The 56,836-nt window shown below is 62.5% G+C and carries 53 protein-coding genes (1 of these 53 cut by a window edge); 23 read left to right on the plus strand and 30 right to left on the minus strand.

Translation table 11 applies throughout. The annotated features are described in order from the left end of the window. Positions 1-146: 146 nt before the first annotated feature. Both ndk and MKZ91_RS05110 read right to left on the minus strand, forming a co-directional pair. On the minus strand, positions 147-569 hold the full coding sequence (gene ndk / locus MKZ91_RS05105) for a nucleoside-diphosphate kinase (RefSeq protein ID WP_034803877.1): 423 nt from the start codon (positions 567-569) through the stop codon (positions 147-149). A 101-nt stretch (positions 570-670) separates the two neighbouring features. Further along, a complete protein-coding gene (locus tag MKZ91_RS05110) occupies positions 671-1,360 on the minus strand; it encodes a glutathione S-transferase family protein (RefSeq protein ID WP_336168647.1) in 690 nt (229 codons plus the stop codon). Positions 1,361-1,493: 133 nt separating this feature from the next. Here MKZ91_RS05110 and MKZ91_RS05115 point away from each other — a divergent pair, with 133 nt between their 5' ends. Continuing rightward, positions 1,494-2,003 (plus strand): DinB family protein, encoded by a 510-nt coding sequence (locus MKZ91_RS05115; RefSeq protein ID WP_336168648.1) that lies wholly within the window; start codon positions 1,494-1,496, stop codon positions 2,001-2,003. Here the strand turns inward: MKZ91_RS05115 and MKZ91_RS05120 are convergent. Continuing rightward, entirely contained in the window at positions 1,989-4,589 is a 2,601-nt protein-coding gene (locus MKZ91_RS05120; RefSeq protein WP_336168650.1) for an AMP-binding protein, read from the minus strand. The two genes, MKZ91_RS05115 and MKZ91_RS05120, sit on opposite strands and share 15 nt — an antisense overlap. Before the next feature lie 282 nt (positions 4,590-4,871). Here MKZ91_RS05120 and MKZ91_RS05125 point away from each other — a divergent pair, with 282 nt between their 5' ends. After that, a complete protein-coding gene (locus MKZ91_RS05125; protein ID WP_336168652.1) occupies positions 4,872-5,951 on the plus strand; it encodes a GGDEF domain-containing protein in 1,080 nt (359 codons plus the stop codon). A 118-nt stretch (positions 5,952-6,069) separates the two neighbouring features. Here MKZ91_RS05125 and MKZ91_RS05130 read toward each other — a convergent pair whose 3' ends face one another. The 3 genes from MKZ91_RS05130 to MKZ91_RS05140 all read right to left on the minus strand — a co-directional run bounded on the left by MKZ91_RS05130 (position 6,070) and on the right by MKZ91_RS05140 (position 7,312). Then, positions 6,070-6,522, minus strand: coding sequence for a MarR family winged helix-turn-helix transcriptional regulator (locus MKZ91_RS05130; protein WP_336168653.1), 453 nt, complete (start codon positions 6,520-6,522; stop codon positions 6,070-6,072). Between the two features lie 88 nt (positions 6,523-6,610). Then, a complete protein-coding gene (locus tag MKZ91_RS05135) occupies positions 6,611-6,877 on the minus strand; it encodes a hypothetical protein (protein WP_336168654.1) in 267 nt (88 codons plus the stop codon). A gap of 147 nt (positions 6,878-7,024) precedes the next feature. Further along, the gene (locus tag MKZ91_RS05140) at positions 7,025-7,312 is read right to left on the minus strand and encodes a hypothetical protein (RefSeq protein WP_336168656.1); all 288 of its coding nucleotides are present in this window, start codon (positions 7,310-7,312) and stop codon (positions 7,025-7,027) included. 332 nt (positions 7,313-7,644) lie between these two features. Between MKZ91_RS05140 and MKZ91_RS05145 the strand changes: the two genes are divergently transcribed. Next, positions 7,645-9,534 carry an ABC-F family ATP-binding cassette domain-containing protein gene (locus MKZ91_RS05145; RefSeq protein WP_336168657.1) on the plus strand — a complete coding sequence of 630 codons (1,890 nt, stop codon included), beginning with the start codon at positions 7,645-7,647 and terminating at the stop codon, positions 9,532-9,534. 71 nt (positions 9,535-9,605) lie between these two features. On the opposite strand, the gene MKZ91_RS05150 is transcribed toward MKZ91_RS05145, so the two are convergent. Continuing rightward, entirely contained in the window at positions 9,606-10,448 is an 843-nt protein-coding gene (locus MKZ91_RS05150; protein WP_336168659.1) for a GNAT family N-acetyltransferase, read from the minus strand. Positions 10,449-10,671: 223 nt separating this feature from the next. On the opposite strand from MKZ91_RS05150, the gene MKZ91_RS05155 reads away from it, so the two are divergent. After that, the gene (locus MKZ91_RS05155; RefSeq protein ID WP_336168662.1) at positions 10,672-11,598 is read left to right on the plus strand and encodes a Gfo/Idh/MocA family protein; all 927 of its coding nucleotides are present in this window, start codon (positions 10,672-10,674) and stop codon (positions 11,596-11,598) included. 75 nt (positions 11,599-11,673) lie between these two features. On the opposite strand, the gene MKZ91_RS05160 is transcribed toward MKZ91_RS05155, so the two are convergent. Both MKZ91_RS05160 and MKZ91_RS05165 read right to left on the minus strand, forming a co-directional pair. Further along, positions 11,674-12,123 (minus strand): DNA polymerase III subunit chi, encoded by a 450-nt coding sequence (locus MKZ91_RS05160; protein ID WP_336168663.1) that lies wholly within the window; start codon positions 12,121-12,123, stop codon positions 11,674-11,676. Positions 12,124-12,164: 41 nt separating this feature from the next. Beyond that, positions 12,165-13,658 carry a leucyl aminopeptidase gene (locus tag MKZ91_RS05165; RefSeq protein WP_336168665.1) on the minus strand — a complete coding sequence of 498 codons (1,494 nt, stop codon included), beginning with the start codon at positions 13,656-13,658 and terminating at the stop codon, positions 12,165-12,167. Positions 13,659-13,786: 128 nt separating this feature from the next. Here MKZ91_RS05165 and MKZ91_RS05170 point away from each other — a divergent pair, with 128 nt between their 5' ends. The 7 genes from MKZ91_RS05170 to rsmA all read left to right on the plus strand — a co-directional run bounded on the left by MKZ91_RS05170 (position 13,787) and on the right by rsmA (position 21,671). Further along, positions 13,787-13,978, plus strand: a complete 192-nt coding sequence (locus MKZ91_RS05170) for a hypothetical protein (RefSeq protein ID WP_336168667.1) — start codon at positions 13,787-13,789, stop codon at positions 13,976-13,978. A 99-nt stretch (positions 13,979-14,077) separates the two neighbouring features. After that, the gene (gene lptF, locus MKZ91_RS05175; protein ID WP_336168670.1) at positions 14,078-15,247 is read left to right on the plus strand and encodes an LPS export ABC transporter permease LptF; all 1,170 of its coding nucleotides are present in this window, start codon (positions 14,078-14,080) and stop codon (positions 15,245-15,247) included. After that, entirely contained in the window at positions 15,244-16,323 is a 1,080-nt protein-coding gene (gene lptG / locus MKZ91_RS05180) for an LPS export ABC transporter permease LptG (RefSeq protein ID WP_336168674.1), read from the plus strand. Before lptF ends, lptG begins: the two co-directional genes overlap by 4 nt. Next, a complete protein-coding gene (locus MKZ91_RS05185; protein ID WP_336168676.1) occupies positions 16,323-18,674 on the plus strand; it encodes an LPS-assembly protein LptD in 2,352 nt (783 codons plus the stop codon). The genes lptG and MKZ91_RS05185 overlap by 1 nt, the downstream gene beginning before the upstream one ends. Before the next feature lie 186 nt (positions 18,675-18,860). Beyond that, a complete protein-coding gene (locus MKZ91_RS05190) occupies positions 18,861-19,799 on the plus strand; it encodes a peptidylprolyl isomerase (protein WP_336168681.1) in 939 nt (312 codons plus the stop codon). 13 nt (positions 19,800-19,812) lie between these two features. Continuing rightward, entirely contained in the window at positions 19,813-20,841 is a 1,029-nt protein-coding gene (gene pdxA / locus MKZ91_RS05195) for a 4-hydroxythreonine-4-phosphate dehydrogenase PdxA (RefSeq protein WP_336168684.1), read from the plus strand. Continuing rightward, the gene (gene rsmA / locus MKZ91_RS05200; RefSeq protein WP_336168686.1) at positions 20,841-21,671 is read left to right on the plus strand and encodes a 16S rRNA (adenine(1518)-N(6)/adenine(1519)-N(6))-dimethyltransferase RsmA; all 831 of its coding nucleotides are present in this window, start codon (positions 20,841-20,843) and stop codon (positions 21,669-21,671) included. The genes pdxA and rsmA overlap by 1 nt, the downstream gene beginning before the upstream one ends. 214 nt (positions 21,672-21,885) lie before the next feature. On the opposite strand, the gene gmk is transcribed toward rsmA, so the two are convergent. From gmk to fabD, 7 genes are all read right to left on the minus strand, one after another. After that, the gene (gene gmk / locus MKZ91_RS05205; RefSeq protein ID WP_336168688.1) at positions 21,886-22,545 is read right to left on the minus strand and encodes a guanylate kinase; all 660 of its coding nucleotides are present in this window, start codon (positions 22,543-22,545) and stop codon (positions 21,886-21,888) included. Between the two features lie 3 nt (positions 22,546-22,548). Next, complete coding sequence (locus MKZ91_RS05210; RefSeq protein WP_336168691.1) at positions 22,549-23,436, minus strand: YicC/YloC family endoribonuclease; 888 nt, start codon at positions 23,434-23,436, stop codon at positions 22,549-22,551. A 103-nt stretch (positions 23,437-23,539) separates the two neighbouring features. Next, the gene (gene mltG, locus MKZ91_RS05215; protein WP_336168693.1) at positions 23,540-24,745 is read right to left on the minus strand and encodes an endolytic transglycosylase MltG; all 1,206 of its coding nucleotides are present in this window, start codon (positions 24,743-24,745) and stop codon (positions 23,540-23,542) included. A gap of 457 nt (positions 24,746-25,202) precedes the next feature. After that, positions 25,203-26,468 (minus strand): beta-ketoacyl-ACP synthase II, encoded by a 1,266-nt coding sequence (gene fabF, locus MKZ91_RS05220; RefSeq protein ID WP_336168696.1) that lies wholly within the window; start codon positions 26,466-26,468, stop codon positions 25,203-25,205. Between the two features lie 222 nt (positions 26,469-26,690). Next, positions 26,691-26,927: an acyl carrier protein gene (locus MKZ91_RS05225; protein ID WP_003531676.1), complete on the minus strand. Its 237-nt coding sequence runs from the start codon at positions 26,925-26,927 to the stop codon at positions 26,691-26,693. A gap of 332 nt (positions 26,928-27,259) precedes the next feature. Continuing rightward, entirely contained in the window at positions 27,260-27,997 is a 738-nt protein-coding gene (gene fabG / locus MKZ91_RS05230; RefSeq protein ID WP_034803959.1) for a 3-oxoacyl-[acyl-carrier-protein] reductase, read from the minus strand. A gap of 39 nt (positions 27,998-28,036) precedes the next feature. After that, a complete protein-coding gene (fabD, locus tag MKZ91_RS05235) occupies positions 28,037-28,981 on the minus strand; it encodes an ACP S-malonyltransferase (RefSeq protein ID WP_336168734.1) in 945 nt (314 codons plus the stop codon). Between the two features lie 357 nt (positions 28,982-29,338). Here fabD and MKZ91_RS05240 point away from each other — a divergent pair, with 357 nt between their 5' ends. From MKZ91_RS05240 to rplI, 5 genes are all read left to right on the plus strand, one after another. Continuing rightward, entirely contained in the window at positions 29,339-30,382 is a 1,044-nt protein-coding gene (locus MKZ91_RS05240; RefSeq protein ID WP_336168736.1) for an aldo/keto reductase, read from the plus strand. A 310-nt stretch (positions 30,383-30,692) separates the two neighbouring features. Then, on the plus strand, positions 30,693-31,139 hold the full coding sequence (rpsF, locus tag MKZ91_RS05245; protein ID WP_336168738.1) for a 30S ribosomal protein S6: 447 nt from the start codon (positions 30,693-30,695) through the stop codon (positions 31,137-31,139). 26 nt (positions 31,140-31,165) lie between these two features. After that, a complete protein-coding gene (gene rpsR, locus MKZ91_RS05250; protein ID WP_025426448.1) occupies positions 31,166-31,414 on the plus strand; it encodes a 30S ribosomal protein S18 in 249 nt (82 codons plus the stop codon). A gap of 192 nt (positions 31,415-31,606) precedes the next feature. After that, the gene (locus MKZ91_RS05255) at positions 31,607-32,560 is read left to right on the plus strand and encodes a DUF2232 domain-containing protein (RefSeq protein WP_336168740.1); all 954 of its coding nucleotides are present in this window, start codon (positions 31,607-31,609) and stop codon (positions 32,558-32,560) included. Between the two features lie 33 nt (positions 32,561-32,593). Next, positions 32,594-33,169 carry a 50S ribosomal protein L9 gene (rplI, locus tag MKZ91_RS05260; RefSeq protein WP_336168741.1) on the plus strand — a complete coding sequence of 192 codons (576 nt, stop codon included), beginning with the start codon at positions 32,594-32,596 and terminating at the stop codon, positions 33,167-33,169. Positions 33,170-33,279: 110 nt separating this feature from the next. On the opposite strand, the gene MKZ91_RS05265 is transcribed toward rplI, so the two are convergent. The 3 genes from MKZ91_RS05265 to MKZ91_RS05275 all read right to left on the minus strand — a co-directional run bounded on the left by MKZ91_RS05265 (position 33,280) and on the right by MKZ91_RS05275 (position 36,556). After that, complete coding sequence (locus MKZ91_RS05265; protein ID WP_336169382.1) at positions 33,280-34,383, minus strand: HlyD family secretion protein; 1,104 nt, start codon at positions 34,381-34,383, stop codon at positions 33,280-33,282. Between the two features lie 14 nt (positions 34,384-34,397). Then, positions 34,398-35,969, minus strand: a complete 1,572-nt coding sequence (locus MKZ91_RS05270) for an MFS transporter (RefSeq protein WP_336169384.1) — start codon at positions 35,967-35,969, stop codon at positions 34,398-34,400. 143 nt (positions 35,970-36,112) lie between these two features. Continuing rightward, positions 36,113-36,556, minus strand: coding sequence for a MarR family winged helix-turn-helix transcriptional regulator (locus MKZ91_RS05275; protein ID WP_336168743.1), 444 nt, complete (start codon positions 36,554-36,556; stop codon positions 36,113-36,115). A gap of 326 nt (positions 36,557-36,882) precedes the next feature. Between MKZ91_RS05275 and MKZ91_RS05280 the strand changes: the two genes are divergently transcribed. After that, positions 36,883-38,385: a replicative DNA helicase gene (locus MKZ91_RS05280; protein WP_336168745.1), complete on the plus strand. Its 1,503-nt coding sequence runs from the start codon at positions 36,883-36,885 to the stop codon at positions 38,383-38,385. Between the two features lie 82 nt (positions 38,386-38,467). On the opposite strand, the gene MKZ91_RS05285 is transcribed toward MKZ91_RS05280, so the two are convergent. The 3 genes from MKZ91_RS05285 to MKZ91_RS05295 form a co-directional block, all read right to left on the minus strand. Next, on the minus strand, positions 38,468-38,770 hold the full coding sequence (locus MKZ91_RS05285; protein ID WP_336168746.1) for an AzlD family protein: 303 nt from the start codon (positions 38,768-38,770) through the stop codon (positions 38,468-38,470). Then, positions 38,767-39,420: an AzlC family ABC transporter permease gene (locus tag MKZ91_RS05290; RefSeq protein WP_336169385.1), complete on the minus strand. Its 654-nt coding sequence runs from the start codon at positions 39,418-39,420 to the stop codon at positions 38,767-38,769. The genes MKZ91_RS05285 and MKZ91_RS05290 overlap by 4 nt, the downstream gene beginning before the upstream one ends. A gap of 155 nt (positions 39,421-39,575) precedes the next feature. Continuing rightward, positions 39,576-40,433, minus strand: coding sequence for an AraC family transcriptional regulator (locus MKZ91_RS05295; protein ID WP_336168748.1), 858 nt, complete (start codon positions 40,431-40,433; stop codon positions 39,576-39,578). Between the two features lie 153 nt (positions 40,434-40,586). On the opposite strand from MKZ91_RS05295, the gene alr reads away from it, so the two are divergent. The 5 genes from alr to MKZ91_RS05320 all read left to right on the plus strand — a co-directional run bounded on the left by alr (position 40,587) and on the right by MKZ91_RS05320 (position 46,433). Beyond that, entirely contained in the window at positions 40,587-41,726 is a 1,140-nt protein-coding gene (alr, locus tag MKZ91_RS05300) for an alanine racemase (protein ID WP_336168751.1), read from the plus strand. Between the two features lie 158 nt (positions 41,727-41,884). Next, positions 41,885-43,288 carry a DNA repair protein RadA gene (gene radA / locus MKZ91_RS05305; protein ID WP_336169387.1) on the plus strand — a complete coding sequence of 468 codons (1,404 nt, stop codon included), beginning with the start codon at positions 41,885-41,887 and terminating at the stop codon, positions 43,286-43,288. 132 nt (positions 43,289-43,420) lie between these two features. After that, positions 43,421-44,044, plus strand: coding sequence for a CvpA family protein (locus MKZ91_RS05310; RefSeq protein ID WP_336168753.1), 624 nt, complete (start codon positions 43,421-43,423; stop codon positions 44,042-44,044). Positions 44,045-44,189: 145 nt separating this feature from the next. Beyond that, a complete protein-coding gene (gene purF / locus MKZ91_RS05315) occupies positions 44,190-45,680 on the plus strand; it encodes an amidophosphoribosyltransferase (RefSeq protein ID WP_336168755.1) in 1,491 nt (496 codons plus the stop codon). Positions 45,681-45,692: 12 nt separating this feature from the next. Then, positions 45,693-46,433, plus strand: coding sequence for an SDR family NAD(P)-dependent oxidoreductase (locus tag MKZ91_RS05320; protein WP_336168757.1), 741 nt, complete (start codon positions 45,693-45,695; stop codon positions 46,431-46,433). A gap of 78 nt (positions 46,434-46,511) precedes the next feature. Here the strand turns inward: MKZ91_RS05320 and pssA are convergent, their stop codons facing one another. The 4 genes from pssA to MKZ91_RS05340 all read right to left on the minus strand — a co-directional run bounded on the left by pssA (position 46,512) and on the right by MKZ91_RS05340 (position 52,098). Then, on the minus strand, positions 46,512-47,387 hold the full coding sequence (gene pssA / locus MKZ91_RS05325) for a CDP-diacylglycerol--serine O-phosphatidyltransferase (RefSeq protein WP_336168759.1): 876 nt from the start codon (positions 47,385-47,387) through the stop codon (positions 46,512-46,514). Between the two features lie 9 nt (positions 47,388-47,396). Further along, the gene (locus MKZ91_RS05330) at positions 47,397-48,095 is read right to left on the minus strand and encodes a phosphatidylserine decarboxylase (protein WP_336168762.1); all 699 of its coding nucleotides are present in this window, start codon (positions 48,093-48,095) and stop codon (positions 47,397-47,399) included. A gap of 115 nt (positions 48,096-48,210) precedes the next feature. Next, positions 48,211-50,097: an ABCB family ABC transporter ATP-binding protein/permease gene (locus tag MKZ91_RS05335; RefSeq protein WP_336168764.1), complete on the minus strand. Its 1,887-nt coding sequence runs from the start codon at positions 50,095-50,097 to the stop codon at positions 48,211-48,213. Between the two features lie 207 nt (positions 50,098-50,304). Further along, positions 50,305-52,098, minus strand: a complete 1,794-nt coding sequence (locus MKZ91_RS05340; protein WP_336168766.1) for a LysM peptidoglycan-binding domain-containing protein — start codon at positions 52,096-52,098, stop codon at positions 50,305-50,307. 229 nt (positions 52,099-52,327) lie between these two features. On the opposite strand from MKZ91_RS05340, the gene MKZ91_RS05345 reads away from it, so the two are divergent. Next, positions 52,328-52,963 (plus strand): TIGR00730 family Rossman fold protein, encoded by a 636-nt coding sequence (locus tag MKZ91_RS05345; protein WP_442892201.1) that lies wholly within the window; start codon positions 52,328-52,330, stop codon positions 52,961-52,963. Between the two features lie 76 nt (positions 52,964-53,039). Here MKZ91_RS05345 and rarD read toward each other — a convergent pair whose 3' ends face one another. From rarD to MKZ91_RS05365, 4 genes are all read right to left on the minus strand, one after another. Next, positions 53,040-53,978 (minus strand): EamA family transporter RarD, encoded by a 939-nt coding sequence (rarD, locus tag MKZ91_RS05350; RefSeq protein ID WP_336168770.1) that lies wholly within the window; start codon positions 53,976-53,978, stop codon positions 53,040-53,042. Between the two features lie 227 nt (positions 53,979-54,205). After that, positions 54,206-55,822, minus strand: a complete 1,617-nt coding sequence (cimA, locus tag MKZ91_RS05355) for a citramalate synthase (protein WP_336168772.1) — start codon at positions 55,820-55,822, stop codon at positions 54,206-54,208. Between the two features lie 25 nt (positions 55,823-55,847). Further along, on the minus strand, positions 55,848-56,810 hold the full coding sequence (pip, locus tag MKZ91_RS05360) for a prolyl aminopeptidase (protein WP_336168774.1): 963 nt from the start codon (positions 56,808-56,810) through the stop codon (positions 55,848-55,850). A gap of 2 nt (positions 56,811-56,812) precedes the next feature. Next, positions 56,813-56,836 carry the final stretch of a GFA family protein gene (locus MKZ91_RS05365; protein WP_336168776.1) on the minus strand. Its footprint extends 474 nt past the window's final position, so only the last 24 of its 498 coding nucleotides appear in the window; its start codon lies beyond the right edge, outside the window — the gene reads right to left on this strand; its stop codon occupies positions 56,813-56,815.

A 56,836-nucleotide genomic window follows, 5' to 3' on the forward strand; every position in this document is an offset into this window, starting at 1 on the left:
ACAGCCCGAACAAAAATGCCTGCCACAAAAACAAAAACCCGCCGAAAATATCGACGGGTTTGTCAGCGGTCTGAGCCGGAGCGTTTCCGCTCCGGCTCAGATCCTTCTCAATTCAAGCCGTTATGGCTCGAACCGAAGATTTTGAATCAGCCGACGATCTCGGTGCCCGAGAACCAGTAGGCGATTTCTTCGGCAGCGGTTTCCGGAGCGTCCGAACCGTGAACGGAGTTTTCGCCGATCGAGAGAGCGTGCACCTTGCGGATCGTGCCTTCGTCAGCGTTTGCCGGGTTGGTGGCGCCCATGACTTCGCGGTTCTTGGCAATGGCGTTTTCGCCTTCGAGAACCTGAACGATGGTCGGGCCGGAAGACATGAACTCGACGAGTTCGCCGAAGAACGGACGTTCCTTGTGAACGGCGTAGAAGCCTTCAGCTTCGCGGCGGCTCATCCAGACGCGCTTGGAAGCGACGACGCGCAGGCCGGCATCTTCGAGCATCTTGGTGATGGCGCCGGTCAGGTTGCGCTTGGTCGCATCCGGCTTGATCATCGAGAAGGTACGTTCAATAGCCATTGGCTCAATCCCTTGTTTCTTGGAAAGTGGCGGTTCATTAGCCGCCAATCCCGCGCAAAACAAGAGGCCCCACCGATGATTCGGCTTGCGCCAGGCGGGTTTCACGCAGCCGTCACACTCCGGCCGAGCCCATCGTGCAGGTCGAGGCAGCGCGCGAACCAGTCGGCCACGGGATCGCCTGATTGGAGCAGACGCTGCGGCGAAACGATGCGCGCCCACTGGAACGCACCGAAGACGATGTAATCAGTGAAAAGTGGTGACATACCGCCCAGGAAGGCCTGGGACTTCAGCATATGGCGCAATGGCTCGAGCTTTTCCGACAGGCTTTCGAGAGCAGCCGCGCCGCTTTCGGCCACCGCTTCGAGCGACGTGCCGAAGCGTTTTTCGCGGCTCTGCCGGAAATAGGCCTGGTCGACCGGTTCGAGACGTTCGTGAATATCCCGGATAATGATGCGGGTGATCGCGGGATGCAGGGTCGTCTGTGACCAGCCCTCGACGAAGCGGGCGATCCCCTTCGCCCCCTCGCCGGCAAACAATGGCGGTCGTTCCGGATAGGCCTCCTCCAGGTAGAGTGCAATGTCGAAGCTGTCCTTCACCAGCCGCTCGCCGTCCCGTAGCAGCGGCACCAGCCTGGTTGCGCCATCTTCGACCGCGGGGATCTCGGTAAAGCCGAGCGGCACGGTGTCGAAGTCCAGTTGCTTGTGAGCGAGCGACATCGCCGTCTTCCACACATGCGGCGAGAACGGGCGCGTCCTGTCGGCACCGCAAAGCGAATAGAGCTTCCTCGTCATTTGAACTCCCGGTCAATTGTTGCCCCTGTTGAACGACAAAGAGAAGCCACGATCAAATCAGTAAAATTCATGAGTGATATCAGCCCCTGAAATGCGGATCCGCGCTAGGGTCGCCCCCAAAAGGAGACTATCGATGCACGACCATTTTCGCATGTTTGCCGACTACAACCGCTGGGCAAACCGCCACGTCTATCGCGCTGCTGCCGAACTGAGCGAGGCCGAGCTACAGGAAAGCCGGGGCGCCTTCTTCGGCTCGTTGCTGGCCACCCTCAACCATATCCTTGTCGCCGACCGGGTCTGGATGAAGCGCTTCACACGCAAGGGCGACGCGCCGACAGCCCTCGACACGATCCTTCATCACGATCTTGCGAGCCTCACCGACGCGCGGGCCGCCGAAGACGAGCGCATCATCGAATGGATCGACGGCTTGAACGATGAAAGGATTGGCGCCGAACTGACCTACACCCCCCTCAGCAACCCGGTCGAGATCAGGCAGAGGCTCGGGCCGACACTTGCGCATTTCTTCAACCACCAGACCCACCATCGCGGCCAGGCCCATGCGACGCTGACAGCCCTCGGGCGCCCGTCCCTGACGCTGGATCTGGCGTATTTCCTGCGAGGCGAAGGGCTACATTGGGCGTAGCGGGAAGCGCGATGCGCCGAGACCAATCGATCGGAGCGGGCGCGCCTCGCGCTCGCGCCACGCGGTCAGCTTTTTCAGAAGAAGGCGCTGAGCGAGCCAGGCGGCAAGGCCAAATGCCACGCCGCCGGCGATGGAAAGTACGGAGAAGACGACAGGCGACACCAGCGGCTGCAAAGGCACCATCAGCAGTTCCGGCACGAAGCGGTGCAGGATGTAGATGTGAAAACCTGCTGCCGAAAGCGGCAGGATCAGTTGCGCGCCCCATCGGGGAACCGTGATACGCGGCAGATAGAGCAGCGCCGCAAGGACCGCGACCTGCAGCAGGTATTTGATCTTCGTGCCGATCCAGACACCTTCATAGAGGCCGAAGAACAAAAAGGCGCCCGTTCCTGTCACCAGCAACACAAACCTCTGCCTTGCAGTCTCGGCCACGGCCGCGCACCAGCCGATGACGGCGAGGTAGAAGATCCAGGGCAGCGTGAAGATCTGGCGATTGCCGATCTGCCAGAGCAGCGGCAGCGCAAGCCTTGACGCGAGAGCGACCAAAAGCAGCGTCATGCCGGCGGCAAAGGGTTTGGCCGAAACGAACCTTCGGAGTTGCGGGACCGCAAACAGGCCTGCGAAAACCAGCATCATCTGGCAATAGGCTTCGATGAACCAGTAGAGATACGGCACCATGTCATGCGTTTCAGGCAGAGCCAGGCCAAAGTTACCGACGAGGAATACCGAGGCCCAGGGCACTTCGCCCCAGACGACCGTGTAAGCCGCAACGATGAGATAGTAGGGTACGAGGATCTGCACCAGCGGACGCAGGACCGCCAGGCTGTCGCCGGAAAGCAACGGCCCCATCTGGAAACGCGCGAGACTGAAGCCGGCCAGAATGACCATCGCCGCCGATCCACCCGGAAGCGGCCACAGGGTTTCGTGGTGCAGCACGACGAGAAGGATGGCCAGTACCCGAATGACGAGGTCCGTGCCGATCCGCCGCGTGGCGGATTCACGACGCTGTACAGCCGAAAGCTCCGCTATCGACAGCGTCGCCCAGGCCTCCGGTACATCGCCTAGCGCCTTTTCCAGACCGACCGAGAGCTGAACGAAGCGCAAGGAGTCGCCGCCGAGCGAAACGAAACTGTCGGAGCGCTTGACCTTCTTCGGATAGAAGACCTGGGCGAAGAGATTTTCGACGCCGCCATCGTCGTCGTCATCGCTGGCTGCTGACTGGCGGGCGGCCATGTTGAGGGCGTTGTAGTCGACCTTGCCGCTGGCAAGCCGGGGTATCTCAGCAAGCGACGTCGCCTTCAGGTGGGCGAGCGTCAGGCCACTCTCCTTTGCCAGAATGCGCCTGATATCATCGGCCTTGCGGCCGCCGGAATAGAAGGCATGCAGCCCGGCGTCGTCACCGACCACCGCCGCGGCGATGCCGCGCTTTTCCAACGCCGCCTCCAACGCGTCGTGGGCGATTCTGAGGCCGGCAATCTTCGAAAAGCGCTTCATGCGGGCGACAATCTGGAACAGGCCGTCCGCATGGCGCATTGCGAGATCGCCGGTGCGAAGTTCGGTCAGGTCGGCGCCGCGCCCGAGGTCGGCACGCGAGGCGGCATAGCCCATCATCACGTTCGGGCCACGATAGACGAGTTCGCCAGCCACGCCCGTCTTGTCGATGGGCTGCCCTGCCTCACTCTTGATTGCCAGGCTGCCACCAGGGATCGCGATACCGATCCGGTCCTCATTGCCGGCGAGCTTCGCCGGAGGCACATAGGCAATGCGCGCGGTCGCCTCCGTCTGTCCGTACATGGCAAAAAACGCAGCACCCTGCGCCCGCAGATGGTCGTTGTAGTGCCGGATGACATCGCGGCTCGACCGACCGCCGGCGACCGTCATGAAACGCAGGCGCGGAAACCGGCGCTCGCGAAACCCGATCTTCTCCAGCAACTCGAAGGAGTAAGGCACGCCGGAGAGATTGGTGCTTTCGCTGGCTGCGAAGCCGTCGAGAAAGCCCGCATCAAGGATCGAGCCGCCCGGGATGTAGAGGCTGGCACCGACCGAGAGATGGGCGTTCAGGACCGACAGGCCATAGGAATAATGAAGTGGCAGGATGAGACATGCGCGATCATCCGCCGTCAAACCCAGATACTGGGAGATCGATGCGGCGTTGGCCGACACGTTCTGTCGTGAGAGCCGCACCGCCTTGCCATTGCCGGTGCTGCCCGAGGTCGAGAGCATCAGCGCGAGATCGGGATGCGGCTCCTGGCCACCGTCCTGAAGGTATTCGGTGCGCCAGCGGCCGTCGATCCGGCGGAAGGCGTAGTCGGGATCGAAGGCATCGGTCCATGAACCGGTCGAGCCACTCTTCGGCGCCTGCATCGCCACGGCATGGCCAGCCTTCAGCGCGGCGAGATAGGCGACGATCGCATGTTCACAGAGCTCGGCCTCCAGCGACACCAAGCCGCGCGGTCCGGCAAAGGCAAGCGCCTGGCGGGCGACGCGCTCACTCAGTTCACGGTAGCTGACGATCGGTCTTCCGGGCACGACCAGCGCCGGCCGATCGCCCCAGGTCTCAAGATCGTCAATGAACGAGAGGGACATCGCAAAACCATCGCTGTTGCCTCGGGCCCCCGCCCGATTAGCACGGCGGCTTATAATTGATGACTAAAGTCGTCAAGTATAAACGTGGCCTAAAACAACTGCGAGGGCCAAGGTTCGCGATGCGGGGTTGCGTCCGCCGGCCTGGGGTAGATTTCAGCAACCATACCGGGAAGCGCTCGGCCAGCCGGCGAAATCTTCAGACTCCCTTAAATGCGGTCTTCCCATAGTGGCACGAGATTGAAAGCAGACATCCGTCTGCCAGACACCGGGGACCACAACAGAATGACCATGCAAGTTCCGGCGGACGCCGGCCGGTCGCAGGCACGGCAGGCGGCAATCATTCTGAAAGTGGCGCAGTCGATGTCAGCGCACGGCATTGCCGCGCTGCCCCGCAACTACGAGCTCTTCTACGAAGCGCTCTCTGGCCGTCTGCCTCAGCTTGCCCGTGAGCTTTCAGCCCTCGGCCAGAACCCCGAGCAGGACGCATTGGATGCGCTCGGCCTCAAGCATCACCTCATCGCGCACGCAGCGCTGGCAGCCGACCGGGCAAGGGCGGCAGCCCAGCAAGCACTTGCCGATGCGGCAAGCAGGCTCAAGAACGCGCGCGCACAGCGGCATGCGTTCAAGGACGAACTCGACCATTTTGCGGCTCGGCTCGCCACAGATCCGGTCGCCTCACTGTCGGAATTCGCCGATGACGCAGCACGACTGCGCGATGCGGCAGGCCGGTTGATGAACGAAGAGGGTGTGCTGCAGCTGGCGCTGGAGAGCAGTGTGCACCGCTTCTGCGACCTCGAGGGCGATTTTGCCGAAAGCCGCCGGCCGTTGACGCGCGATCCCGCGACCGGGCTTCCGAACCGCCTGGCCTTGACGGCCAAGCTCGACACCGTCCTCGAAACCGAGCGCCTCGACCAGCCGCTAGCCTTGTTCGTCGCCTCGGTTGAAGGGCTGCGCGAGATCGCCGACCGACATGGCGGTGCGATTGCAGCCAAAGCGCTTGCCAAATTGTCCGCGCTTTTCCGCAAGTCGGTCAAGAAGAACGATTTCGTCGCTCGCATCGGTCAACAGGACTTCGCGTTCCTCTGCCGCGACGTCAGCGGCGAAAACGCCGAGGCCATCGCCCGGCGCCTCAGGCAATCGGTGGAAGAACTGCGTATACCCCTGCCCGACCGCGCGCATACGGCAGAAACGCTCTCGCTTGCAGCCGGCATCACCGTCGCGCACGCGGCGTCGACGAGTGCCGAACTGTTGGGTCAGGCAGAGCTGGCGCTTGCCGGCGCCCGCGGCGGCAACGGCATCCTCAGCTATTCGGCGGCGCTCAGCCGGAACTTGGCGAAGACCTACGGCCACCACGCCGCCTAGAGCATCCTGCTCTCAAGTGGAATCACTTGAGGCAGAAAGATGCTCTAGAATCAAAGTGCTAGAGCGTCCTTAGTGCGTTCATATGAACGCACGGCGCTCCAACGCGCCAGAGCGTCTATCAGGCGGCTTCCGGCTGGCGGCCGTCATCGATCTCCGACGCCTTCTCACGAAGACAGCCAAGCAGGCGAAAAAGTTCATTGCGCTCGCAGTCGTTGAGCGCCGAAAACAACTCATCAAGCGTGCGATGACGCGGCAGCAGAGCCGCCTCCAGCGCCTGGCGGCCACGATCCGTAACAGAGATGATCTTGGCCCGGCGATCTTCCGGGTCCGGTTCACGCACGACCATGCCATCCCGTTCAAGGCCGTCGATCGCCTCGGTAACAGTCCTCGCCGCAAAACCAAGCGCCGAGGCGATATCCGCGCAGCGACACGGGCCAAGCGTGCTCAGGTAGAACAGGAACTTGCTGCGCGCGAGCGAGACGCCCTCTTCGGACATAGACGTGTTCACCAGGCGATGAACGCAGTGGTAGAGGTCGAAGAGCCGCTCGGCGACTTCGATTTTTTCTGTCATGGCAATTTACCTCATTGGCATCGCCAAAACGAAACAACCCGGCCCCGCATGGCGGGACCGGGTTGCTCGGTCAACCGTCTGGCGTGACTTACTGGTTGTTTTCACCGTCCTTGGCGTGACCGGCTGTGATCGCGCCGGTTGCCGTCGCATCGATGGATCGATTGCCCATGGCGGCGTCATAGTCACCAAGGCCCGCAGAGCTTGCAGACACACCTGTCCCCGCGGAGGCCTCGGCATGGGCCATGAAGCGCGGCACGAAGCGCGCGTTCTCGTGGCTGTTACCGCCGGCGACAGCGGCAGATGCAGCGCCAACCACGGCGGTCGCGACGAGCGCCGCGGCAATCGACTTCTTCATAAATCTGTTCCTTGGTGGAGATGGGATGTCGTCGGAGGCTGTGCCCTCATGGGCGCCCAGCGGGCCGTGTCATAAACGCACGACGAGGATCGATCAAATCCCTTGAAATGGGGTGCGGATGAAGACCCGCACCCCTGCTCATCGCACTTAGCGCGAAAGGCCCTGGTAATATTCGCCCTCGCCGCCTTGCACCGGCTTCGGAGCTACGCCGTAGTTCACGATCGAACCGGTGCTGTTGCGATCGACATACCCGGCTTCCGAGCTGCCGATGGTAAAGGACGACTTGCCGGTGACGGCAGGCGTGCGCTCGGTGTAAAGCGGCGTCGGGCTGGCGCCTTCGTAGTAGCTGCCACCAGCGAAGGCGGCAGAAGCGCCGCCAAAGATGGCGGTGGCAACGAGAGCGGCGGAAAGAGCGGTCTGGATTGCAGTTTTCATGGTCTTCACTCCTGGGAGGCTTGTTCGTTTGAACAAGGTTTCAGCTAAAATCTAAATCGTCTGTGGCCGGATCAGTTGTCCCTCGGAACGCGGGGCCTCTTGCCAATGGCGTTCAGTCAACTGAGGCGGTCGGAAGAGCGCTCTCCGCCCTTCCGTTTATGAGATGGTCCCTCACGATGAGGATGTGTAGTATCGATAGACGGAACGCCTTGTTCAAAAATCGATAACAATACCCCCTTGAAATCGAGACTGGACGTCGGATGGGTGCCGGGGCGAGTGCGGCCGGGGTCGCGCCTCTTGCCTTCCCGCTGAAGTCCGGGCAAAAGGCCGCAATGATCCAGATTTCCGGCCTTTCCGCCCGCATTGCGGGACGTCTCCTCATCGAAAACGCATCCGTGACGCTTCCGGCGGGCACGAAGGCAGGGCTCGTGGGCCGCAACGGAGCCGGCAAATCAACGCTGTTTCGCATCATCACCGGCGAACTTGCGTCCGAAGCCGGCAGCGTTTCGTTGCCGAAAAATGCCCGTATCGGCCAGGTGGCGCAGGAAGCGCCTGGCACCGAGGAGCCGCTGATCGAGATCGTGCTCAAGGCCGACAAGGAACGTTCGGCGCTGATCGCCGAGGCCGAAACCGCGACCGATCCGCATCGCATCGCCGAAATCCAGACGCGCCTTGCCGATATCGGCGCCCACTCGGCCGAAGCACGCGCCGCAAGCATTCTTGCCGGCCTCGGCTTCGATCACGAAGCCCAGCTTCGCCCCGCCTCGTCCTTCTCCGGCGGCTGGCGGATGCGCGTGGCTTTGGCCGGCGTTCTGTTTTCCGAGCCGGACCTGCTGCTGCTCGATGAGCCGACCAACTATCTCGACCTTGAAGGCACGCTCTGGCTCGAGGACTACATTCGCCGCTACCCGCACACGGTCATCATCATCAGTCACGACCGGGACCTGCTCAACACGGCGGTCAACGCCATCGTGCACCTGGACCAGAAGAAGCTGACCTTCTATCGCGGGCCCTACGACCAGTTCGAGCGGCAGAAGGCGGAAGCCGACGAACTGCAGATGAAGGCGAAAGCCAAGAACGACGCGGCGCGAAAGCACCTGCAGAGCTTCATCGACCGTTTCAAGGCCAAGGCGACCAAGGCGCGCCAGGCGCAAAGCCGCGTCAAGGCGCTGGAGCGCATGGGCACGATTGCGGCCGTGATCGAGGATCATGTCCAAGGGTTCTCCTTCCCAGATCCGGAGAAGGAAGCCGCCTCGCCGATCATCGCGGTCACCGGCGGCAGCGTCGGCTACGAGCCAGGCAAGCCGATCCTCAAGCGCCTTAACCTTCGCATCGACACCGACGACCGCATCGCGCTGCTCGGCTCGAACGGCAACGGCAAGTCGACCTTTGCCAAGTTCATCTCCGGACGCCTGGCGCCCGAGGCGGGTGAGCTGAAGATCGCGCCGAACCTGAAGGTCGGCTTCTTCGCCCAGCATCAGCTCGACGACCTCATCCCGACGCAAAGTGCCGTCGAGCACGTGCGCCGGCGCATGCCGGACGCACCGGAAGCCAAGGTGCGGTCTCGCGTGGCGCAGATGGGGCTTGCGACCGAAAAGATGGAAACGCCGGCCAAGGACCTCTCAGGCGGCGAAAAGGCGCGGCTGCTGATGGGCCTTGCCGCCTTCGAAGCGCCGAACCTGCTGATCCTCGACGAGCCAACCAACCATCTCGATATCGACAGCCGCAACGCGCTGATCACCGCACTCAACGACTATTCCGGCGCGGTGATCCTGATCTCGCACGATCGCCACCTGATCGAGGCGACCGCCGACCGGCTGTGGCTGGTGCGCGACGGAACGGTGACGAGCTATGACGGCGACCTGGAAGACTATCGCAGCCTGATCGTCGGCGGTCCGAAGCCGAAGGAAGACAAGATCAAGGTCCTGGGCGCTGATGACAATCTCTCCAAGGCCGACCAGCGCAAGGCCAACGCCGACAAGCGCGCGTCGCTGGCGCCACTGCGCAAGAAGATCAATGAAATCGAATCCTTGACCGGAAAACTGGAGAAACTGATTCAGGCACTTGATGTCGAATTGGCAGATCCGGCGCTCTACGAAAAGGCACCGGCAAAGGCGGCACAAAAGGCCAAGGAACGCTCCGACGCGGCAACGAAGCTTGCGCATGCCGAAGAGCAGTGGCTGGAACTCTCGGCCGAGTACGAAGAGGCGATGGCCGGCTGAGACGATGCGGCAGCCCAAGACGGTCCTGGGGCGCGGGCCTGTTGGCTCGCTCCATTCCAGCCGGGCGCGCTTCACCCGAGTTCGAAGGTCGTGATGCCGTAGATTCTGGCGAGTGGCAGATCCGGATCGGGGCCACGATACATGCGCGCCGTCTCGAACACCGGTCGCAGATTGTAGCGATCGCACAATGCCTTGGCCGAGGCGTTCGGCTCAGGGACATCGAGAAAGATCTCGCCACCGGCGGCGCTGGCCGCAAGCTTGCGAAAAATCAGGTCGGCGCCTGTCTCGTTGTTGGAAAAAAGCGGCCCAATCTTGAAGCCGGTGCGGCACGCCCGAATCGTCCCGTATCCACCGATCTGTCCGTCGCGCAGGAGCACCATGCTTCGGCGCCCGCCCGTATGCTTCAGCCATTCGCCGAGAAAGGCATCACGACGGGCGGGAACGAAACGGCGGTCGTAGTCGGCCAAAAGCGACATGTGCACCGGGGCAACATCGATCACGTCTGTGCCTGGCGGTTCGCTCGCATCGACGATGCCGCCGTAGCGGATGTTTGCGTGTGCGTAGGCAAATCCGGCCTTCTGATAATTCTCCTGCTGAGCGACCACGCCGTCCAAACCGATGATGCGCCCGCCGGCGGCAGACATGGCCTGCCGCCACAATTGCCGGCCGATTCCTCTTCCGCGATATTCGGGCCGGGTCATGAAGAAGCCGAGAAACGCATAGCTTTCGTCGTATCGAACCAGCGAGATCGCGCCGAGCGGCGCGTCCTGCCCCTCCATGATCCAGTAGCCACCAGGATCTGTCGCCCAGAAGGCTCCGGCATCGTCGAACCCGGGGTTCCATCCCTCCTCGGCCGCCCATTCGACGATGACATCGAGTTCGGCACGACTGGCGCGACGAATTTCATGCTGCATGGTCAACTCCTCGAAAACTCTCAATTCGCCCCGTCGCCGGCACGGTTGACGCGACGGCAGCGCACGTCCGATGGTAGAGCTAGTGCGGGCGCGCGCCCAGGGAATGACGCCAGGCCGATTTCCTTGCCGAGGGCGGCCCGGGCGGTTGTTCGGTGGCGCTTGCCCCGCTTGCGCAATCTGCTACAAGAACCGTCAATAAATCATACTAATCGAGCGAAACACCATGACCCCCATCAAAATTGCCCTTGTCGGCGTCGGCAAGATCGTTCGTGACCAGCATCTGCCGGCGATCGCCAAGAACAGCGACTACCAATTGATCGCCGCCGCAAGCCGGCACGGAACGGTCGATGGCATCGACAATTTCAAGTCGATCGAGGCGATGCTCGAAGCGGTGCCCGCAATCGACGCAGTTTCGCTCTGCATGCCGCCGCAGTATCGCTACGAAGCCGCGCGCGCCGCACTGGAAGCCGGCAAGCACGTCTTCCTGGAAAAGCCGCCCGGCGCGACGCTGAGCGAAGTCGCTGACCTGGAAGCGCTGGCAGCGGCAAAGGGGCTGTCGCTGTTTGCGAGCTGGCACTCCCGTTATGCGCCGGCGGTAGAAGCTGCAAAGACGTTCCTGTCGACGACGACGATCAACGACGTCAAGGTCATCTGGAAGGAGGATGTCAGGCACTGGCACCCGAACCAGGAGTGGATCTGGGCCGCAGGCGGCCTCGGCGTCTTCGATCCCGGTATCAACGCGCTCTCGATCGTGACCCACATCCTGCCGCGTCCGCTGTTCGTGACCTCGGCGGTTCTGGAATTCCCGGAAAATCGAGATGCACCGATCGCCGCCAGCATCACCTTCGCCGACGCCCGCAAGCTGCCGGTTTCCGCCGAGTTTGATTGGCGGCAGACCGGCAAGCAGAGCTGGGACATCGTCGCTCAAACGACGGCGGGCGAAATGGTCCTTTCGGAGGGCGGCTCCAAACTCGCCATCGACGGCAAGCTCGTTCACCAGGAGCCGGAGCAGGAGTATCCGATGCTCTACCGGCGCTTCGCCGAGATCATCAAGGCGCGCAAATCGGACGTCGATCTTGCGCCGTTGCGGCATGTTGCCGATGCCTTCATGCTCGGCAAGCGCAAGTTCGTCGAGGCGTTTCACGACTAAGCCGCTCAACGGCCCGAAGACAGCAAAGCCCGCAGCACATGCCGCGGGCTTTTTCATTGCAAAAATTGGGTCGGATCAGGCCTTCTTTTCCCAGCGCCCGTCTCGGTTCTGCTGCCAGTAGGTCAGGTTATGCCCCTCGCCTTTCAGCCGCTTCCAATGACTGCGCGCGCCTTCGAGTTGCTCCTGATCGTAACCGTCGAACATGAAGACGATACGCTCATAGACCGAAACCTCGGGCGGGCTGGCGCCATCAATGACAAAGCGGACCGTTGCCGCATTCGCATTGCTGTCGTCGGCCACCAGCAGCACCGGCTGGTCTGACGCGAACTCCTGGGCGTCCGTGCCATGCGGCAGAAAGCTCTCGTCCCGATAGACCCAAAGATGCGTATCGAGGGCGTCGCGCCGCTCGGCGCCGATCGTCTGGACGACGACACGCCAGCCGCGCTCGACGCTCTTGTCGAGCAGCGGCGGCAGCGCGTCTTCAAGTTTCGATTCCGTCAGGTGATAGAACAGGATCTCGGTCATGCCGATCTCTTGCCGCCTTTCATCTCGACAGGCAATGCCGCTCAGGACTCGTAGCTTGCGCGCACGAGTTCGTCGAGCAGCCGCACGCCAAAGCCCGATCCCCAGGACTGGTTGACCTCGTCGGTCGGCGCACCCATGGCGGTGCCGGCGATATCAAGATGCGCCCAGGGCGTATCCTTGACGAAGCGCTGCAGAAACTGCGCTGCCGTCACCGCGCCGCCGTGGCGACCGCCGGTGTTCTTCATGTCGGCGAACTTGCTGTCGATCATCTTGTCGTATTCCTTGCCGAGCGGCATGCGCCACAGCCGTTCGTGCGTCGCAATGCCAGCGGCCAGAAGCTGCCCGGCGAGGCGATCGTCGTTCGAAAACAGACCGGCGTGATGGGTCGCCAGCGCAACCATGATCGCGCCCGTCAGCGTTGCAAGATCGATCATCGCTTGCGGCTTGAAGCGGTCGTTGCAGTACCAGAGCGCATCACAAAGCACGAGGCGCCCCTCGGCGTCGGTGTTGATCACCTCGATCGTCTGGCCGGACATAGAGGTGACGATGTCACCCGGACGCTGGGCGCTGCCGTCGGGCATGTTTTCAACAAGGCCGATGATGCCGACGGCGTTGACCTTGGCTTCGCGGGCGGCGAGCACATGCATCAGGCCGGTGACCGCTGCAGCACCGCCCATGTCGCCCTTCATCTCTTCCATGCCGGCGGCGGGCTTGATCGAGATGCCACCGCTGTCGAAGACGACACCCTTGCCGATGAAGGCGAGTGGCCGTTCCTTGGACTTGCCGCCCTTCCACTGCATCACGACGAGGCGCGGCGGGCGGGTGGAGCCTTGAGCAACACCGAGCAGCGCACCCATGCCGAGCTTCTTCATTTCCTTCTCGGTGAGGATCTCGACCTCGACACCGAGCTTCTCCAACTCTTTCGCCTTGGCGGCAAACTCGACGGGGCCGAGCACGTTGGCCGGCTCGTTTACCAGATCGCGGGCCAGGAATACGCCCTGGCCGAGGGCTTCAGCCGTGGCAAACGCCTTCTTCGCAGCAATCACGGTGCCCGTGACGATCGTCACCTTGACCGGCTTACCGCCCGACTTCGCGTCGTCTTCGCCCTTCTTGGTCTTGTATCCGTCGAAGCTGTAGGCGTTCATCTCCATGCCGAGTGCAAAATCGGCCGCGGCCTTGCCGGTAACGTCGACGTCGGGCGCGTCGATGAAGACCGTCACCTTGTCGGCAGAGCCGAGCTTGGCTGCCACGGCGCCGCCGGCCTTCAGCCAGTCATGATCCGTCAGTGCGTCTGCTTCCCCGATGCCGAGCACGATGATTCGATCGGCCGGAGAGCCGTGGGGCGCGACGATGTCGAGCGTGGAGAACGCCTTGCCGCTGAACTTCTTCACCTTGGCTGCCTTTGCCACCACGCCTTCGGGATCGGCAACGTCGGCGCCAGCCGCCAATTGCCCTCCCGAGGCCTTCAAAAGCACGGCAACGCCGCCGCTTGGCCGGTGGGACTTGGCAAAAGTGAACTCGAACTTCATTGGCATGAAAAACTCCGGATAGGACGCGCCCATGCGCCGAACCCTGAAAATCAAGAAGGATCTTCATGAGAGCCGGCGCCAGGCGGAGTGATCGGGGCTGCACGACGCATCCAGACGACACGGCGGAGCCTGTGGTGGCCCGCCCTGTTACCGGGCGGTTACAGTGGAAAATATTCGCAACATTCGCCACCGTCAAAGCTGTGGTCGGCACCCTTCTCGCTTTTCAACCGCTTGGCAAGATGCCCCTGGATGTTTACATGCGGTTAACCGAGGTTCTTCGTCATAAATTATCCCTGCTGCTCCACGATCTGGGCAACATGGATTGAGCGGCGAGAACCGGCCTTCGGTTTGGCGGCACGGACAGGCTCTGTCCCGGTACCGCCGCCGAAACAGAAACATGAGCAGGATTTGGACCGGACACGGGCATGAAGCTGATCGAACGCTACATCTTCCGGCGTGCCGTGATCATGTTCCTTGCAACGCTCCTGCCTTTGCTTGGCATCGTCTGGACGACGCAGGCGCTTACCAACGTCAATTTGGTCACCGACAATGGTCAGTCCGTCCTGGCCTTTGCCAAGGTGGCGACCCTGATCCTGCCGTCGGTTCTCACGATCATTCTGCCCTTTGCGCTGGTCATCGGCGTCACGCAGACGCTGACCACGATGAACACCGATTCGGAGCTGACCGTGCTCAACGCCGCCGGCAGTTCGCGCATGGCGATCATCCGGCCGGTGATCTATCTCGCAGCCGGCCTCAGCGTGCTTTCCTTCGTCGTCGACAACTTCGTCGAACCCTATTCCCGCGTCGCCCTGCGCAAGATGTTGGCAACGGCAAACGCCGATCTTCTGTCATCGGTCGTCCAGGAGAATACGTTCCGCAAGGTTGCCGACAATCTGTTCGTTCAGGTTGGCGCACGGCGCGCAGGTGGCGTGCTGCAGGGCATCTTCGTTGCCGATTCGCGCAATCCGGCCTTCGAGCTTGTCTATTATGCCCGCGAGGGCGCCATTGACGAAAAGAGTTCGGCGCTGGTGATGAAGGACGGCGAAGTGCAGCGCAAGCTGCCCGATGGCAGCGTGTCGATCATCAAGTTCGATTCCTACGCCTTCGATCTCGCCGACATGACCAAGGCAACGCGCGAGGCGACGATTCGGGCAAAGGATCGTGACCTGCCCGGCCTCATCAACCCGGCTCCTGACGATCAGGTGTATAAGAACAACCCGCTCGCCTTCACAGCCGAACTCAATCGCCGCCTGACGGAATGGACCTTTCCGCTGCTGTTCGGCTTGATCGCGCTTGTGTTCAGCAGCGACGCCCGCTCCCACCGTGAGGCTCGCGTTCATCCGCTGGTCAGTGCGCTCGGTACGGCGCTGCTGATCAGGTGGATGACATTCTACGCCGGCAACAGCGCCGAGGAATCCGTCTGGTTCGTGCCGTTGATGTATGTCGTACCGCTGGTCGCGGGCGCGCTCTGCATTCATCAACTCATGAGCAACAAGCGGCTCGACATTCCGATGACCGGACAGGAAAAATTGCAGGAGCTTCTGGTACGCCTGCGCCTCATGCGGCCCGATGCCGAGAAGGGGCAACCGTCATGATGGGAACGCTCGGCCGTTACTTCTTCATACGCTACGTGGTCACCACCTTCTGGTTCCTCGTCGGCATCTTCTCCTTGATCTTCATCATCGATTTCAGCGAACAGGCGAGTCGCCTGGCAAATCTGCCGCGCTACACGATTACGGGCGCGCTGCTGATGACCGCCCTTAGAATACCGTTGATCCTCCAGCAAACGATCCCCTTCGTTGCGCTGTTTTCGGCGATGGCGGCGCTCATCTCGCTCAACCGGCGCTACGAACTCGTTGTCACCCGCGCGGCAGGTATCTCCGTCTGGCAGTTCCTGCGCCCGTTCGTCCTTGGCTCGTTCCTATTCGGTGTGCTGGCCGTCGTGGCACTCAACCCGCTCGCGGCCTGGGGGACGAAGCGCGGCGAGGCCCTGCTGGCGGAGTGGGGCTCCACGCGGTCGGCGGACGCGGGGTCGATCCCGTGGCTGCGCCAGATCTACAACGGCACCGATACGATCATCGGCGCACGCTCGGTTCAGGACAACGGAACGACGCTGATCAACGTCACCGTCATCCACTTTGATCCACAGGGTTCGATCATTCTGAGACAGGATGCTGCCTCGGCGAAACTCGAAGATGGTTACTGGCTTCTTAACGACGTAACGGAAACGCGCAACGGACAGCTTCCGCAACGTTTGAAAACAGCACAGCTTGCCACCAATCTGAAGGCGGAGTTTGTTCAGGAACGTCTTGCAAAGGCTGATTCCATTCAGTTTTTTGACCTGCCGCGCAAAATCGAAGTGGCTCGCTCCTTCGGCTTTTCGACAAACGGCATGGAAACCCAATTCCACTCTATGTTGTCGCTGCCGCTGCTTCTTGTCGCCATGACGCTGATCGCTGCCTGCGTGTCGCTGAAATTTAGCCGGTTCAACCAATCGCGCTCGGTAATTCTCGGTGGCATCCTTTCAGGCTTCGTGCTTTATGTCGTCACCGTGCTTGTCAAAGCATTCGGGAGCAGCGGCATTGTGCCTCCTTTCGTTGCAGCCTGGTTGCCAGTTGTTGTAGCGATGGCGCTGGGCTCGACGATTCTTTTAAATCAGGAGGATGGCTAGTGGCGGTAGTGAACCGCAAACGCATGACGCTGATCAACGCGACCCTGCTTGCAGGCGTGGCGCTGCAGACACTTGCCATGGGAATGAGTGCCCCTGCCATGGCGCAGCAGACTTCGGATCGCCTCGATTCGCTGCGCCCGAACATGCCGACGGATGCCAAGCTGCTTCTGTCCGCCAATGAGCTCGTCTACAACAAGGACGCCGAAAAGGTGATCGTGCGCGGCAACGTGCAGATCGACTACGGCGGCTACAAGATGGTGGCCCGTCAGGTCGAATACGACCAGAAGAACGGCCGCATCTATGCATCCGGGGAAATCCAGTTCATCGAGCCGGGCGGCAATATCGTCTACGCCGACAAGATGGACGTCACGGACGATTTCGGCGACGGTTTCCTTGAGCAGATGCGCATCGAGACCACCGACCTGACCCGACTTGCCGCGACCAGCGGCGAGCGGCGGAACGGTGAGGAATTCATCCTGAACGAGGCTGTCTACACGGCCTGCACGCCCTGCTCGACGAAGCCGGAGCATCGTTCGCTGTGGCATATCAAGGCCCAGCGCGTTATCCAGAACGGTCGCACGCGCACCATCCGCCTGGAGAATGCCCGCTTCGAACTCTTCGGCAAGCCGATCGCCTATATCCCGGTGATGGAACTGCCCGATCATACGGTGAAACGTAAGAGCGGCTTTCTGTTCCCGACATTCCGCTCCGCGCAGAAGCTCGGCGTCGGCGTCGGTGTTCCCTATTACTGGGCGATCTCGCCCTACATGGACGCGACGGCAACCTTGACGGGCCTGACCCGGCAGGGCTTCCTGCTCGAGGGCGAGTTCCGCCAGCGCTTCCACAACGGCATGCATACCCTGAACGTCGCCGGCATCAGCCAGCTCGACAGGGAAAAGTTCACGCCCGGCACCATCGATGCGCTGAATACCAACCGTGGGATGATTGCGTCAGAAGGCAAGTTCGAGATCAATCCGCGCTGGTCTTTCGGCTGGAACGTACTCGTTCAGTCGGATGCCAACTTCGCCAAGACCTACGAACTGTCGAAGTTCGACGGCACGACCTACGTCAACCAGGCCTACCTGACCGGGCTCGGCAAGCGCAATTACTTCGACCTGCGCGCCTTCTACTTCGACATCCAGGACGCAGACGCCAATAGCATCAAGGAAAACCAGCAGCCGGTTACGCAGGTCCTTGACTATTCCTACAAGGCACCACAGCCCGTGCTGGGCGGCGAGCTTTCGGCAACGATCAATTTCACGAACGTCAAGCGCAACCGACTGGATCTCGAAACCATCCCCGGTGTCGTCGATCGTTTCCGCGGGCTCGAGGGGACCTCCCACCGCCTGACCGGCGAACTCGAATGGAAGCGGACCTTCATTGCGCCGGGTGGCCTCGTGCTCACGCCGCTGCTTGCGGCTCGCGGCGATGCCTTAGGGCTCAACATGGACGCGCCGGGACCGCTTTACACTGGTGACTACAACACGGCCGATGCGGCGACGCGGCGTATGCTGACGGCCGGTCTCGAGGCGCGCTATCCGATCCTGTTCGTCGGCGAGAATAGCAGCCACGTGCTTGAGCCAATCGCCCAGCTTTATGCGCGGCCTGACGAACAATATGCCGGCGGCCTGCCGAACGAAGACGCCCAGAGCTTCGTCTTCGACGCGACGAACCTCTTCGACCGTGACAAGTTCTCGGGCTTCGACCGCATCGAGGGTGGCACCCGCGCCAACGTCGGCATGCGCTATACCGGTACGCTCGACAGCGGCTACGGCCTGCGCAGCATCATCGGCCAGTCCTTCCATCTGGGTGGCCTGAACTCGTTCGCGACCGACGATCTGGTCAAGGCGGGCGCCAACTCCGGTCTGGAGACGAGGAGTTCGGACTACGTCGCCATGTTCGGCATCGATGCGCCCTCCGGCCTGATGGCAAGCCTTTCGGGTCGTCTTGACGAACGTGATCTGGCGCTGCGTCGCGCCGATGCCACGGTCGGTTATCTCGGTCTGACCTGGCAAGCGGCGATGACCTATACGCGCATCGAAGCGCAACCGCTCTACGGTTCTCAGGTCGATCAGGACGAAATCCAGACCGCTGCCGCCTACAAGTTCCATGACTATTGGTCGGTCTTCGGTGCGATCACCTATGACATCAACAACGATGTCATCTCGCGAAACGGCTTCGGCATCACCTATGACGACCAGGACACGCTGTTCTCGATTGTCTACAAGCAGGAGCGCGATACCGGCAGCACGGTGGCAAACGACTGGTCGATCGGCGCCAGAATCAGCTTCCGCACCCTCGGTGACGTCAACGTCGGCGACACCAATTTCGAAGAGCTGGACTATTATTAAAGCCGTAAAAACAGGCGGGTGAGCTCCAGAGTTCGCCCGCTTGCCTGAATTTGAAGCTGATCAAACGGTCTTGTCATCGTTTGGCCGCATGTATTATGCATTTCCTCCGACAAGTTTAGGCAGCGGCGCAACGCCAGCAGGCAAAAAGGCCGGCGACGGAGATCGTCCGGCGAACAGGAAGATATAATGGGCGGGAAAATGTCGGTCTTGAGGACACTATCAGCACTGGCCTTGGCCGGAGGCTTGAGCATTGCGGCCTGCACGGGCGCGCAAGCGGCGAGCCAGGTCAAGGTAACGGTCAACAACACGGTGATCACCTCGGGCGACATCGCCAAGCGCGTTGCCTTCTTGAAGCTGCGTCGCGAAAAGGGCGGAGCAGAAGAGGCGAAGAAGCAACTGGTCGACGAGACCCTGCAGCGTGCAGAAATTGCCCGTATCGGTCAGTCGGTAAGCACCCAGGATGTCGACGCTGCATTTGTGCGCTTTGCCAAAGGCAACAAGCTTTCGCCTGATCAGCTCGGCAAGATCCTCGACCAGGCCGGCGTCGGTGTTGATCACTTCAAGCAGTACATCGCCGTCCAGATGAGTTGGCCGCGCGCGGTCAACTTCCGTTACGGCAGTTCCAGCCGCCTGCAGGGCGCCGACCTCGTCAAGCGAATGATGGAAGGCGGCGGTCAGAAGCCGGTGACCACGGAGTACTTCCTGCAGCAGGTCATCTTCGTCATTCCGGAAAAGAAGCGCGGCGCCATTACGGCGAAACGCCAGGCCGAGGCCAATGCTTCGCGCTCACAGTTTCCGGGTTGCGAGACGTCCAAGGTTTTTGCCGCCAATTATCGCGACGTTTCGATCCGCAGCCTCGGCCGCATGCTCGCCCAGCAATTGCCGGACGAATGGAAGCCGTTGGTCGAGAAGGCCAGTGAAAACGGCACGACCGGCACCCGCGTGACCGAGAAGGGCGTCGAATATCTGGCGATCTGCAAGAAGCGCGAAGTCAACGACGATACGGCCGCAGAAATCGTCTTCCGTGCCGAGGATATCGGCAAGAAGAAGTCCGGTGACGGAGACGCGAACAGCGAGAAGTATCTTGCCGAACTGCGCAAGAAGGCGCAGATCGTCAACAAGTAAGCACAGCCGAAACATGCGCGCATCAACCGGCGGGCCCCTCGCCCTGACCATGGGCGATCCGGCCGGTATTGGCCCGGACATCAGTCTTTCGGCCTGGCTCGGCCGCCGCGACAACGCGACGGCACCTTTCCTGTTCATCGGCGATCCTTCGGTGCTTGCCGCGCGAGCGGCCATGCTAGGCTATACCGTGCCGATCCGCGAGACGGATTGCGCGAGCGCTGCTTCGGCGTTCGACAGCGCGCTGCCGGTGTATCCGATCCCCTGCCCCGCGTCGGTCGTTGCGGGCAAAGCGGATGCAGCAAACGCTTCCGCGGTGATCACCGCGATCGATACGGCGGTGCGGCTGGTGCTCGCCGGGGATGCCTCGGCCGTTGTGACGAATCCGATCGCCAAGGCCGTGCTCTACGATGCTGGCTTCCGCTTCCCCGGCCACACCGAGTATCTGGCGGATCTCGCCGAAAGAGCGACCGGGCAACTGGTTCTGCCTGTCATGATGCTGGCCGGGCCGAAACTGCGCGCCGTACCCGTCACGATCCACATCCCCCTGAAGGACGTGCCGAAACAGTTGACGCCGGAGCTTGTCTACCGGACCTGTGCGATAACGGCCGCCGACTTGCGCGACCGCTTCGGGCTCGACAGCCCGAGACTTGCGATCGCCGGGCTGAATCCACATGCAGGTGAAGGCGGCGCACTCGGTCTCGAGGACGATGCAATCATCCGCCCCGTGGTCGACCGCCTGCGTGCCGAGGGCATCGATGCGGTGGGGCCGCTGCCGGCCGACACGATGTTCCACGACAGGGCGCGCGCCAGCTACGACGTGGCCATCTGCATGTACCACGACCAGGCACTCATTCCGGCCAAGGCGCTCGGCTTCGACGACAGCGTCAACGTCACCCTCGGCCTACCCTTCATCCGCACCTCGCCCGACCACGGAACGGCTTTCAATCTCGCCGGCAAGGGCATTGCCCGCGATGATAGCCTGCGGGCCGCACTCGACCTTGCCGCGACAATTGCGGCCACTGCACCTGGAGATATCCCCTGATGGCCGCGCTCGACGGTCTTCCCCCCTTACGCGACGTCATCCAGCGTCACGGCCTCGACGCCAAGAAGGCGCTCGGGCAGAACTTCCTGCTCGACCTCAACCTCACGCAGAAAATCGCACGGACGGCCGGTCCGCTCGAAGGGGTGACTGTCATCGAAGTCGGCCCGGGACCGGGCGGCCTCACGCGCGCCATCCTCGCGCTCGGTGCGAAGAAGGTCATCGCGATCGAACGCGACTCGCGCTGCCTGCCGGCGCTTGCCGAAATCGGCGCGCATTATCCCGACCGGCTGCAGGTGATCGAGGGCGACGCGTTGAAGACCCCCTTCGAAACACTTGCCGAAGGTGAACCGGTCAAGATCATCGCCAACCTTCCCTACAATGTCGGCACACAGCTCCTCGTCAACTGGCTGCTGCCGCAGCATTGGCCTCCGTTCTGGCAGTCGATGACGCTGATGTTCCAGCGCGAAGTGGGCCTCAGGATCGTCGCCGAAGCGGACGACGACCACTATGGACGGCTGGGTGTGCTCTGCGGCTGGCGTACGCAGGCACGGATGGCGTTCGACGTGTCGCCGCAGGCCTTCACCCCGCCGCCAAAAGTCACGTCGTCGGTGGTTCATCTGGAGCCGATCGAAAACCCGATCCCCTGCGCCATCTCGGCACTCGAGAAAGTGACGCACGCCGCTTTTGGTCAGCGGCGCAAGATGCTGCGTCAGAGCCTGAAGCCGCTCGGTGGTGAGGCGCTGCTCGCAAAAGCCGGCATCGACCCGCAGCGGCGCGCCGAAACACTTTCGGTGGAAGAATTCTGCCACTTGGCCAACTGCCTCGGCTGAAGCACCAACGTCCAAAAAGACAGAGCCGTTCCGTGGTCGTTGGAACGGCTAAGATCAGTTTCGCATGTGGACGCGCAGCCGACCGCAATCGGAATGACGATGTACGTCGCCTTGGAGCGGCCCCGCGATCACGCGGGTGCGCATTTGGCGGAACGCTGCCCCGAAACCAAGGTTCCAGGGCGAGCTTTTTGCGTTCATGGGAACGCGTATTGTTCTAGAACGGATTTTCTGTCAGCAGCCCGTTGACGAATTCGAACAGGCCGGGACGCCGGTCGCGGCGCAGACGCTCGGCCTCGACGATCGAACGGACCGCCGAAAAGGCGCGGTCGAGATCGTCGTTGAGAACGATGTAGTCGTATTCCCGCCAATGCTCGATTTCGGCCCGCGAGTTGGCGAGGCGCGTGGCGATCACCTCTTCGCTGTCCTCGGCCCGCCGATGCAGGCGCGACTGCAGCTCGGTCATCGACGGCGGCAGGATGAAGATCGAGACAACGTCGCCAGCCATCTTCTCCTGAAGCTGCTGGGCACCCTGCCAGTCGATGTCGAAGAGCATGTCGCGGCCGGCGGCCATCGCCGCCTCGACGGCGTCGCGCGGTGTTCCGTAGAAGTTGCCGTGCACTTCGGCCCATTCGAGCAGTGAATCGGTCGCCCGGAGCGCTTCGAATTCGCGGATCGTCTTGAAGTGATAGTGCCGCCCGTCGATCTCGCTCGGACGCCGCTGGCGCGTCGTCACGCTGACGGAGATGCTCATCTCCGGATCGGCTTCCAAAAGATTGCGCGCAATGGTCGATTTTCCGGCGCCGGACGGCGAGGAAATCACGAGCATCAGCCCGCGGCGGGCAATCTTGATGGGCGAAGGGGTCGCCGGGTTCATGCTTTACTCCAGATTCTGGACCTGTTCGCGGAACTGGTCGATGACGACCTTCAGTTCGATGCCGGCGGCCGATACGGCGGCAGCGTTCGACTTGGAACAGATGGTATTCGATTCTCGGTTAAATTCCTGTGCCAGGAAATCGAGCTTGCGGCCGACAGGGCCGCCCTTGGACAAGAGGTCACGGGCAGCGGCAATGTGGGAGCCGAGCCGGTCGATCTCTTCCCTGAGATCTGCCTTGGTGGCAAGCAGCGCCACTTCGGCGAAAAGGCGCTCGCGATCGAGTGTCGAGCCATTGTCCATGATCAGCGCCACCTGCTGCGCCAGTCGTTCGGCAATCGCCGCCGGGCTGCGCGATGGATCCGCCTCGACGGTCGCCGTCAGGCTCTCGATCCCTTCAATCTGCGCAAGCAGGATCTGACAGAGAGAGGCCCCTTCGTCTTCACGCATCGCGCGCAAGTCTGAAAGTGCCGACCTCAGCCCTTCGAGGATATCGGCGTCCAGGGCGGCGCGCTCCTCTTCGCTTTCTTCCGGCTCGCGGAAATCAACGATACCGCGGATCGAAAGCAGCGTGTCGAACTTCAGAGGCGCCGAATCGACGAGGTCGCCAAGCTGGTCTCGCAAATTGAGGACGGCTGTCAGTGCCCCCTGATTGACCACAGCCTCCACCGCAGACTCGCCGCCACTGACGGAAAGGCCAATCTGGAGATTGCCGCGGGAAAAACAGTCGGCCGTAAGCTTGCGCACTTCAGGCTCGAAGCGTTCCAGGCCCTGCGGCAACCGCAGCCTGAGGTCGAGACCCTTGCCATTGACCGAGCGCAGCTCCCAGGCCCAACGGCGGCGGCCGCTGCTGCCTTCCCTGCGGGCAAAGCCGGTCATCGATTGGAGCGGCATCTTTGCCTCCTTCTCAGTTTCAACAGAAGCAATAAGGCGACGGCGCGCCATCCCGCAAGGGATATCCGCGCCGCGATTCGTCCGTCCACAATGGAGGCTTTGGTTATTGCGGCTGTGCTGCCGTCGCATCCGGTGCAGTTGCCGCGCCGTCTTGTCCGGCCTTGGCCGCTTCCGCGGCACGCTCAGCCTCGACCTTGCGCCAGCGCCGGACATTGGCATTGTGCTCGTCGAGCGTCTCGGCGAAGACGTGGCCGCCCGTGCCGTCGGCAACGAAGTATAGCTCCGGCGTACGCGACGGATTGGCGACTGCCTCCAGTGCCGCGCGGCCGGGATTGGCGATCGGCGTCGGCGGCAGGCCCTTGATGATGTAAGTGTTGTAAGGCGTCTGCTTGTCGATGTCGGACTTCAGGATCGGGCGGTCCGCAGGCTTTCCGTCACCGCCGAATATGCCGTAGATGATCGTCGGATCGGATTGCAACCGCATGCCCTTGTCGAGACGATTGATGAATACGGAGGCAACCCGCGGCCGTTCATCGGCGCGTCCGGTCTCCTTCTCCACGATCGACGCAAGCGTCACCAACTCCTCGACGGTCGAAACCGGCAGGTCCGGATCGCGCTTTTCCCAGATCTGATCGACCAGGACCTTCTGGGCTGCAGCCATCTGCTGGACGATCTCGCTGCGTTTGGTGCCACGGGTGAACTTGTAGGTGTCGGGCATCAGCGAACCTTCTGCCGGCAACTCGGTCGGCAGATCACCGACCAGAACCTGGTCGTCGGAAAGCTTACGGAACATCTGCTTGACGGTCAGCCCCTCCGGCAGGGAAACCGAATAGAGGATCGACTTGCCCGACTTCAGAAGCTGCATGACTTCCTGCATCGACGAGCCGGCCTTGATCTCATATTCGCCGGCCTTCAGCGTTTCGTTGTCGAGGTAGGCTTCCGAGACGAAGCGGAAGACGCGCGCATCGGTGATGATGTTGTTGCGCTCGAGGCCACTTGCGATTTCGCTCATCCCTGCACCGCCCCTGACGATGAAGTTCTGGTTCGCCTGCAGCGGGCCCGGCTTTTCGTACTGATGCATCGCGTAGTAGACCGTGCCGGCGGCAGCGAGCGCGGCAAAGACAATAACGGTCATGACGAAGTTCAGGAAGATTACGACCTGGCTGCGGGCTTTGCGCGACCGCTTCGGGGGCTGAGGCACTTTTTCCGGGCGCAGCGCCTCATTCGCCGATTTCGGAATGATCGGCCCGTTGCTCGCGTTTTCATTGCGGCCGAATTGTACCGCGCCGTTGTCGTTTGAGTCGCTCACGATCATCCCGAACCCGAAATTCGCAACCTCATTCTTTTCCTGCCTCCGGTGCGAATTTCGGACTGGACCGTGGCAAGCTTAAGCCGAATGCATAAAACGGCGCCGCCCGGTCGGACGGCGTTCCGCAGTCTCGTCAAAATGGATCTGCGGCCCGATGCGCTTGCGCTCAAGAACCACAGAATTGTGTCGGATCACCGTGCATTCAAGAGAATGCGACGAACCCCTTACACCTTAGTCCGATGCATTCCGCCTTCGGTGATTCCACCAAGGGGCGGCCTGCTTCGGGCAATAGCTATATGGCAAACTGACAAACATGCCTTGCGCGAACATAGCGATCGGCCAGCGCCGCCTCGAGACGGTACTTTCCTCCTACGACATGCTTGTAACGAGCAATACGGCAAAAGCAGGATCATCGGACCGATGTCTGACATCGACCCGACGATAGATCGCAACGCGCTCAGACGCCGGTGTAGCGGCGCAGGACCAGCGAGGCGTTGGTGCCGCCGAAGCCGAAGGAGTTCGACAGCGCCACATTGATTTCGCGCTTGCGCGCAACGTGCGGCACGAGGTCGATCTTCGTCTCGACGGACGGGTTGTCGAGGTTGAGCGTCGGCGGTGCGATGTTGTCGCGGATCGCCAGCACCGAGAAGATCGCTTCGACCGCGCCGGCAGCACCGAGCAGGTGGCCGATCGCCGACTTGGTCGAGGACATCGAGATCTTCGAGGCATGCTCGCCGACGAGACGCTCCACCGCACCGAGCTCGATCGTATCTGCCATCGTCGAGGTGCCGTGGGCGTTAATGTAGTCGATGTCGGCAGCGGTCAGGCCCGCACGCTTCAGCGCCATCTGCATGCAGCGATAGGCACCGTCACCATCTTCCGAGGGAGCGGTGATGTGGAACGCATCGCCGGACAGTCCGTAACCGACGACTTCCGCATAGATCTTGGCGCCGCGCGCCTTGGCGTGCTCGAGCTCTTCAAGGATGACGACGCCGGCGCCCTCGCCCATGACGAAGCCGTCACGGTCGACGTCGTAGGGGCGCGAAGCCTTCTGTGGGTCGTCATTGTGCTGCGTCGACAGCGCCTTGCAGGCGGCAAAGCCCGCAAGCGAAATGCGGCAGATCGGCGATTCCGCGCCGCCGGCGACCATGACGTCTGCATCGCCAAGTGCAATCAGACGGCTGGCGTCGCCGATCGCATGTGCGCCGGTCGAACAGGCGGTGACGACCGAGTGGTTCGGGCCGCGCAGTTTGTGACGGATCGACACCTGGCCTGAGGCAAGGTTGATGAGGCGTCCGGGAATGAAGAACGGCGAGATGCGGCGCGGACCCTTGTCGCGCAGCGTGTAACCGCCTTCGACGATGCCTTCGAGGCCGCCGATGCCCGAGCCGATCAGCACGCCGGTGGCGATCTGGTCCTCGTCGGTTTCCGGCTTCCAGCCGGCGTCGGCAAGCGCCATGTCGGCGGCCGCCATCGCGTAGACGATGAAGGCATCGACCTTGCGCTGCTCCTTCGGCTCCATCCAGTCGTCGGCATTGAAGGTCGCGTCAGTACCGTCACCAAAGGGGATGCGGCAGGCAATCTTTGCAGGAAGGTCCTCGACCTCGAATTCGGTCACCTTGCGCGCGGCATTCTGCCCGGCAAGAAGGCGCGCCCACGTCGCCTCAGTTCCGCAACCCAAGGGAGATACCATGCCGGTACCGGTGATAACGACACGTCTCATAGTCCGCGACCCACCCTGATCTTTCAGTTTCAGAGCCGGATCGGACCACGTACAACGAACCCGATCCGGGCATCCATCTTAAGGTTCTAAATTCACGATCAGAGGGAAATGCGGGGAAACGCTTGCTGATCGAAGCCCGCACTCAAGCGCGGGATAGCCCACTTCCCTGGGCTGAAACGGGCCGCTTTAGGCGGCCCGTCTACGGCCGTAGCCGCTCAGATATCAGGCCTGGGCCTTTTCGATGAACTTGACGGCGTCGCCGACAGTCAGAATCGAGTCAGCGGCATCGTCGGGGATCTCAACGCCGAACTCTTCTTCGAAAGCCATGACCAGTTCGACGGTGTCGAGCGAGTCCGCGCCGAGGTCATCGATGAAGCTTGCGCCTTCGCTGACCTTTTCGGCGTCGACGCCAAGATGATCAATAACAATTTTCTTTACGCGTTCTGCGATATCGCTCATGTCGGAGTTCCTCGACCTTCGTTTCTGTAGGCGCCTATTCCGGCACCGGTACTCTTAAGTAAGCCTGATAGACCAAGTCGGCCTACCCGGCAATCCATCCAACCGGAACTGCGGCAAACCCAAGGCAGCCAAGGCTGCCGGACACCTGGCGGGACCGGTCGACTGCTAACAGTCATGGCCCGATTAACACGGTTTAAGTCTGTCGCAAAGTCCGAAATTGCCTGACATTCGCTTGCTCAACATTGAATTTCAGGCATTTGGCAGGCGGTTCCCGGGGCGTTGAATATCGCCCGTCGCACAATCTCGACGGGCGACACATCCCGGAAGCCGGATCAGATCATGGCCATGCCGCCATTGACGTGAATCGTCTGGCCAGTGACGTAGCCGGCCTCGTTCGACGCGAGATAGACAACGGCCGAGGCAATCTCTGCGCCGGTGCCCATACGCTTCATCGGGATCGCGCCCATGATCGCGTCCTTCTGCTTGTCGTTCAGCTTGCCGGTCATGGCGCTTTCGATGAAGCCCGGGGCGACACAGTTGACGGTGACGTTGCGGGTGGCGATTTCCTGGGCCAGAGACTTGGAAAAGCCGATCATGCCAGCCTTGGAGGCACAGTAGTTGGCCTGGCCAGGGTTGCCGGTGACGCCGACGATCGAGGTGATGTTGACGATGCGGCCGAAGCGGCGGCGCATCATCGGATGGGTGAGCTCGCGCGTCAGGCGGAAGACGGCCGTCAGGTTCACTTCGAGAACGGCATCCCAGTCCTCGTCGCTCATGCGCACGAACAGGCCGTCCTTGGTGATGCCGGCATTGTTGACGAGGATGTCGACGCCGCCGAGCTCGGCTTCAGCCTTTTCGCCGAGCGCCTTGACTTCGGCGCGGTCGGAGAGGTTGGCCGGGAACAGCTGGACGCGGTCGCCGAGCTCGTTGGCAAGCGCCTCAAGCTTCTCGACGCGGGTGCCGTGCAGGCCGACGGTCGCACCCTGGGCATGCAGCATGCGGGCGATTTCTTCGCCGATACCACCGGATGCACCGGTGACGAGAGCCTTGCGGCCGGAAAGATCGAACATCTGATTGGTTCCTTGTAACTGGTGCGCTTGTTCGACGGCTTACGCGAGCAGTGCCGCAAGTGCAGTGTCGATATCGGCAGGCGTATTGACGGCGATGCCGTTGACGGTCTTGTCGATCCGGCGGGCAAGCCCGGTCAGAACCTTGCCGGAGCCGATTTCATAAAGCGTCGTGACATTGTTGGCGGCAAACCACTCGACGGTCTCGCGCCAGCGGACCTGGCCGGTGACCTGCTCGACCAGCAGCCGGCCGATCTCGTCGGCATCGCTGACCGGGGCGGCCAGAACGTTGGCAATCACGGGCAGGACGGGATTGCGCTTCTCGACCTTGGCGAGCGCCTCGCGCATCGCATCGGCGGCTGGCGCCATCAGGCTCGAATGGAAGGGTGCGGAGACCGGCAGCATCAGCGCGCGCTTGGCGCCCTTTTCCGACGCCAGCGCCGCAGCCTTTTCGACAGCAGCCTTTTCGCCTGAGATCACCAGTTGGCCACCGCCATTGTCGTTGGCGATCTGGCACGAGCCGAGGGCGGAAGCCTCACGGCAGACTGCATCGACATCGGCATGTTCGAGGCCGATGATCGCGGCCATCGCGCCCTTGCCGACCGGCACTGCGGCTTGCATCGCGTTGCCGCGGATGCGTAGCAGACGGGCAGTATCGGCGATCGAGAAGGTACCTGCGGCACAGAGCGCCGAGTATTCGCCGAGCGAATGGCCGGCGACGAAGGAAACCCTGCTCTCCAGATCGAGCCCCTTGGCCTCGAGCACACGGACGACGGCCATCGATACGGCCATCAGCGCAGGCTGGGCGTTCGCCGTCAGCGTCAGCGTTTCCTCAGGCCCGTTCCACATGATTTCGGAGAGTTTTTCTCCGAGAGCCTCGTCGACTTCGGCAAAGACTGCGGCTGCTTCCGGGAAAGCGTCGGCCAGTTCCTTGCCCATGCCGACAGCCTGGCTGCCCTGCCCCGGAAACGTGAATGCAATGCTCATGGGATCGTCCCTTCCCTAGATCACGATGATTTTGGGTCGAAGCGACACGAAATCATAGTGATCGGTTCTTATGAGTTGGAGCCGGATACAGGCGGAGAACCGCACACACTCTAGTTCATCCCGCTCTTATGTCCTCTCCATTCACATTCCTTACCGGCGAGTCAAGCATTGAGGCCCGGCCGAGCCGGCCTGCACCGCCTTTTGCCCTTGATCTTCATCAATCAAGGCGTAAGTTTGCCGCTCAAAGCCGGTCTGCCCTTTTCCTCCGGGGGCCGAAGGCTTCACTCTCCATTCCGGCGCGCGCACTTCTCTATCCCAAGGGGGCGATGCGCGCCCACCACAAGGACTCTGAAATCAATGCGTCACAACACGCTTGGCCGCACCGGCATCAAGGTCTCGGAAATCTGCCTGGGCACGATGACCTGGGGCTCGCAGAACCCCGTCGCCGAAGCCCATGAACAACTCGACTACGCCTTCGACAAGGGCGTGAACTTCATCGACACGGCCGAACTCTATCCGACGACGCCGCTTTCGTCCGAGACCTACGGCAACACCGAGCGCATCATCGGCGAATGGCTTTCCAAGCGCGGCCGGCGTGAGGACGTCGTGCTGGCGACCAAGGTCGCCGGACCGGGCCGTCCCTATATCCGCGATGGCGGGCCAACCACCCCCGAGGGCATCGACCAGGCCATCGACGCCAGCCTCAAGCGACTGAAGACCGACTATGTCGATCTCTACCAGGTGCATTGGCCGAACCGCGGCCACTACCATTTCCGCAACGCCTGGTCCTACGATCCGGCCAAGCAGGACAAGGCCCATGTCGCCGGCGACCTCAGGGCGATCCTCGACAAACTCGGCGACCTCGTAAAGGCCGGCAAGGTTCGCGCAATCGGCCTTTCCAACGACACCGCCTGGGGCACGATGAAGTTCATCGACATGGCGGAGCGCCGTGGCCTGCCGCGTGTCGCCTCGATCCAGAACGAATACAATCTGCTCTATCGCGCCTACGATCTCGACCTTGCAGAACTGTCGCACCACGAGGACGTCGGCCTGCTCGCCTACTCGCCGCTCGCAGCCGGATTGCTTAGTGGCAAGTATCTTAATGGTGCCAAGCCCAAGGGCTCGCGCCTGGCGATCAACGGCGACCTCGGCGGCCGTTTCACCCCGCATCAGGAGCCGGCAGTCGAAGGGTATGTCGCCCTGGCGCGTGAACATGGCATCGATCCCTCGCAGATGGCGATCGCCTTCTGCCTCACCCGCCCGTTCATGGCCTCGGTCATCATCGGCGCAACCTCGATGGAACAGTTGAAGACCGATCTCGGCGCCGCCGACCTCACGCTTTCGCAGGACGTGATGAACGGGATCCGCCGCCTGCACCGACTTTACCCCATGCCGATCTGATCGGTCACGGGCGTCAAACCCGCCAAAGAGCAGGCCTGGAGCGAAAATATGCACCAAGCCTTGCCTTCCGGCGAAAAATGCGTATAAGCGCGCTGTTCGAAATGCCCGGTCTTCTGGCTGGTGGCTGAACGGAGGGCCGGTTTCCCCTGAGGGAGCCGTCAGGAATGCAAGACATTCCGGCCTCCCGTGTCTCCGCTCTCGACCGTCTCGATACAACACTTTCTTGCCGGCTCTTGCGAGCCCATAAGAACAGTCGTTGAGGCTTAGCCGCCGAGGTCCGGGCTGATTAACGCAAGAAAGGCAAGCCACAATGGCTCTTTATGAACACGTATTCCTGGCCCGCCAGGACATCACGCCGCAGCAGGTCGACGCTCTCGTCGAGCAGTACAAGGGCGTGCTCGAAGCAAACGGCGGCAAGGTCGGTCGCGTCGAGAACTGGGGCCTGAAGTCCCTCACCTACCGCATCAAGAAGAACCGCAAGGCTCACTACGTTCTCATGGACATCGACGCTCCGGCAGCCGCTGTTCACGAAATCGAGCGCCAGATGCGCATCAACGAAGACGTCCTGCGCTACATGACGATCGCCGTCGAGAAGCACGAGGAAGGCGCGTCTGCCATGATGCAGAAGCGCGACCGTGACGACCGTCCGCGTCGTGACGGCGACCGTCCGGAGCGCAGCTTCGGCGACCGTGGTCCGCGTCCGGACCGTGGCGACCGCGAAGACCGTCCGCGCCGTCCGCGCGAAGACCGCGCGTAATCAAGAAACTTTAGGAGATAAAGACAATGGCTGAAGTTTCTTCCGCTCCGGTTCGTCGCCCGTTCCACCGTCGTCGCAAGACCTGCCCCTTCTCGGGCGCAAACGCTCCGCGCATCGACTACAAGGACATCCGTCTGCTGCAGCGCTACATTTCCGAGCGCGGCAAGATCGTTCCGTCCCGCATCACGGCCGTTTCCCAGAAGAAGCAGCGCGAACTCGCCCAGGCGATCAAGCGTGCACGCTTCCTCGGCCTGCTGCCCTACGTCGTTTCCTAAGAACGGCTGACGGCCCGTCAGTCGACTGACTCGACGGAATCCGACTTTAGGGAGAGGCGCTCCCGTCAGGTGAGCGCCTCTTTCTCTCCCTTCCGCGGTGGGCGCGGATCGGAACCGGCGCAACGCGCCTAAAATCCCATGCTGGGGCTGGGCTTTGGCCATCCCCTAACTGCACGAAGCAGGACAGCGAACGTGACGAATGTGAACAGGACATCGCTGCTGACCGGCGTTCTCGCCGGCTTTACCGCCGCCCTCTTGTCGATGGGCGCGAACACGCAGTCGTCACTTGCAATCGTCCTTTACGCTGCCTCCGCATTGCCGATCCTGATTGCCGGTCTCGGCTGGGGCAATGCTGCCGCGATCGCCGCGATCGTTTCCGCCGGCGGCACGGCCGCCGTTCTGGTTTCGCCTTACTTCGCGCTGCTGATCCTGGTCGTCACACTGATCCCGGCCGGCTGGCTCAGCCACCTCGCCAATCTCGCCCGCCCGGCTTCCGAGCTCGGCGGTCCCGATGAGGCGCTCGCCTGGTACCCGCTCTCCGACATCTTGAGCCACCTCGCCGGCCTCGTGACCATCGGCATGATCATTGTCGGTTTCATCGTCGGCTACAGTGCCGATATCTCCGACCGCATGGTCGATATCGTCATCCAGGCAGTCAAGGCACAGGACCCGAGCTACAATCCTGATGTCACCGCGATTGCTCAGATCAAGTCGCTCTTCACGCTTGCGCTGCCGCTCGTTCAGGGCGCGATCTGGGTGCTTATGCTGTTTACAGCCTACTACGTCGCCACCCGCATCGTGCAGATGTCTGGTCGGTCGCTGCGTCCGCGCGAAGACATTCCCTCGACGCTGCGCATGCACCGCAACGCCATCTTCATCTTCCTCGGCGGGCTGGTCATGACCTTCCTTGGCGGCGCGCCGGCCACGATCGGCGCGCTGATCTGCGGAACCTTCGGCGCAGGCTTCCTGCTTGCCGGTTTCGCATCCTTCCATTTCCGCACGCGGGGCAAGTCCTGGCGGCTTCCCGTGTTGTGGATCGCATACCTGTCGGTGCTCGTGTTCACGATCCCGGCATTCTTCTTCCTCCTGTCCGGCCTGATCGATACGCGACGCACCATCGCGGTCACGCCGGTTGGAAAAAACTGACCAACGAACTGGAACATTGAAAGGAAACTCAACATGCAAGTCATTCTTCTCGAACGCATCGCAAAGCTCGGCCAGATGGGCGAAACCGTAAAGGTTCGCGACGGCTTTGCCCGTAACTACCTGCTGCCGCTCGGCAAGGCGCTGCGCGCCAACGCTGCCAACAAGGCCCGTTTCGAAGCTGAGCGTTCGACGCTCGAAGCCCGCAACCTCGAGCGCAAGTCGGAAGCCCAGAAGGTTGCCGAAAAGCTCGACGGCAAGTCCTTCATCATCGTCCGCTCCGCTGGCGAAACCGGCCAGCTCTACGGTTCGGTTGCTGCGCGCGACATCATCGAAGTGCTCGCTGCTGAAGGCTTCAACGTCGGCCGCAACCAGGTTGACCTCAACCACCCGATCAAGTCGATCGGCCTGCACAGCGTCACGCTGCACCTGCACTCGGAAGTCGAGATCTCGGTTGAAGTCAACGTTGCCCGTTCGGCTGAAGAAGCCGAGCGTCAGGCCAAGGGCGAAAGCCTGACCTCGGCCGACGCCATCTACGGCGTTGACGAAGACGCGCTGAAGCCGGAAGACTTCTTCAACCCGGAAGCCGAATTCGAAGGCGAAGAAGAATAAGCCTTAAAGGCCATTCCAAATACGAAAGCCCGGGTCATCGATCCGGGCTTTTTTCTTGACCACGCGTGAAACAAACCGGCATGCGAAACGACGTTCAGCCAACTCTGGCGTCAGGCGCCCTGCCCCTGATCGCCGATCGTAGTGCGACCGGCCGACTGGTCCGGAACGGTTTGCGCCGGGGCGCTCTTGTCGACCCTGACGACCACGGAGAGGCCGGGAGCAAGCATCTCAGCCAGCGACTGTCCCGCATCAACGCGGATGCGTACGCCGACGCGCTGCGCCACCTTGGTGAAATTGCCGGTCGCATTGTCTGGGCGGATGATGCTGAACTCGGAACCGGCCGCCGGCGAGAACCGTTCGATATGCCCGGTCAATTCGCTCCGCTGCAGCGCGTCGACCGTAATGCTCACCGGCTGGCCGGCCTTCATGCCGTCAAGCTGGGTCTCCTTGAAGTTAGCGACCACCCAGACGTCGCCGGGTACCAGCGCCAGGAGGTTCGATCCGGCCGTCACATACTGCCCGAGGCGCGCGCCGATCTCGCCGAGCCTGCCGTCGCGCGGCGCCAGGATGCGGGTATTTTCGAGATCGATTTGCGCCAATTCAACCGCCGCCCCTGCGCCTGTTACGGCCGCTTCCAGGCCGGCGCGCGCCCCAAGCGTCGTCGCCAGCGCCTGCCTTGACACCTGCAATCCGGCTTCGGCCTGGTTGACGGCGGCGTCCGCCTGCTCGAAGCCGGCGCGCGCCTGGTCGGCGTCGCTGCGCGTCGCAACACCCTTTTCGGAAAGCGGCCGGATTCGATCCCAGGTGGCGCGCGCCCGCTTGAAGGCAGCCCTCGCACCGTCGAGCTGAGCCTGGCTCGCAGAAATTCCAGCCTTGGCCGAAAGCTCCTGCTGATAGGAATTGGCCAGCGCCGCCTTCTGCCCGGCAAGCGTCGCCTGCGCCTGCGCCAGCTTCTGCGCGTAGATGCGGTCGTCGATCTTCACCAGCAATTGGCCGGCGCGGACCGTTTCGTAGTCGTGCACCGGAACGTCGGCGACATAGCCCGAAAGCTGCGGGCTCAAGATCGTCACATAGCCGCGTACATAGGCATTCTCGGTCATCTCGACGGAGCTGTGGAACGGTGGCAACCGCCAGGCGTAGAGCACGAGCGCCATGCCGGCGAAGCCGGCAATGAGGACGAGAATGGTCGTCGGGGAGCGGAAAATTTTCAACATGATCATCGAGCCAATCAAGCGGTACCGGGCTTCAGCGCGTGGCCAGCCAGCCGCTGCGCAAACCATTTGTAGGACATGTGAAGGATGAGGCCGGCGAGCGCACAGGAGGCTATCGCCGCGTCAAGCAGAAACGCATCGTTGTAGGCAAGGATATAGGCTTCGCGCGTAACCTGCTGCGACAGGAGCACTGCGCCCTCACCGTTCAGCTGCGTCTTGTCGCCCAACAGCTTGCCATAGGTGGCGGCGAGCTGGTTGACCCTTTGCGCGACAAGCGGGTTGGACAAGACGATCTGCTCGGCAAGAATGTTGGAATGGAACTTTTCACGGATCGTGACGAAGGTTCCGAAGGCCGCGGTGCCGAACAGACTGCCGATGTTCTGGGTGAACAGGAAGACCACGAAGAAGCTCAGGATGTAACTCGGTCCCTTGGTGAGCGCAGCCTTGAAGCCACGCGCCATGGCCGGCGGCAGGAACAGTGCCGTGCCGGCGGCAATCATCGCCTGGCTCAGATACATCTGTTCGGGCCGCGTCATGCTGGTCGCCTGGCTATCCATGTAGGCGCCACTCGCAAGCAGCCCCAGCGCCAGTATATGCACGCGCTCCGAATGCTGCGGGTTCATCAGCACGGCGCAGAGCAGGCCGCCGGCGATCGCAGCCACCAGGATGATCCAGTAAAGTGTCGCGACCTGCTCGAATTGAAGCCCGAGCTGCTGGTAGAAATTCGTGGCGATCGCCGATTGCTCGGACGCGACAAGGCGGAAGATCAACAGAACTGCGGTGAAGTGGACGATCTCCTTCGACGCAAGCCAGCGCACATCGATCAGCGGCACGGCGCGATTGAGCTCGATCAGCACCACCGTCGTCAGGGCCGCAATCGAGACCGTCAAGAGCACACCGAGCCAGGGCGCCTCGAACCACCAGTAGAGCCGCCCCATCGAAAGCACGACGGCAAGGCAGCCGAAACTGACGGCAACCAGCAGGTAGCTCAGAATGTCCAGGCGCTGGATGCCCTTGGCATGGGGCACCGGTGCCAAGGGCAACAGATAGATGATCGGCAGCGCAATCAACGCCAGCGCCATCTCGAGCGTGTAGAGGCCGTACCATTGGCCATACTCGATGAGGGCCGGCGAGATCAGGCGCGTGATCGGTGCTGAAATGGTCGTGCAGGTGAGCGCAAGCGCCAGCCCGACGGACAGTTTGCGCGCCGGCGGAAAGGCTTCAAGCATGTAGAGAAAACCAAGCGTCGACATTGGTGCTGCGGCGATCCCGCTGATGAAGCGCACGACGATGGCCGAATGCAGATCCGAGACGAAGATGTTCATCAGGGAAACGATGACGAAAACGACGATGCCGATTTCGGCAAAGCGGCGCAGGCCGTATTGGGCGCGGATCTTCACCAGTGCAATCGACAGGCTGACATTGGGCGCCATGTAGGCTGCCGACAGCCAGGCGGCCTCGACCGAGGTCGCCGAGAGCGAACCCTGGACCTGGGTGAGATTGGCAAGCGCCAGGTTCATGCCGAGCCCCTGCGTCAGGAACAGGAAAACGGAAGAAACGACGTAGATTGCGGATTTGGCCGTGCTCATCGGCACGAAAGCAGGCGGCGCGGTCGGTGGTTGGGCCGCCGCACCGATCGGTGGCTCCGTCAGATCGCCGGGCTCCGCGTCCCCTTCCTGGGCGGCGCCGCCAGGGTCGTTGGCAACAGCGGGTGCAAGCAGGCGCATGGCCGTCACTCCCGCGCCAGAGCTTGAACATTGTCGGCGATGGTACGCACGACCCTGAGCGTAACGGTGACCTCGGCTGCATCCACCCCCTGCAGCACCTCCGCCCGGATCTCGTCGGCAAGACGCAGGATGTCGTCGGCAACCGTGCGGCCGAACGCGGTCATGTGGATCTGCTTTGCCCGTCGGTCAGCGGCCTCCACCCGTCTTTCGATGAAGCCCTGCTTCTCCATGCCGTCGAGCAGCCGCACCAGGGTCGGCGTCTCGATATCGAGTTCGTCCGCCAGTTCCCGCTGGTTGAGGCCATCCTTGCGTGTGAGCGCAAAAAGGGCCCGCGCCCGCGGCAGCGTCAGCCCCCGCTCCTTCACCCGGGCATCGAACACGGCGCGTAGCTTGCGATTGACGAGCGACAGGGCGTCGAACAGTTCGCGGTTCACTGTCGGTTGATACATTAATATCTTTTCCATATTACTAGTATGCTAATTATTGCGGCTCTATCTAAACCGCGCCGAGATGATTTTCAAGATGGAGATTTGAGCACACCGGCGACCGGGCTACACTTCTGAAGCCCGGTCGAGTGATTCGCGCGTCAATGGCCAACTTTGTGGCAAGCGCAGTTTTTGTGCTTTTTTGAAGCCGGCCTGTGGATCAGTCGAACAACGGGAAAAGCGCATGGCTCAGATCAGACGCTTTGCGACTGTGTCCCCCGTGCACTTGACCCAATCCGCATGAGGTCGCAAACCGATGCCACACCAGACAGAGGTAGAGATCAAACGACATGAATGACGCGGCGCGCAAGCTATCCCCTATCAGCAAGGATCAGGCGGACCAGCACTACCGCGAGGCGCCGAACAACCTAGAAGCCGAACAGGCCCTGCTCGGCGCGATCCTCGTCAACAACGACGCCTTCTATCGTGTCTCGGACTTCCTGAAGCCCGTGCATCTGCATGAGCCGCTGCACCGCAAGATCTACGAGGTCGCCGGCGACATCATCCGCATGGGCAAGACCGCGAACCCGGTCACTATCAAGACCTTCCTCAAGGCCGACGAGAAAGTCGGTGACCTGACCGTCGCGCAATATCTCGCGCGTCTCGCCGCCGAAGCGGTCTCGATCATCAACGCGGAAGACTATGGCCGGGCGATCTACGACCTGGCGCTGCGCCGGTCGCTGATCACCATCGGCGAGGACATGGTCAACATCGCCTATGACGCGCCGCTCGACATGCCGCCGCAGGGCCAGATCGAAGACGCCGAGCGCCGCCTGTTCGAACTGGCCGAAACTGGCCGCTACGATGGCGGCTTCCAATCGTTCAACGACGCCGTGGCGCTCGCGATCGACATGGCGGGGGCTGCCTTCGAGCGTGACGGCAGCCTTTCGGGCATTTCCACCGGCATCCATTCGCTCGATGCCCGCATGGGCGGCCTGCAGCGCTCCGACTTGATCGTGCTTGCCGGACGCCCGGGCATGGGCAAGACCTCGCTTGCCACCAACATCGCCTACAACATCGCCGCGGCCTATGAGCCGGAAGTCCAGGCCGACGGTTCGTTCAAGGCGAGAAACGGCGGCGTCGTCGGCTTCTATTCGCTCGAAATGTCGTCCGAACAGCTTGCCACCCGTATCATCTCCGAACAGACGGAAGTCTCGTCCTCGAAGATCCGCCGCGGTGACATTTCCGAGGCCGACTTCGAAAAGCTCGTCGCCTGCTCGCAGATGATGCAGAAGGTGCCGCTCTTCATCGACCAGACCGGTGGTATTTCGATCGCCCAGCTTTCCGCCCGCGCCCGCCGCCTGAAGCGCCAGCGCGGCCTCGACTGCCTGGTGGTGGACTATATCCAGCTCATGACCGGCTCGGGCAAATCGAGCGACAACCGCGTGCAGGAAATCACCCAGATCACCACCGGCCTCAAGGCGCTCGGCAAGGAACTGAACGTTCCGATCATCGCGCTGTCCCAGCTCTCTCGTGGCGTGGAAAGCCGCGAAGACAAGCGCCCGCAGCTCTCCGACCTTCGTGAATCGGGCTCAATCGAGCAGGACGCCGACGTCGTGCTCTTCGTGTTCCGTGAAGAATATTACGTGAAGAACCTGGAGCCGCGCGACGAGTTCGACCCGAAGTATGAAGAGTGGAAGATGAAGATGGAGCAGGTGAAGGGCACGGCGGACGTGATCATCGCCAAGCAGCGTCACGGACCGACCGGCACTGTGAAGCTCGCGTTCCAGTCGGAATTCACGCGCTTCACCGATCTCGCCGATCCTTCCTTCAGCCAATACGAGGAACACTAAAGTTCCGTGGGGGCGGCCGGAGCGGGCTGGGAAAAATGTTTGCGGTTTCCCAGCCCGCTCTCAGTTTCAAAGGCGCCCCGGTCTAGCCCAGCAACAGACGCAACACCGCCACCGTCACGACGCCGACGGCAACGGATGCCAGCAATGGCAGCCGCATCGCAGCCAGCGCCGTCGCAGCGGCGGCAATGGTTTCTGCCGGCCCGGTTGCGAGCGCTGTCGGTGCGATCACCGCCATCAGCACAGCAGGCGGAATGGCCTCAAGGGCGCGCTTCTGGTTCTCGCCGATCGTCACGTAGCGGATCAGCACCAACCCGCCGATGCGGGTTGCAATCGTAGCGGCTGACATTGCCAGGATTGCAAGCAGCGTATTCAGATCGACGATCATGCGTGGGCCTCCTTCCGGCTGCCCGAAAGCACGGCGACGACAACACCAGCGGCGGCACCCGCCGCGATGTACCAGACGCCCGGCAACAGTTGATGGGTGAGCACTGCGGCGCCTGCGCTGGCGGCAAGGACTGCACCGGTTTCACGCCCCTTCCAGAAGCCCATGACGAGCACGATGAAGACGGCGGGGAAGGCAAAGTCGAGGCCTGAGACCTTAGGGTCCCCGAGGAAGGCACCCAGCAACGCACCGGCCAGGCTCGTCAGCACCCAGACGCAATAGAACGGCACCGCAAGGCCGGTATACCAGGCCGGCGTCAACTTCTTCTCACTCGCGCGCATCTCGGCCATCGCCCAGATTTCGTCCGCCAGCAGCAGCATCGATGCATAGCGCGCCGGCCCGGAGAAGGCATCGAGCTTGCCGCCGAGCGAGGCGCTCATCAGCACATGACGAACATTGACCAGCAGGGCCGAAAACCCGAGTGCTGCCCAGGAGACGGGATGCGTCCAGATATCCATGGCGACGAATTGCGACCCGCCGGCAAAGACCAGCGCGCTCATCAGCGTCACCTCCGCCGGCGTCAGGCCCTTGCCCGCGGCCACCGCACCGAACACCAGGCCGATCGGCATCACCGCAACGATGAGCGGCGTCATCGCCATGGCGGCCGCCCGGAAATCCTGAAATGCACTTTTCTCCTGCACCGTCCACGTCTCCATTCACACGACTTCGCTGCCGCGTCCTTTCGGATGCGCGGTAGCAATGGCAAACGTCTACTTGCCGGAGTGAACGGTGTATTGAACGAAAGTGATCAGCCGGCGCGAAACGCGCCCGGCGTCACGCCCGTGCGCGCCTTGAAGTGACGGCTGAAATGCGCCTGGTCGGCAAAGCCACACTGATAGGCGGCATCCACCGCCGACCAGCCATGACGAAGCAGCGTCTTGGCGGCCCGCACGCGCTTGTCTGTCAGGAAGGCGTGCGGGGTGATGTGGAACTCCTTGCGGAAGGCCCGTATCAGGTGGGCGCGGCTCAGGCCCGCGACCTTGGCCAGTTCCTCAAGCCCCACATCCTCGGCATAGTTTTCGGAGAGGAAGTCACGCGCCCGATGCACGGCCAAATGCTCGCGCGTTTCGATCGGGGTGATGATCGTGCTGCCGTGCCTCTCGAACATCGCGGCGAGCACGGCGAACATCTTTTCCTCTGCTTCCAGCGTGGCGCCAGCCACCTCTAGCGTGCGGTGGGCGTGATGGAACGACAAGGCGAGGTCCGGAGCCTGCAGGACACGCTTGGAGAAGGACGGCGTCCCCTTGAAGGCACGTCCGGTGACGTCCTCGATGATGTTCACCAGCAACTCGGCGCTCGGATAGACCATGCGATAGCGATAGCCACTGCCACCGGGATGGCCGTCATGGATCTCGTCCGGGTTGATCAGGTAGAAGTAGCCGGGGCCCGCCTCCGAGCGCTCGCCCTTGATCTTGCTAATCTGCGAGCCCGCCTCAATGGCGCCGATGCTGAAGGTCTCGTGCGCATGCGGCGCGAATTCATGGGTAATGAAGGTCGCCGTCAGGCACTCCATGCCCATGAACCGGGCGTCGCGCCAGAAGCGCGTGCGCTCGGCGCCCTCAATCGGCATGACATCAATGGCTTCTTCCTGCGAAATCGTCTGCATGGGTGGACCTTAGTCGCCCGTCGGGTCCACGTCTTGCACAAAAGTGCTCGTCTGCAAGACCGGCGGTCTGGTTGGCGCTGCGACAGGGCAGCATTTGCGACGATGGGCGCTTGGCTGTATTGCTCTTTCATCGTCCCAAGCAGAGTGCCCGGCATGCTCACTCCAGAATTTTCTTCCGCTTCCAATCGGCTCACGATCGACCTTGGCGCTCTCACCGACAATTGGCGCGCGATGAACGCCCGCTCCGGAAGCGCGCGGGCCGCCGCGGTGCTCAAGGCGGACGCCTACGGGCTCGGCATCGATTACGCCGCCCCTGCCCTCTATGCGGCCGGCGCCCGCGACTTCTTCGTCGCCAATGCCGAGGAAGGTGCCGAATTGCGGCCGCTCGTGCCGGATGGCCGGATCTACATTCTCGCCGGCATGTGGCCTGGCAACGAGGCGCTCTTCTTCGACAATGGCCTGGTGCCGGTCATCAACTCGGACGAGCAGCTCGCCGTCTTCATGGCGGCCCTGTCGGAGCGCGGCGACCACCCTTGCGTGCTGCATATCGATACCGGCATGAACCGGCTTGGCCTTTCGGTTGAAGCGGCGACCGCCCTTGCCAACGATCCGGCCCGGCCCGCGAGCTTCTCGCCGGTGTTGATCATGAGCCACCTGACCTGCGCCGACGAACCGCACCATCCGCTGAACGCCTACCAGTTGCAGCGCTTCCGCGCAGCGGCGGCCGCCTTCGACGGCGTCGATGCAAGCCTTGCCAACTCCGGCGGCGTGTTCCTCGGCGCTGAATACCACTTCGACCTGACCCGTCCGGGCATTGCCGTCTACGGCGGCGAGGCGGTCAACGGCGTGGTCAATCCGATGACACCCGTGGTCACCGCCGAGGCCCGGATCGTCCAGATTCGCGACGTCCCGGCCGGCGGCACGGCGAGCTATGGCGCCTCTGCCCGCTTCGAGCGCGACAGCCGCATTGCTACCGTCGCGGTCGGCTACGCCGACGGCTATCATCGCTCGGTCTCCGGCGGCGGCGTGACGCTGCGCCAGGCGATGCCATCGGGGGCGTTCGGCTTCCTGCACGGCAGGCCCGTTCCGCATGTCGGCCGCGTCACCATGGACCTCAGCCTCTTCGACGTCACCGACCTTCCTCCGGGCGCAGCGCGCCCTGGCGACTACATCGAGCTTTTCGGTCGCAATATTCCCGTCGACGACGTCGCCCGCGCCGGAGGCACGATCGGATACGAGATGTTGACCAGCCTCGGTCGCCGCTATGTCAGGCATTATGTCGGCGGCGCCTGACGCGCCTTTTCAGACAAATTCCTTGCTGACTTCGCTAAAATTCACCTTTTGTTCCGCGTTTCACGGCATTATGTGACAACACAAAGTGATTCTCCGATCATTGGCGACTGCGGGCCGCAGCCCCGCTGATGACCTCCCTATTCCGAAAGTCGATCCTGATGGCGAAAGCCCGCACACAATTCATCTGCCAGAACTGCGGCACCGTGCACACCCGCTGGGCGGGCAAGTGCGAAGGCTGTGGCGAGTGGAACACCATCATCGAAGACGATCCGACCGCCGGTATCGGCGGTGGTCCCTCGCGCGCACCGAAAAAGGGGCGGCCGGTGGCGCTGACCACGCTGTCCGGCGAGATCGAGGACGCGCCACGCATCCAGACCGGCATTTCCGAACTCGACCGCGTGACCGGTGGCGGCTTCGTGCGCGGCTCGGCCCTGCTGGTCGGCGGCGACCCCGGGATCGGCAAGTCGACGGTGCTGATGCAGGCAGCCTCAGCGCTTTCGCGCCGCAAGCACCGCGTCATCTATGTCTCAGGTGAAGAAGCGGTGGCCCAGGTCCGCCTGCGCGCCCAGCGTCTCGGCGCTGCCGATAGCGACGTGCTTCTCGCAGCCGAGACCAATGTCGAGGACATCCTTGCGACCCTTGCAGAGGGCAAGCGGCCGGACCTGGTCATCATCGACTCGATCCAGACGCTGTGGAGCGACATTGTCGATTCCGCCCCCGGTACGGTGACGCAGGTGCGCACCGGCGTGCAGGCGATGATCCGCTTTGCCAAGCAGACGGGGACTGCCGTCGTGCTCGTCGGCCACGTCACCAAGGAAGGACAGATCGCCGGTCCCCGCGTCGTCGAGCATATGGTCGACGCCGTACTCTATTTCGAGGGCGATCGTGGCCACCACTATCGCATCCTGCGCACGGTCAAGAACCGCTTCGGGCCGACCGACGAGATCGGCGTTTTCGAGATGTCCGACAAGGGCTTGCGCGAAGTCGCCAACCCCTCGGAGCTGTTTCTCGGCGAGCGCAACGAGAAGTCACCAGGCGCCGCCGTCTTTGCCGGCATGGAAGGTACCCGCCCTGTGCTCGTCGAAGTCCAGGCGCTCGTCGCGCCGACGTCGCTCGGCACGCCGCGGCGCGCGATCGTCGGTTGGGATTCCGCCCGGCTGTCGATGATCCTCGCCGTGCTCGAGGCCCATTGCGGGGTTCGGCTCGGCCAGCACGACGTCTACCTCAACATTGCCGGCGGTTACCGGATTTCCGAGCCTGCGGCCGATCTAGCTGTGGCTTCCGCACTGGTTTCGTCGCTTGCCGGGCTTGCCCTTCCGGCGGATTGCGTCTATTTCGGCGAAGTCAGCTTGTCGGGCGCCATCCGGCCGGTTGCGCATACCGCACAACGCCTTAAAGAAGCCGAGAAACTCGGGTTCTCCCAGGCAGTCCTGCCGTCCGCCTCGACCGAACTGCCGAAAAACGGCAATGGCCGGTGGAGCGAAATGGAAAGCCTGCCGGACCTGGTGGCGCGCATCGCGGGATCGCGCAATGCGCTGAGACCGGCGGAGGACGAAGACTGACGATGCGGATGCCGCAGACCGCTCCTTGAGGTCCGGTCGCGACAAGGCTGATAATGCCCTGGATATCAGGCAGGGCCGAAGGCGGATAGGCTTGAGGAGACCCGGACGAACCGGGTCCGGAGTAAGGACAAAATGCCCATTACAATTCTCGACGGTATCGTTCTCGGCGTCGCCCTGTTTTCCGCAATTCTGGCCATGGTCCGCGGCTTCTCGCGCGAGGTTCTCTCGGTCGCAAGCTGGGTGGGTGCAGCAGCCGCCGCCTATTTCCTCTATCCGCAGCTCCTGCCCTATGCCAAGCAGTACACCAGCAGCGACACGGTCGCGCTGATCGGCTCGGCAGCCGTGATCTTCCTGGTCGCGCTGATCATCATTTCCTTCATCACCATGCGGATTGCCGATTTCATCATCGACAGCCGCATCGGCGCGCTCGACCGCACGCTCGGCTTCCTGTTCGGTGCCGCACGCGGCATCCTTCTGGTCGTGGTCGCCATGCTGTTCTTCAACTGGCTCGTCGCGCCGCAGCAGCAGCCGACCTGGGTCACCCAGGCGAAGTCGAAGCCGCTGCTCGACAATCTCGGCAACAAGCTGATCGCGCTGCTGCCCGAAGAAGCCGACGCCACTATCCTCGACCGTCTGCGCGGCAAGGACACGACCGGTGAAGGCGAAGGCGAAGCGCCGACGACCGCGCCCGGCCAGGCACCGACGACGACGCCCGACCAGGCGCCCGCCGAAGACGCACCGGCCACCAGCGGCTGAGACAGGATTAACTTGCCGACAAAGCCCGCCCCGCGGGCTTTGTCCTTTTGGGGAATAACGCTCGCAGTCGTTTTCAGCTAAGATCGCTTGAAGATTGCGGGCCCGATCACGATATGCGCACCGGTACGGAGCAAAGGCGACTGTGATGACCGATCTCAGATCCATCGAAATCCACGATGAACTCGAAGGCGACGAACTGCATGAAGAGTGCGGCGTCTTCGGCATATTGGGGCACTCGGACGCGGCGGCGCTGACAGCGCTCGGGCTGCACGCGCTCCAGCATCGCGGCCAGGAAGCGGCCGGTATCGTCACCTTCGACGGCAAGCAGTTCTGCACCGAAAAGCGCATGGGCCTCGTCGGCGACCACTACACGGACCCTGCGACGCTCGCGAAACTCCCGGGCTTCATGTCGATCGGCCACACGCGCTACTCGACGACGGGCGAAGTGGCGCTGCGCAACGTCCAGCCGCTCTTTGCCGAACTTGAAGTCGGCGGCATCGCGGTTGCCCACAACGGCAACTTCACCAACGGCCTCACCCTTCGCCGGCAACTGATCGCCGACGGCGCCATCTGTCAGTCGACATCGGATACCGAAGTCGTTCTTCACCTGATCGCCCGTTCCAAGCAGGCCTCCTCCTCCGACCGCTTCATCGACGCGATCCGCCAGATGGAAGGCGGCTACTCGATGCTGGCGATGACGCGCACCAAGCTGATCGCAGCGCGTGATCCGATCGGCATCCGCCCGCTCGTCATGGGCGAGCTCGACGGCAAGCCGATCTTCTGCTCCGAGACCTGCGCGCTCGACATCATCGGTGCAACTTACGTGCGCGACGTCGAGAACGGCGAAGTGATCATTTGCGAGATCCAGCCCGACGGCTCGATCACCATCGACGCGCGCAAGCCAGAGGTATCGCAGCCCGAGCGTCTCTGCCTGTTCGAATATGTCTACTTCGCCCGGCCGGACTCGGTTGTCGGCGGCCGCAGCATCTATGTGTCGCGCAAGAACATGGGCATCAACCTCGCCAAGGAAGCACCCGTCGAGGCCGACGTTGTCGTGCCCGTGCCGGACGGCGGCACGCCGGCAGCCCTTGGCTATGCGCAGCAGAGCGGCATCCCCTTCGAATACGGCATCATCCGCAATCACTATGTCGGCCGCACCTTCATCGAGCCGACGCAGCAGATCCGTGCCTTCGGCGTCAAGCTCAAGCACTCGGCCAACCGTGCGATGATTGAAGGCAAGCGGGTCATCCTCGTTGACGATTCGATCGTGCGCGGCACGACGTCGGTGAAGATCGTGCAGATGATGCGCGACGCCGGCGCCCGCGAGGTGCATGTGCGCGTCGCAAGCCCGATGATCTTCCATCCGGACTTCTACGGCATCGACACGCCTGATCGTGACAAGCTTTTGGCAAACCAGCATGCAGACCTCGCCTCCATGTGCCGCTACATCGGTGCAGACTCGCTCGAGTTCCTGTCGATCGACGGCCTTTACGAGGCGGTCGGCGGCGCCAAGCGCGACCCGAAGGCACCGCAGTTCACGGACCACTACTTCACCGGGGACTATCCGACCCGCCTCCTCGACCAGGAAGGCGCCAGCAACGTCCGCAAACTCTCGGTTCTCGCCAGCAACGGATAATTAGACAACAAAATGACCATCAATCTGAAAGACCGGGTGGCCGTGGTCACCGGCGCGTCGCGCGGTATCGGCTATTTCACCGCTCTCGAACTGGCCAAGGCCGGCGCTCATGTCGTTGCCTGCGCACGCACTGTCGGCGGGCTTGAAGAACTCGACGATGCGATCAAGGCCGCGGGCGGTTCGGCAACGCTGGTGCCCTTCGACCTCGCCGACATGGCGGCGATCGACAAGCTCGGCGGCGCCATCAACGAGCGCTGGGGCAAGCTCGACATCCTGGTCGCCAATGCCGGTGTCCTCGGCACGATCTCGCCGATCGGCCATGTCGAGGCCAAGGTGTTCGACAAGGTCATGACGATCAACGTCAACGCCACCTGGCGGCTTATCCGGTCGCTCGAACCGCTGCTGATCAAGTCGGACGCCGGACGCGCGCTGATCCTGTCTTCCAGCGCTGCACACAAGTGCAAGCCGTTCTGGGGCCCCTACTCCGCCTCCAAGGCTGCCGTCGAGGCTTTGGCCCGCACCTGGGCCGGCGAAACGCAGCGCCTGCCGCTGCGCATCCTCTCTGTCGATCCCGGTGCCACGCGTACCGCGATGCGCGCCCAGGCGATGCCGGGTGAGGACCCGGAAACCGTGCCGCATCCGTCCGAAGTCGCCGTCAAGCTGCTGCCGCTCGTCGGTCCCGACCAGACCGAAACCGGCAAGCTCTACATCGTGCGCGAAGACAAGATCGTCGATTATCGGATGCCGGAATAACAAACGGCAGACTACCCAAATCAAAAAGGCCACCGTGTCACCACGGTGGCCTTTTCGTTTGCTTGTATCGGGCCCCGATCAGTCCTTGTCGCCCGGGAGACCATCGCCGCCGGTGGAGGGATGGGCAGGCCAGTCGCCGCCGTACTTGCGTTGCCAGGAGCGCGCGCCAAAGGGCAGCGTGATCAGGTAGCCAAGCGCCGTCAACGCCATCGTTTCCCACGTGTAGGTCATCAGCGTCGCCACATAGAAGACGACGCCGAGAATGACAGGGAGAACGAGATCGCGGCGCACGCGGCTGTTTTCCGACTTGCCCGACCACACTGGCAGGCGGCTCACCAGCAGGAAGGCGATCAGCACCGTGTAGGCCGATGCGATGAGCGCAAAGGTGCGATCGGGCGCCAGCCCCAAGAGGCCGAGATAAACGGGCAGCAGCACCAGCATGGCGCCAGCAGGCGCCGGTACCCCGACGAAATACTCGGACTGCCACGGTGCCTTGACCTGCCGCTCAGCCATGACGTTGAAGCGCGCGAGCCGCAGGCCGCAGGCGATCGCGAAGATCAATGCCGCGATCCAGCCGATCGAGCGGGCCTGATCCAGGATGAAAACGTAGAGCACCAGCGCCGGAGCGACACCGAAATTGATGATGTCGGCCAGCGAGTCCATCTGGCCGCCGAAATTCGACGTTGCCTTCAACGCGCGAGCGACGCGACCGTCGATACCGTCGAGGAACGCCGCGAGCAGGACCATCGCGACGGCGAGCTCGATGCGGTTTTCAAAGGCAAGCCGGATGCCCGAAAGTCCCGCGCAGATCGCAAGCACCGTGATCAAGTTGGGGATCATCAGGCGCAGCGGTATCTCGCGCAGCCGAGGCCCGCGACCCGTGTCGCTCGAACCGTTCTGGTCTGCGGCCGACTGCGGCGTTTCGGTCGGTTTTTCCTGTTCAGAACCTTCCATGTACACTCCTTATGCGCGACGGCTGATGACCGGGCCCTTGGCCGAGCCGAACTCGGCGAGCACGGTTTCCCCCGCGACAGCGGTCTGCCCGACACTTACGCGCGGCTCCGCACCCGACGGCAGGAAAACGTCAAGGCGCGAGCCGAAACGGATGAGGCCGAAGCGCTCACCGGCATCGAGGGACCCGTTTTCATACTTCCAGCAAAGAATGCGGCGAGCAACCAGGCCGGCAATCTGGACGACGCCGATCGCGCCGTGCTTGGTCTCGATCACCAGGCCGTTGCGCTCGTTCTCGTGGCTGGCCTTGTCCAGCTCGGCATTGACGAACTTGCCGGCGCGGTAGACGATACGGGTGATGGTGCCGGCCATCGGCGCGCGGTTCACGTGGCAGTTGAAGACGTTCATGAAGACCGAGATCCGCAGCATCGGTTCGGTGCCGAGATTGAGCTCTTCCGGCGGCGTTACCGTTGCAATCGACGATACGCGACCATCGGCCGGGCTGATCACCAGATCATCGTCGATCGGCGTCATGCGCTCCGGGTCCCGGAAAAAATAGGCGCACCAGGCGGTCAGCACGAAGCCGACCCACATCAGCGGCTCCCACAGGAAGCCAAGCACCAGCGACACGACGAAGAAGATCGCGACGAAGCGATAGCCTTCCTTGTGCACCGGTACGAGCGTGTTGCGGATCGTATTGACCAGGCTCATGAACTCTACTCCAGATTTGATGTGGAACGTGACCTAGCGCGAAATGCCCCGCCGGGCAACGTTGCCCGCCCGGCAGCGACAAAACGCGTCGCGGTCAGCAAAAGAAGTGACACCATCAAACCGCCGGCTCGCCGCGGGTGACGATGCCCAGATCGTCGCTCTCGCGCACGCGCTTCAGCTGTTCTTCGGCTTGCGTTGCTTCGCGCTGGCGGCTCCACATCGATGCGTAGAGACCGTCGCGGTCGATCAGTTCGCCATGGGTGCCGCGCTCGGCAATGACGCCGTCCTTGAGCACGATGATCTCGTCGGCATTGATCACCGTCGAAAGCCGGTGGGCGATGACGAGCGTGGTGCGGTTGCGCGACACGATGTCCAGCGCCGACTGGATTTCCTGCTCGGTACGGGTATCGAGCGCCGAGGTCGCCTCATCGAGGATCAGGATCGGTGGGGCCTTGAGGATCGTGCGGGCAATCGCGACACGCTGCTTCTCGCCGCCCGACAGCTTCAAACCGCGCTCACCGACCATGGCCTGGAAGCCTTCCGGCAGCGTGCGGATGAAATCGGCGATCTGTGCCGCTTCCGCGGCGGCCTCGACCTCAGCCTCCGTGGCCGAGGTCCGGCCGTAGCGGATATTGTAGGCAATCGTGTCGTTGAAGAGCACCGTGTCCTGCGGCACCATGCCGATGACGGAGCGCAGGCTCTTCTGCGTGACGCTGCGCACATCCTGGCCGTCGACAGTGATTGCCCCCTGCTGCACGTCGTAGAAGCGGTAGAGGAGCCGGGAGAGCGTCGATTTGCCCGCGCCGGACGGCCCGACGACGGCAACCGTCTTGCCCGCCGGCACCTCGAAGGTGATGCCCTTCAGGATCGGCCGTGCCGGATCGTAGGCGAAATGCACATCCTTGAAGGCGATGGCGCCGTTGCCGATTGCAAGCTCGACGGCGCCGGGGCGATCGACAACTTCGGCCCGAACATCGAGCAGATCGAACATGTGCTCGATATCCGTCAGGCCCTGGCGAATTTCGCGGTAGACGAAACCGATGAAGTTGAGCGGGATCGCCAGCTGAATCAGCATGGCGTTGATGAAGACGAAATCGCCGAGCGTCTGTTCGCCGCGCTGAACGGCGAGAGCGGACATGGTCATCATCACGGCCGTCCCGGCGCCGAAGATCAGCGCCTGGCCGAAGTTGAGCCAGCCGAGCGACGTCCAGACTTGGGTTGCTGCCTTTTCGTAGCGCTCCATCGACTTGTCGAAGCGGCGCGCTTCCATCTCTTCGTTGCCGAAATACTTGACCGTCTCGAAGTTCAAAAGCGAGTCGATTGCCTTGGTGTTGGCGTCGGTGTCACTGTCGTTCATCGAACGGCGGATCGCGATACGCCAGTCGCTGGCCCTGACCGTGAACCAGATGTAGAGCCAGACGGTGACCGCTGTTACCAGCAAATAGCTGAAGCCATAGCCCCACCAGAAGATCACCGCCGTCAGCAGGAACTCGATCAGGGTCGGCACGCTGTTGAGGATGGTGAAGCGGACGATCGTCTCGATACCCTTGGTGCCACGCTCGATGACGCGCGACAGCCCGCCGGTGCGCCGCTCCAGGTGGAAGCGCAACGACAGCTGGTGCATGTGGACGAAGGTCTTGTAGGCAAGCTGGCGGACCGCGTGCTGGCCGACGCTTGCAAATAGTGCGTCGCGCAGCTGGTTCAGGCCGGCCTGCAGCAGGCGCGCCAGGTTATAGGCCAGCACCAGCATCACAGCGCCGGTCAGAAGCTGCGGCAGGAAGCCGAGAACGTCCGGCTTGCCGTTCAGCGCGTCGGTCGCCCATTTAAACGAATAGGGAACGAGGATCAGCACGACCTTGGCAATGATCAGAATGACGGTTGCCCAGATGACCCTAAGCTTGAGATCGGCCCTGTCGGTCGGCCACATGTAGGGCCACAGGTTGGCGATCGTCTGCAACGGATTGCTGGTATCGGCCGATACCGTTTTCTTCTGGGGTGCCACGTCTGATCCGCTCTTACATTTTCGTGCCGCTAGTCGGCCACAACAGCCTTTGAGCGCCTAGAGCGCCAAGCCATTCCCTTAGCCGAAGTCCGGCGACGCCGTCATCGCCGTTCAATGAAAAGCGGCGCCTTGATGAAGGCGCCGCCTTTGTCGACAGATAGGCATCCCATGCTGCCGCCGCAATGTCGGCAGCAGGCGAAGGGACGCTTACTGCTCGTGTTTCATGTGCTTTCTGTGAATTTCGCGCGATTCTTCATCCGAGATCGCCTTGTCCGGCACACCAAAGACCTGCCCCGGACGAATGCGGTCCGGATCCTCGATCTGGTCCTGGTTGGCCAGATAGATCGTGGTGTAGCGAAGCCCGGCACCATAGACGCGGCGCGAAATCTGCCACAGTGTGTCGCCGCGGCGGATGATCACCGAGGTCTTGCTCTCCTTTAGAGGCTCCTGCTGAACGGTTTGCGGCTCCTCCTGCACGGGCGTGGCAGCGGCCGTCTCCACAGCGGGCTGCGCCACGGGTGCGGCATCTGCGATCGCGCTTCCCGCGCCCATGGCCTTTGCCAGTTCGCCCGGTGCGGGCGCGTCGCCGATCGGCTCAGCCTGTTCGGCAGAGGCGGGCGTTGCACTGCCACGCTCGGCAAGAACCGGACCCACTGCCGCGTCGACCTTGGCAAGCGCCGAGGCGACGCTCGGCGCATCCTGCGAGGCCGACTTCAATGCGGCGAGCGCATCGGATGCCGCCTTCGAGGCCCTTGCTGCGGCTGTGGCAAGCGTCTGATCGGAATTGTCGGCAAGGCGGAAATCGGCCAGCGACTTCAAGGCGATCTCGGTTGCCGACCGGGCGGCGGCAAGCTGCTCGCCGCTCGGCACCTTGCCGTTGGCGTAGAGCCCCTTCAGCAGCGCCAGCGCCTTGCCGGCCTCGGCGCGCAGGCCATCGAGACCGGCGGTGGCCGACGGCGTGCTCGACGGCGCCACGGCGGCAACCTGCGATCCGGCAGGGCGATCGAAAGGAACCGAAGCACGCATCGCGACCTTGGTGCCGTCGTCGTTCAGCATATCGGCGCGGATGATGTGGCTGCCCACGGTCAGTTCGATCTGGCCGTCGACCACGAAGCGGCCCTTGTCGTCGGCCTTCATTTCGCCGAGCAACTTGTCGTCAGCGTAGACACGGACCAGGGCCCCGGCCTTGGCGCTGCCCGCGACGAACATCTTGGCGCCCTCGATCTCGACCGCGCTGACCTGCAGACCGGGCACGCTCGTAGCCTTGGCGGGCGCGGCCGTCGCGTCGCCGGTCGATTGCGGTGTTTGCGTCGTGGTCGACGCGACTTCCGCCGGCTTGCCTTCGGTCGTCTGCGCCGCCTCGGTCTTGGCAGCCTCGGGCGTGGTGATCAGCCGGCTCGCTTCGCCTGGCTTGGAGACCATGGCCAGCAGCTGTCCGGACGGATCCTTGGGAACGGAAACGGTGGCAACTTCCTCGGAACTCTTCACGGCACCGTCTTCACCGGTGGTGCGCAGCGTCAACTGATGATCGCCGGCCGGAAGTGGCTTGTCGAAGACAGCGGCAAAGTCGCCGGTCGCGCCGACATCGGCAGTGCCGACCACGGTGTCGCCACTCAGGATCTCAAGCTTCGAACCGGGTTGTGCGTGACCGGCGATCACGGTCGAGCCGTCCGGCTCTACGCGCACGATGTCAAAACCGGGTATGGACGGATCCTGAACGGCTGCATCGGACTGCGTTGCGTCGCTGCTCGCTGCCGCGTTGTCGGCTGCCTTTGCAACCTCGGCCGGCTTCGTCTCCTCGACTTTCGCGGCGCTGTCGGTCGTCTGCGGGCCTCCGGTTGCCGGCGCGGTCTCGCCCGACTGCACCGCCTTGCCTGCCCCCTGCTCGTCCGTCGGCTTCTTGCCGTCGCCGCGCAGGTTTGGTTGGACCACGAATATCATCAACGCTGTTGCTGCCCCAAGGACAGAAATGGCCACCCAGCCGGCCTTGTTTTTGATCATGCCACTCTCCACACGGAGCGGAGCGACGCTCCGCGCATGCCCTCTCATCGGCCTGCGGTGCGGGCTTGCACTACACATTATAGCGCAACAGCGAGCAAACCGTCCGATTTCTTCAATCAATCACTGAAATTGCTAGCGATTCGCGATTCGGCACACAAGCTGCCGACAGCACGACGGTCCGTGGAAAGCCGGCTTTCCCCTCATTTTTCTTGACCCTTGGTGCGCTGCAATGTTTTTTGAGGGCATGAGCACCGATAGCACCACGATTCGATCCATCTGCGTTTACTGCGGCTCCCAGCCCGGACGCGACCAAGCCTACATGGACGCCGGCCGCGCGCTCGGCCGCTCGATCGCCGATCACGGCCTTCGCCTCGTCTATGGCGGCGGCACCCGCGGCATCATGGGCGCTGTTGCCAGCGGCGTCCTTTCCAGCGGTGGCGAAGTCACCGGGATCATCCCCGAGTTCCTGATGGACAAGGAGGCGACGCGTCATTCGCTTGGCCAGCTCAACGAGCTGATCGTCACCGCCGACATGCACGAGCGCAAGCACACGATGTTCGAGCGCGCCGACGCATTCGTGGCGCTTCCAGGCGGGATCGGCACGCTTGAGGAGATCGTCGAGATCATGACCTGGGCGCAGCTCGGTCGTCACCGCAAGCCGATGGTGTTCGGCAACATCAACAATTTCTGGCGGCCGATGCTGGACCTGTTGCAGCACATGCGCGACGAGGGCTTCGTCCACACGGCGCATCTGGTGCAGCCTCTCGTCGTCGACGATGCGGCAGGTATCGTTCCCGCCATCCTGGCAGCAGCGAGCGGCGGCAACGGCCGCGAGGGCGAAGCCGAGATCATCTCACGGCTCTGATCGCCGTAAGCTGGTCAAACGAAAAAGGCGCGCCATCGGCGCGCCTTTTTCGTTTGGGTGGGGTGACCGACAAGCCTTACTCGGCCGGGCTTGCCTGCACGGCGCGACGTGCGCGGCTTTCCGCCAGCATGGCGCCGGAATAGATCACCAGCGCTGCCCAGATCAGGCCGAAGGCAATGAGCTTGGCGGTGCCGAAGGGCTCGTGGAAAACGAAGACGGCGATCAGGAAGATCATTGTCGGGGCGATGTACTGCATGATGCCGATGGTCGAAAGGCGCAGCAGTTTGGCCCCGTTGGCATAGATCATCAGCGGCACGGCGGTGACGATGCCGCAGGACATCAGCCAGAGAACGTCGGCCATGCCGGTGTCGCCGAAATGGCCCTGCCCGGTTGCCTCGAGCCACACGACGTAGCCGAGCGCCGGGATGCTGAGCAGCAGCACCTCCAGGAAGAAACCCTGGTTCGGGCCGATCGGCAGGGTCTTGCGGAAGAAGGCGTAGAAACCCCAGGACAGGCAAAGGCCGATCGACACCCAGGGCAGGCCGCCGGCGTCGAAGGCGAGCACGGCGACGGCGGAGGCGGCAAGCGCGATCGCAACCATCTGCGCCGGGTTCGGCTTTTCCTTCAAAAGCAACGCGCCGAGGAAGATCGAAAACAGCGGGTTGATGTAATAGCCGAGCGCCGTCTCGATCGCCCGGCCCGCACCAATCGCCCAGACATAGATGCCCCAGTTGACGGTGATCAGCACGGCCGTCAGCGCCGCCATGCGCAACATGCGCGGCGAGCGCAGCGCCACCTTGATGTCATCGGTGCGTCCGAGCCAGAGCAGCACCAGACCCGCAAGCGGCACCGACCAGATGATGCGGTGCGCCACCACCTCCGGCGCGGGAATGTGGGCGACGGCCTTCATGAAGAACGGCAGGAACCCCCACAGCAGATAGGCGGTCAGCGCGAAGGCAAAACCCTTCGCGGAATCGGTGTTTTCGGCGGGTGCTTTCGCGTTCGGCTCGGCCATGACGTCTTTTCCTGGTGTGTTTGCCGGAGAGTCATGATGGCAGAAAGGCCGCTCTCTCCGATCGCAACGGAAGGCGCGGCTTACGAGCCGACAAAGCCTCCCATAGATGCGTCCTACTCCAACACCCGGTTATGCACCAATTCATTTCCGTGAAGGGATCGTGAGTTTTGCTCATTGCCCCGCCGAAAAGGTAATGGCCCGGCGTTCCCGAAGGCTGGCGCTGATCGTTACTCGGCTGCGATCAGCCCGGCATGGTCGCGGTTCTTCAGGAGCTTGAAGACAATACTGTCCATCAACGCCTGGAACGACGCATCGATGATGTTGTCGGAGACACCCACCGTCCACCAGCGTGCGCCCGTGCCATCGGTCGATTCGATCAGAACGCGGGTGATCGCCTCGGTCCCGCCGTTGAGGATACGCACCTTGTAATCCGCCAGTTCGAGGTCGGCGATTTCCGACTGATACTTGCCGAGATCCTTGCGCAGTGCCAGGTCGAGCGCGTTGACCGGCCCGTGCCCTTCGGCAACCGACATCATCGTCTCGCCGTCGACCACCACCTTCACCACCGCTTCCGACACCGTCTTCAGGTTGCCATTGGCGTCGAAGCGGCGCTCGACCATCACCCGGAAGCTTTCGACATGGAAGAAATCCGGCACCGTACCGAGGATGCGGCTCGCCAGCAGCGCGAAGCTCGCATCCGCCCCTTCATAGGCATAGCCGGTCGCCTCGCGCTCCTTGACGATGGCAATCAGCTTGTCGAGCTTTGGATCGTCCTTGCTGACGACGATGCCACGGCGCTTCAGCGCGTTGATGAAATTGGCCTTGCCGCCCTGGTCCGACACCATGACCTTGCGCAGATTGCCGATGCTTTCGGGGGCCACATGCTCATAGGTGCGCGGGTCCTTCAGCAATGCGGATGCGTGGATCCCGGCCTTGGTCGCAAAAGCCGACGCTCCGACATAGGGCGCCTGCTGGTCCGGCGAACGGTTCAAAAGCTCGTCGAAGGAATGGGCAAGCTTCGTCAGCTCCAGCAAGCGCTCGGCATCAATCGCGGTTTCGAACCGGCTGGAATAGGTCTCCTTCAGCGCAAGCGTCGGGATCAGCGTGACGAGGTTGGCATTGCCGCAGCGCTCGCCGATGCCGTTCAGCGTTCCCTGGATCTGGCGCACACCGGCCTCGACAGCTGCGAGCGAATTGGCGACCGCCTGACCGGTATCGTTATGGGCATGAATGCCGAGATTGGCGCCGGGCACGCCGGCCGCGATCACCGCAGCCACGATCTCGCGCACCTCTGGCGGCTGCGTGCCGCCGTTGGTGTCGCATAGCACCACCCAACGCGCACCGGCTTCAAATGCCGCCTTGGCGCAGGCGATCGCATAGGCCGGATTGGCCTTGTAGCCATCGAAGAAGTGCTCGCAATCGACCATCGCCTCGCGACCGGAAGCGACCGCGGCTTCCACCGATGCACGGATGTTGTCGAGGTTTTCCTCATTGGTGCAGCCGAGCGCGACTTCCACGTGATAGTCCCAGCTCTTGGCGACAAGACAGATGGCGTCGCTCTTGGCCGCAAGCAGCGCAGCGAGGCCCGGATCGTTGGAAGCGGAAACACCGGCGCGCTTGGTCATGCCGAAGGCGACGAAGGATGCCTTCTGCGTGCGCTTGCGCGTGAAGAATTCGGTATCGGTGGGGTTGGCGCCGGGATAGCCGCCCTCGATGTAATCCATGCCGAAGCCGTCAAGCAGCGACGCAATCGCAATCTTGTCCTCGACCGAGAAGTCGATGCCGGGCGTCTGCTGCCCGTCCCTTAGCGTCGTGTCGAAGAGGTAGATGCGTTCCCTGGTCATGGCTCTCGTCCAAATGCTCGTGTTCTTACTCGGTCTTGCCTGCGAATGCATCCGTCGCGCGGATCAGCCGGTCGAGAATGCCGGGTTCGGAATAGGCGTGCCCTGCCCCTTCGACCAGATGGAACTCGGCCTCAGGCCAGGCCTTGTGCAGTTGCCAGGCATATTTCGCCGGGCACGGCATGTCGTAGCGCCCGTGGATGATGACGCCCGGAATACCGTGAAGGCGATGGGCATCGCGCAGCAACTGGCCGTCTTCCATCCAGCCGGCATTGACGAAAAAGTGGTTTTCGATCCGCGCGAAGGCGTCGGCAAATTCGTCTTCTTCGAAACGTCCGCTTGTCGATATCTCCGGCAAAAGCGTGATCGTCTCGCCTTCCCAGATGCTCCAGGCCTTTGCCGCCGCAAGCCTCGTTGCCTTGTCGTCGCTCATCAGACGGCGATGATACGCGTGCATCATCTCGTGCCGTTCTGATGGCGGGATCGGCGCAATGAAGCGCTCCCACTTATCCGGGAACATCTCCGAGACGCCAAACTGGTAGTACCAGTCAAGCTCCGCCTTGGTCAGCGTATAGATACCGCGCAGCACAAGCTCCGAGACGCGCTCCGGGTGCTTCTCGGCATAGGCAAGCGCCAGCGTCGATCCCCAGGAACCGCCGAAGACCAGCCATTTCTCCGCCCCGGCCATTTCGCGCAGCCGCTCGATATCGGCAACGAGATGCCACGTCGTGTTGGCTTCGATCTCGGCATGCGGCGCCGATTTGCCACAGCCGCGCTGATCGAACAGGGTCACGTCGTAAAGTGCAGGGTCGAACAGGCGCCGGTGATTGGCAGAGATCGTGCCGCCGGGGCCGCCATGCAGAAATACGGCCGGCTTGGCGCCAGCCGTGCCGACCTTTTCCCAGTAGACCACATGGCCATCACCGACGTCGAGATGGCCCGACGCATAGGGTTCGATTTCCGGATATAGCGTACGCTGTACAGTCGTCATTTTCAGTCTTTCGTGATCGGCCAATG

It is taken from the genome of Ensifer sp. MJa1, from assembly GCF_037026475.1.
Classification (GTDB): domain Bacteria; phylum Pseudomonadota; class Alphaproteobacteria; order Rhizobiales; family Rhizobiaceae; genus Ensifer.

Bases quoted from the DNA above. Each gene is read 5' to 3' on its own strand.
- pssA (WP_336168759.1), bottom strand. From the start codon at position 47,387: ATGGAAGGTTCTGAACAGGAAAAACCGACCGAAACGCCGCAGTCGGCC.
- MKZ91_RS05340 (WP_336168766.1), bottom strand. From the start codon at position 52,098: ATGATCAAAAACAAGGCCGGCTGGGTGGCCATTTCTGTCCTTGGGGCA.
- fabG (WP_034803959.1), bottom strand. From the start codon at position 27,997: ATGTTCGATCTTTCCGGCCGCAAGGCTCTCGTCACCGGTGCATCCGGT.
- radA (WP_336169387.1), top strand. From the start codon at position 41,885: ATGGCGAAAGCCCGCACACAATTCATCTGCCAGAACTGCGGCACCGTG.
- fabD (WP_336168734.1), bottom strand. From the start codon at position 28,981: ATGAGCATTGCATTCACGTTTCCGGGGCAGGGCAGCCAGGCTGTCGGC.
- MKZ91_RS05135 (WP_336168654.1), bottom strand. From the start codon at position 6,877: ATGAAGAAGTCGATTGCCGCGGCGCTCGTCGCGACCGCCGTGGTTGGC.
- MKZ91_RS05275 (WP_336168743.1), bottom strand. From the start codon at position 36,556: ATGTATCAACCGACAGTGAACCGCGAACTGTTCGACGCCCTGTCGCTC.
- MKZ91_RS05210 (WP_336168691.1), bottom strand. From the start codon at position 23,436: ATGCCGCTCCAATCGATGACCGGCTTTGCCCGCAGGGAAGGCAGCAGC.
- MKZ91_RS05125 (WP_336168652.1), top strand. From the start codon at position 4,872: ATGACCATGCAAGTTCCGGCGGACGCCGGCCGGTCGCAGGCACGGCAG.
- MKZ91_RS05240 (WP_336168736.1), top strand. From the start codon at position 29,339: ATGCGTCACAACACGCTTGGCCGCACCGGCATCAAGGTCTCGGAAATC.
- pip (WP_336168774.1), bottom strand. From the start codon at position 56,810: ATGACGACTGTACAGCGTACGCTATATCCGGAAATCGAACCCTATGCG.
- MKZ91_RS05285 (WP_336168746.1), bottom strand. From the start codon at position 38,770: ATGATCGTCGATCTGAATACGCTGCTTGCAATCCTGGCAATGTCAGCC.
- MKZ91_RS05345 (WP_442892201.1), top strand. From the start codon at position 52,328: ATGTTTTTTGAGGGCATGAGCACCGATAGCACCACGATTCGATCCATC.
- MKZ91_RS05160 (WP_336168663.1), bottom strand. From the start codon at position 12,123: ATGACCGAGATCCTGTTCTATCACCTGACGGAATCGAAACTTGAAGAC.
- gmk (WP_336168688.1), bottom strand. From the start codon at position 22,545: ATGAACCCGGCGACCCCTTCGCCCATCAAGATTGCCCGCCGCGGGCTG.
- MKZ91_RS05145 (WP_336168657.1), top strand. From the start codon at position 7,645: ATGATCCAGATTTCCGGCCTTTCCGCCCGCATTGCGGGACGTCTCCTC.
- purF (WP_336168755.1), top strand. From the start codon at position 44,190: ATGACCGATCTCAGATCCATCGAAATCCACGATGAACTCGAAGGCGAC.
- MKZ91_RS05165 (WP_336168665.1), bottom strand. From the start codon at position 13,658: ATGCCAATGAAGTTCGAGTTCACTTTTGCCAAGTCCCACCGGCCAAGC.
- MKZ91_RS05155 (WP_336168662.1), top strand. From the start codon at position 10,672: ATGACCCCCATCAAAATTGCCCTTGTCGGCGTCGGCAAGATCGTTCGT.
- MKZ91_RS05120 (WP_336168650.1), bottom strand. From the start codon at position 4,589: ATGTCCCTCTCGTTCATTGACGATCTTGAGACCTGGGGCGATCGGCCG.
- MKZ91_RS05110 (WP_336168647.1), bottom strand. From the start codon at position 1,360: ATGACGAGGAAGCTCTATTCGCTTTGCGGTGCCGACAGGACGCGCCCG.
- MKZ91_RS05270 (WP_336169384.1), bottom strand. From the start codon at position 35,969: ATGAGCACGGCCAAATCCGCAATCTACGTCGTTTCTTCCGTTTTCCTG.
- pdxA (WP_336168684.1), top strand. From the start codon at position 19,813: ATGCGCGCATCAACCGGCGGGCCCCTCGCCCTGACCATGGGCGATCCG.
- rpsF (WP_336168738.1), top strand. From the start codon at position 30,693: ATGGCTCTTTATGAACACGTATTCCTGGCCCGCCAGGACATCACGCCG.
- MKZ91_RS05115 (WP_336168648.1), top strand. From the start codon at position 1,494: ATGCACGACCATTTTCGCATGTTTGCCGACTACAACCGCTGGGCAAAC.
- MKZ91_RS05225 (WP_003531676.1), bottom strand. From the start codon at position 26,927: ATGAGCGATATCGCAGAACGCGTAAAGAAAATTGTTATTGATCATCTT.
- ndk (WP_034803877.1), bottom strand. From the start codon at position 569: ATGGCTATTGAACGTACCTTCTCGATGATCAAGCCGGATGCGACCAAG.
- MKZ91_RS05280 (WP_336168745.1), top strand. From the start codon at position 36,883: ATGAATGACGCGGCGCGCAAGCTATCCCCTATCAGCAAGGATCAGGCG.
- MKZ91_RS05130 (WP_336168653.1), bottom strand. From the start codon at position 6,522: ATGACAGAAAAAATCGAAGTCGCCGAGCGGCTCTTCGACCTCTACCAC.
- MKZ91_RS05150 (WP_336168659.1), bottom strand. From the start codon at position 10,448: ATGCAGCATGAAATTCGTCGCGCCAGTCGTGCCGAACTCGATGTCATC.
- MKZ91_RS05295 (WP_336168748.1), bottom strand. From the start codon at position 40,433: ATGCAGACGATTTCGCAGGAAGAAGCCATTGATGTCATGCCGATTGAG.
- rplI (WP_336168741.1), top strand. From the start codon at position 32,594: ATGCAAGTCATTCTTCTCGAACGCATCGCAAAGCTCGGCCAGATGGGC.
- rpsR (WP_025426448.1), top strand. From the start codon at position 31,166: ATGGCTGAAGTTTCTTCCGCTCCGGTTCGTCGCCCGTTCCACCGTCGT.
- cimA (WP_336168772.1), bottom strand. From the start codon at position 55,822: ATGACCAGGGAACGCATCTACCTCTTCGACACGACGCTAAGGGACGGG.
- rsmA (WP_336168686.1), top strand. From the start codon at position 20,841: ATGGCCGCGCTCGACGGTCTTCCCCCCTTACGCGACGTCATCCAGCGT.
- MKZ91_RS05290 (WP_336169385.1), bottom strand. From the start codon at position 39,420: ATGACGCCGCTCATCGTTGCGGTGATGCCGATCGGCCTGGTGTTCGGT.
- alr (WP_336168751.1), top strand. From the start codon at position 40,587: ATGCTCACTCCAGAATTTTCTTCCGCTTCCAATCGGCTCACGATCGAC.
- MKZ91_RS05310 (WP_336168753.1), top strand. From the start codon at position 43,421: ATGCCCATTACAATTCTCGACGGTATCGTTCTCGGCGTCGCCCTGTTT.
- lptF (WP_336168670.1), top strand. From the start codon at position 14,078: ATGAAGCTGATCGAACGCTACATCTTCCGGCGTGCCGTGATCATGTTC.
- rarD (WP_336168770.1), bottom strand. From the start codon at position 53,978: ATGGCCGAGCCGAACGCGAAAGCACCCGCCGAAAACACCGATTCCGCG.
- lptG (WP_336168674.1), top strand. From the start codon at position 15,244: ATGATGGGAACGCTCGGCCGTTACTTCTTCATACGCTACGTGGTCACC.
- MKZ91_RS05330 (WP_336168762.1), bottom strand. From the start codon at position 48,095: ATGAGCCTGGTCAATACGATCCGCAACACGCTCGTACCGGTGCACAAG.
- MKZ91_RS05140 (WP_336168656.1), bottom strand. From the start codon at position 7,312: ATGAAAACTGCAATCCAGACCGCTCTTTCCGCCGCTCTCGTTGCCACC.
- MKZ91_RS05190 (WP_336168681.1), top strand. From the start codon at position 18,861: ATGGGCGGGAAAATGTCGGTCTTGAGGACACTATCAGCACTGGCCTTG.
- MKZ91_RS05320 (WP_336168757.1), top strand. From the start codon at position 45,693: ATGACCATCAATCTGAAAGACCGGGTGGCCGTGGTCACCGGCGCGTCG.
- fabF (WP_336168696.1), bottom strand. From the start codon at position 26,468: ATGAGACGTGTCGTTATCACCGGTACCGGCATGGTATCTCCCTTGGGT.
- MKZ91_RS05265 (WP_336169382.1), bottom strand. From the start codon at position 34,383: ATGTTGAAAATTTTCCGCTCCCCGACGACCATTCTCGTCCTCATTGCC.